General features: G+C 71.3%; 57 protein-coding genes (1 of these 57 cut by a window edge). 25 read left to right on the top strand and 32 right to left on the bottom strand.

The window, feature by feature from the left end; genetic code table 11:
- Positions 1–948, bottom strand: the 5' portion of a protein-coding gene (locus tag HNR30_RS07675; protein ID WP_181609049.1) for an ABC transporter ATP-binding protein. It extends 789 nt beyond the left edge of the window; 948 of the gene's 1737 nt are visible here — the first part of the coding sequence; the start codon lies at positions 946–948; the stop codon falls past the left edge of the window.
- A 79-nt stretch (positions 949–1027) separates the two neighbouring features.
- Here HNR30_RS07675 and HNR30_RS07670 point away from each other — a divergent pair, with 79 nt between their 5' ends.
- The gene (locus HNR30_RS07670; RefSeq protein WP_312894282.1) at positions 1028–1450 is read left to right on the top strand and encodes a MarR family winged helix-turn-helix transcriptional regulator; all 423 of its coding nucleotides are present in this window, start codon (positions 1028–1030) and stop codon (positions 1448–1450) included.
- Here HNR30_RS07670 and HNR30_RS07665 read toward each other — a convergent pair.
- Positions 1440–3881 (bottom strand): M48 family metalloprotease, encoded by a 2442-nt coding sequence (locus HNR30_RS07665; protein WP_181609047.1) that lies wholly within the window; start codon positions 3879–3881, stop codon positions 1440–1442. The genes HNR30_RS07670 and HNR30_RS07665 overlap by 11 nt on opposite strands.
- Complete coding sequence (locus HNR30_RS07660) at positions 3878–4261, bottom strand: hypothetical protein (RefSeq protein ID WP_181609046.1); 384 nt, start codon at positions 4259–4261, stop codon at positions 3878–3880. The genes HNR30_RS07665 and HNR30_RS07660 overlap by 4 nt, the downstream gene beginning before the upstream one ends.
- A gap of 164 nt (positions 4262–4425) precedes the next feature.
- On the opposite strand from HNR30_RS07660, the gene HNR30_RS07655 reads away from it, so the two are divergent.
- Positions 4426–4983, top strand: a complete 558-nt coding sequence (locus tag HNR30_RS07655; protein WP_181609045.1) for a hypothetical protein — start codon at positions 4426–4428, stop codon at positions 4981–4983.
- A 113-nt stretch (positions 4984–5096) separates the two neighbouring features.
- On the top strand, positions 5097–6482 hold the full coding sequence (locus HNR30_RS07650; protein ID WP_181609044.1) for a PepSY-associated TM helix domain-containing protein: 1386 nt from the start codon (positions 5097–5099) through the stop codon (positions 6480–6482).
- A 57-nt stretch (positions 6483–6539) separates the two neighbouring features.
- On the opposite strand, the gene HNR30_RS07645 is transcribed toward HNR30_RS07650, so the two are convergent.
- Positions 6540–7478, bottom strand: a complete 939-nt coding sequence (locus HNR30_RS07645) for a sulfite exporter TauE/SafE family protein (RefSeq protein WP_181609043.1) — start codon at positions 7476–7478, stop codon at positions 6540–6542.
- A gap of 89 nt (positions 7479–7567) precedes the next feature.
- Positions 7568–8122 carry a DoxX family protein gene (locus HNR30_RS07640; protein WP_181609042.1) on the bottom strand — a complete coding sequence of 185 codons (555 nt, stop codon included), beginning with the start codon at positions 8120–8122 and terminating at the stop codon, positions 7568–7570.
- Between the two features lie 172 nt (positions 8123–8294).
- Between HNR30_RS07640 and HNR30_RS07635 the strand changes: the two genes are divergently transcribed.
- Positions 8295–9137 (top strand): phosphotransferase family protein, encoded by an 843-nt coding sequence (locus tag HNR30_RS07635; protein ID WP_181609041.1) that lies wholly within the window; start codon positions 8295–8297, stop codon positions 9135–9137.
- Positions 9138–9209: 72 nt separating this feature from the next.
- Complete coding sequence (locus HNR30_RS07630; protein ID WP_181609040.1) at positions 9210–9485, top strand: DUF1905 domain-containing protein; 276 nt, start codon at positions 9210–9212, stop codon at positions 9483–9485.
- A gap of 46 nt (positions 9486–9531) precedes the next feature.
- Here HNR30_RS07630 and HNR30_RS07625 read toward each other — a convergent pair whose 3' ends face one another.
- Positions 9532–10578, bottom strand: coding sequence for a LacI family DNA-binding transcriptional regulator (locus tag HNR30_RS07625; protein WP_181609039.1), 1047 nt, complete (start codon positions 10576–10578; stop codon positions 9532–9534).
- Positions 10579–10784: 206 nt separating this feature from the next.
- Between HNR30_RS07625 and HNR30_RS07620 the strand changes: the two genes are divergently transcribed.
- The 4 genes from HNR30_RS07620 to HNR30_RS07605 are packed head-to-tail and all read left to right on the top strand — an operon-like array spanning position 10785 to position 16309.
- Positions 10785–12107 carry an ABC transporter substrate-binding protein gene (locus HNR30_RS07620; protein WP_220133373.1) on the top strand — a complete coding sequence of 441 codons (1323 nt, stop codon included), beginning with the start codon at positions 10785–10787 and terminating at the stop codon, positions 12105–12107.
- Complete coding sequence (locus HNR30_RS07615; RefSeq protein ID WP_181609038.1) at positions 12107–13000, top strand: carbohydrate ABC transporter permease; 894 nt, start codon at positions 12107–12109, stop codon at positions 12998–13000. The genes HNR30_RS07620 and HNR30_RS07615 overlap by 1 nt, the downstream gene beginning before the upstream one ends.
- Positions 12997–13815: a carbohydrate ABC transporter permease gene (locus HNR30_RS07610; RefSeq protein ID WP_181609037.1), complete on the top strand. Its 819-nt coding sequence runs from the start codon at positions 12997–12999 to the stop codon at positions 13813–13815. The genes HNR30_RS07615 and HNR30_RS07610 overlap by 4 nt, the downstream gene beginning before the upstream one ends.
- Position 13816: 1 nt before the next feature.
- On the top strand, positions 13817–16309 hold the full coding sequence (locus HNR30_RS07605) for a family 78 glycoside hydrolase catalytic domain (RefSeq protein ID WP_181609036.1): 2493 nt from the start codon (positions 13817–13819) through the stop codon (positions 16307–16309).
- 11 nt (positions 16310–16320) lie between these two features.
- Here the strand turns inward: HNR30_RS07605 and HNR30_RS07600 are convergent, their stop codons facing one another.
- Positions 16321–17004, bottom strand: a complete 684-nt coding sequence (locus HNR30_RS07600) for a Crp/Fnr family transcriptional regulator (RefSeq protein ID WP_181609035.1) — start codon at positions 17002–17004, stop codon at positions 16321–16323.
- A gap of 68 nt (positions 17005–17072) precedes the next feature.
- Here HNR30_RS07600 and HNR30_RS07595 point away from each other — a divergent pair, with 68 nt between their 5' ends.
- Both HNR30_RS07595 and HNR30_RS07590 read left to right on the top strand, forming a co-directional pair.
- Positions 17073–18800, top strand: coding sequence for a hypothetical protein (locus HNR30_RS07595; protein ID WP_181609034.1), 1728 nt, complete (start codon positions 17073–17075; stop codon positions 18798–18800).
- Positions 18801–18896: 96 nt separating this feature from the next.
- A complete protein-coding gene (locus HNR30_RS07590) occupies positions 18897–19493 on the top strand; it encodes an LGFP repeat-containing protein (RefSeq protein WP_181609033.1) in 597 nt (198 codons plus the stop codon).
- Here the strand turns inward: HNR30_RS07590 and HNR30_RS07585 are convergent.
- Positions 19487–19777 (bottom strand): helix-turn-helix transcriptional regulator, encoded by a 291-nt coding sequence (locus tag HNR30_RS07585; protein WP_246377921.1) that lies wholly within the window; start codon positions 19775–19777, stop codon positions 19487–19489. The genes HNR30_RS07590 and HNR30_RS07585 overlap by 7 nt on opposite strands.
- Positions 19778–19960: 183 nt before the next feature.
- Here HNR30_RS07585 and HNR30_RS07580 point away from each other — a divergent pair, with 183 nt between their 5' ends.
- Positions 19961–20326: an STAS domain-containing protein gene (locus tag HNR30_RS07580; RefSeq protein WP_181609031.1), complete on the top strand. Its 366-nt coding sequence runs from the start codon at positions 19961–19963 to the stop codon at positions 20324–20326.
- 42 nt (positions 20327–20368) lie between these two features.
- Here the strand turns inward: HNR30_RS07580 and HNR30_RS07575 are convergent, their stop codons facing one another.
- The 5 genes from HNR30_RS07575 to HNR30_RS07555 form a co-directional block, all read right to left on the bottom strand.
- The gene (locus tag HNR30_RS07575; RefSeq protein ID WP_181609030.1) at positions 20369–20572 is read right to left on the bottom strand and encodes a hypothetical protein; all 204 of its coding nucleotides are present in this window, start codon (positions 20570–20572) and stop codon (positions 20369–20371) included.
- A gap of 153 nt (positions 20573–20725) precedes the next feature.
- Positions 20726–21286 carry a hemerythrin domain-containing protein gene (locus HNR30_RS07570; protein ID WP_181609029.1) on the bottom strand — a complete coding sequence of 187 codons (561 nt, stop codon included), beginning with the start codon at positions 21284–21286 and terminating at the stop codon, positions 20726–20728.
- Positions 21283–22485 carry a hypothetical protein gene (locus tag HNR30_RS07565; RefSeq protein WP_181609028.1) on the bottom strand — a complete coding sequence of 401 codons (1203 nt, stop codon included), beginning with the start codon at positions 22483–22485 and terminating at the stop codon, positions 21283–21285. Before HNR30_RS07565 ends, HNR30_RS07570 begins: the two co-directional genes overlap by 4 nt.
- Before the next feature lie 178 nt (positions 22486–22663).
- Positions 22664–23467 carry a GAF and ANTAR domain-containing protein gene (locus tag HNR30_RS07560; protein ID WP_181609027.1) on the bottom strand — a complete coding sequence of 268 codons (804 nt, stop codon included), beginning with the start codon at positions 23465–23467 and terminating at the stop codon, positions 22664–22666.
- 65 nt (positions 23468–23532) lie between these two features.
- Positions 23533–24777 (bottom strand): sensor histidine kinase, encoded by a 1245-nt coding sequence (locus HNR30_RS07555; RefSeq protein WP_181609026.1) that lies wholly within the window; start codon positions 24775–24777, stop codon positions 23533–23535.
- Positions 24778–25090: 313 nt separating this feature from the next.
- On the opposite strand from HNR30_RS07555, the gene HNR30_RS07550 reads away from it, so the two are divergent.
- Both HNR30_RS07550 and HNR30_RS07545 read left to right on the top strand, forming a co-directional pair.
- A complete protein-coding gene (locus HNR30_RS07550) occupies positions 25091–25555 on the top strand; it encodes an SRPBCC family protein (protein WP_181609025.1) in 465 nt (154 codons plus the stop codon).
- 91 nt (positions 25556–25646) lie between these two features.
- Positions 25647–26489 carry a MerR family transcriptional regulator gene (locus HNR30_RS07545; protein ID WP_181609024.1) on the top strand — a complete coding sequence of 281 codons (843 nt, stop codon included), beginning with the start codon at positions 25647–25649 and terminating at the stop codon, positions 26487–26489.
- A 101-nt stretch (positions 26490–26590) separates the two neighbouring features.
- Here the strand turns inward: HNR30_RS07545 and HNR30_RS07540 are convergent, their stop codons facing one another.
- A complete protein-coding gene (locus HNR30_RS07540; RefSeq protein ID WP_181609023.1) occupies positions 26591–26986 on the bottom strand; it encodes an STAS domain-containing protein in 396 nt (131 codons plus the stop codon).
- Positions 26987–27203: 217 nt separating this feature from the next.
- Here HNR30_RS07540 and HNR30_RS07535 point away from each other — a divergent pair, with 217 nt between their 5' ends.
- Complete coding sequence (locus HNR30_RS07535; RefSeq protein WP_181609022.1) at positions 27204–27767, top strand: FG-GAP repeat domain-containing protein; 564 nt, start codon at positions 27204–27206, stop codon at positions 27765–27767.
- 15 nt (positions 27768–27782) lie between these two features.
- On the opposite strand, the gene HNR30_RS07530 is transcribed toward HNR30_RS07535, so the two are convergent.
- Positions 27783–28640: a helix-turn-helix transcriptional regulator gene (locus HNR30_RS07530; protein ID WP_181609021.1), complete on the bottom strand. Its 858-nt coding sequence runs from the start codon at positions 28638–28640 to the stop codon at positions 27783–27785.
- A gap of 90 nt (positions 28641–28730) precedes the next feature.
- Between HNR30_RS07530 and HNR30_RS07525 the strand changes: the two genes are divergently transcribed.
- Both HNR30_RS07525 and HNR30_RS07520 read left to right on the top strand, forming a co-directional pair.
- Complete coding sequence (locus HNR30_RS07525) at positions 28731–29621, top strand: phytanoyl-CoA dioxygenase family protein (RefSeq protein WP_181609020.1); 891 nt, start codon at positions 28731–28733, stop codon at positions 29619–29621.
- 313 nt (positions 29622–29934) lie between these two features.
- Positions 29935–30765, top strand: a complete 831-nt coding sequence (locus tag HNR30_RS07520) for an oxidoreductase (protein WP_181609019.1) — start codon at positions 29935–29937, stop codon at positions 30763–30765.
- A gap of 77 nt (positions 30766–30842) precedes the next feature.
- Here HNR30_RS07520 and HNR30_RS07515 read toward each other — a convergent pair whose 3' ends face one another.
- The 3 genes from HNR30_RS07515 to HNR30_RS49980 are packed head-to-tail and all read right to left on the bottom strand — an operon-like array spanning position 30843 to position 32901.
- Complete coding sequence (locus HNR30_RS07515) at positions 30843–31607, bottom strand: alpha/beta fold hydrolase (protein WP_220133372.1); 765 nt, start codon at positions 31605–31607, stop codon at positions 30843–30845.
- Positions 31604–32155, bottom strand: a complete 552-nt coding sequence (locus HNR30_RS07510) for a dihydrofolate reductase family protein (protein WP_181609018.1) — start codon at positions 32153–32155, stop codon at positions 31604–31606. The genes HNR30_RS07515 and HNR30_RS07510 overlap by 4 nt, the downstream gene beginning before the upstream one ends.
- A gap of 56 nt (positions 32156–32211) precedes the next feature.
- Positions 32212–32901 (bottom strand): helix-turn-helix domain-containing protein, encoded by a 690-nt coding sequence (locus HNR30_RS49980; RefSeq protein ID WP_181609017.1) that lies wholly within the window; start codon positions 32899–32901, stop codon positions 32212–32214.
- A 130-nt stretch (positions 32902–33031) separates the two neighbouring features.
- On the opposite strand from HNR30_RS49980, the gene HNR30_RS07500 reads away from it, so the two are divergent.
- Positions 33032–34231 (top strand): MFS transporter, encoded by a 1200-nt coding sequence (locus HNR30_RS07500; RefSeq protein WP_181609016.1) that lies wholly within the window; start codon positions 33032–33034, stop codon positions 34229–34231.
- Positions 34232–34242: 11 nt separating this feature from the next.
- Here HNR30_RS07500 and HNR30_RS07495 read toward each other — a convergent pair whose 3' ends face one another.
- Entirely contained in the window at positions 34243–35007 is a 765-nt protein-coding gene (locus HNR30_RS07495) for a hypothetical protein (RefSeq protein ID WP_181609015.1), read from the bottom strand.
- Between the two features lie 72 nt (positions 35008–35079).
- On the opposite strand from HNR30_RS07495, the gene HNR30_RS07490 reads away from it, so the two are divergent.
- Positions 35080–36438 carry a glucose-6-phosphate dehydrogenase gene (locus HNR30_RS07490; RefSeq protein ID WP_181609014.1) on the top strand — a complete coding sequence of 453 codons (1359 nt, stop codon included), beginning with the start codon at positions 35080–35082 and terminating at the stop codon, positions 36436–36438.
- A gap of 188 nt (positions 36439–36626) precedes the next feature.
- The gene (locus HNR30_RS07485) at positions 36627–37622 is read left to right on the top strand and encodes a TerC/Alx family metal homeostasis membrane protein (RefSeq protein WP_181609013.1); all 996 of its coding nucleotides are present in this window, start codon (positions 36627–36629) and stop codon (positions 37620–37622) included.
- On the opposite strand, the gene HNR30_RS07480 is transcribed toward HNR30_RS07485, so the two are convergent.
- From HNR30_RS07480 to HNR30_RS49105, 5 genes are all read right to left on the bottom strand, one after another.
- Positions 37555–39633, bottom strand: coding sequence for a heavy metal translocating P-type ATPase (locus HNR30_RS07480; RefSeq protein WP_181609012.1), 2079 nt, complete (start codon positions 39631–39633; stop codon positions 37555–37557). The two genes, HNR30_RS07485 and HNR30_RS07480, sit on opposite strands and share 68 nt — an antisense overlap.
- 106 nt (positions 39634–39739) lie before the next feature.
- Positions 39740–40963 (bottom strand): iron uptake transporter deferrochelatase/peroxidase subunit, encoded by a 1224-nt coding sequence (gene efeB, locus HNR30_RS07475; protein WP_181609011.1) that lies wholly within the window; start codon positions 40961–40963, stop codon positions 39740–39742.
- Positions 40964–40968: 5 nt separating this feature from the next.
- The gene (gene efeO / locus HNR30_RS07470; RefSeq protein ID WP_181609010.1) at positions 40969–42114 is read right to left on the bottom strand and encodes an iron uptake system protein EfeO; all 1146 of its coding nucleotides are present in this window, start codon (positions 42112–42114) and stop codon (positions 40969–40971) included.
- A gap of 14 nt (positions 42115–42128) precedes the next feature.
- Positions 42129–42953, bottom strand: a complete 825-nt coding sequence (gene efeU / locus HNR30_RS07465; protein ID WP_181609009.1) for an iron uptake transporter permease EfeU — start codon at positions 42951–42953, stop codon at positions 42129–42131.
- A gap of 92 nt (positions 42954–43045) precedes the next feature.
- On the bottom strand, positions 43046–43969 hold the full coding sequence (locus HNR30_RS49105) for a M48 family metalloprotease (protein WP_181609008.1): 924 nt from the start codon (positions 43967–43969) through the stop codon (positions 43046–43048).
- A gap of 72 nt (positions 43970–44041) precedes the next feature.
- Here HNR30_RS49105 and HNR30_RS07455 point away from each other — a divergent pair, with 72 nt between their 5' ends.
- A complete protein-coding gene (locus tag HNR30_RS07455) occupies positions 44042–44431 on the top strand; it encodes a BlaI/MecI/CopY family transcriptional regulator (protein WP_181609007.1) in 390 nt (129 codons plus the stop codon).
- 14 nt (positions 44432–44445) lie between these two features.
- Here HNR30_RS07455 and HNR30_RS07450 read toward each other — a convergent pair whose 3' ends face one another.
- A complete protein-coding gene (locus HNR30_RS07450; protein ID WP_181609006.1) occupies positions 44446–45621 on the bottom strand; it encodes a VOC family protein in 1176 nt (391 codons plus the stop codon).
- 208 nt (positions 45622–45829) lie between these two features.
- Between HNR30_RS07450 and HNR30_RS07445 the strand changes: the two genes are divergently transcribed.
- A complete protein-coding gene (locus HNR30_RS07445; RefSeq protein ID WP_246378045.1) occupies positions 45830–46567 on the top strand; it encodes a VOC family protein in 738 nt (245 codons plus the stop codon).
- Between the two features lie 34 nt (positions 46568–46601).
- Here the strand turns inward: HNR30_RS07445 and HNR30_RS07440 are convergent, their stop codons facing one another.
- From HNR30_RS07440 to HNR30_RS07420, 5 genes are all read right to left on the bottom strand, one after another.
- Positions 46602–47135, bottom strand: coding sequence for a calcium-binding protein (locus tag HNR30_RS07440; protein WP_181609004.1), 534 nt, complete (start codon positions 47133–47135; stop codon positions 46602–46604).
- 126 nt (positions 47136–47261) lie between these two features.
- Positions 47262–48257: an LLM class flavin-dependent oxidoreductase gene (locus tag HNR30_RS07435; RefSeq protein WP_181609003.1), complete on the bottom strand. Its 996-nt coding sequence runs from the start codon at positions 48255–48257 to the stop codon at positions 47262–47264.
- Positions 48254–48970 carry a hypothetical protein gene (locus HNR30_RS07430; protein ID WP_181609002.1) on the bottom strand — a complete coding sequence of 239 codons (717 nt, stop codon included), beginning with the start codon at positions 48968–48970 and terminating at the stop codon, positions 48254–48256. Before HNR30_RS07430 ends, HNR30_RS07435 begins: the two co-directional genes overlap by 4 nt.
- Positions 48971–49014: 44 nt before the next feature.
- Positions 49015–50091: an alpha/beta fold hydrolase gene (locus HNR30_RS07425; RefSeq protein ID WP_181609001.1), complete on the bottom strand. Its 1077-nt coding sequence runs from the start codon at positions 50089–50091 to the stop codon at positions 49015–49017.
- A 107-nt stretch (positions 50092–50198) separates the two neighbouring features.
- Positions 50199–51005 (bottom strand): SAM-dependent methyltransferase, encoded by an 807-nt coding sequence (locus HNR30_RS07420; RefSeq protein WP_181609000.1) that lies wholly within the window; start codon positions 51003–51005, stop codon positions 50199–50201.
- A 178-nt stretch (positions 51006–51183) separates the two neighbouring features.
- On the opposite strand from HNR30_RS07420, the gene HNR30_RS07415 reads away from it, so the two are divergent.
- Entirely contained in the window at positions 51184–51621 is a 438-nt protein-coding gene (locus HNR30_RS07415; RefSeq protein ID WP_181608999.1) for an EF-hand domain-containing protein, read from the top strand.
- 118 nt (positions 51622–51739) lie between these two features.
- Complete coding sequence (locus HNR30_RS07410; RefSeq protein ID WP_181608998.1) at positions 51740–53989, top strand: catalase; 2250 nt, start codon at positions 51740–51742, stop codon at positions 53987–53989.
- Between the two features lie 61 nt (positions 53990–54050).
- Here HNR30_RS07410 and HNR30_RS07405 read toward each other — a convergent pair whose 3' ends face one another.
- Both HNR30_RS07405 and HNR30_RS07400 read right to left on the bottom strand, forming a co-directional pair.
- Positions 54051–54296: a DUF2795 domain-containing protein gene (locus tag HNR30_RS07405; RefSeq protein WP_181608997.1), complete on the bottom strand. Its 246-nt coding sequence runs from the start codon at positions 54294–54296 to the stop codon at positions 54051–54053.
- A gap of 72 nt (positions 54297–54368) precedes the next feature.
- On the bottom strand, positions 54369–54716 hold the full coding sequence (locus HNR30_RS07400; protein WP_181608996.1) for a PRC-barrel domain containing protein: 348 nt from the start codon (positions 54714–54716) through the stop codon (positions 54369–54371).
- A gap of 242 nt (positions 54717–54958) precedes the next feature.
- On the opposite strand from HNR30_RS07400, the gene HNR30_RS07395 reads away from it, so the two are divergent.
- Positions 54959–55873 carry an ABC transporter ATP-binding protein gene (locus tag HNR30_RS07395; RefSeq protein WP_181608995.1) on the top strand — a complete coding sequence of 305 codons (915 nt, stop codon included), beginning with the start codon at positions 54959–54961 and terminating at the stop codon, positions 55871–55873.
- The last annotated feature ends 90 nt before the right edge of the window (positions 55874–55963 follow it).

Raw genomic sequence — 55963 nt, 5'->3', positions numbered from 1 at the left:
GTATTCGAAGATGCGGCCGAACAGCGCCAGCGAGCTCTGCACCTCCACGCCCGTGCGCAGCAGCGACACGGTGGGGCGGAACAGGCTCATCTGCAGCGTGGTGAAGGCGACGACCGTGCCGATGGACACCAGCGAGGTCATGCCGGAGACCCAGTAGATGACCGCGGGCATCGCGGCCATGATGATCTGGATCGTCGACTGGCGCCAGCGGCCGGCCATGCTGGAGCGCACCTCGAGGTCGGCGAGCTCGTCGGAGGCTCCGGTGAACCGGCGGGTGAGCTCGGGTGACTGGCCCATCGTCCGGCCGAGCAGGATGCCGCTGACCGACAGCGACTCCTGGACCATCGACGACATCGCGGCGAGCTTCCTCTGCCGCTGCGAGGTGATCTTCTTGCGTTCCGCGCCGACCTTGCGGCTGATCCAGACGAACAGCGGGAGCAGCAGCAGGGAGACGAGGGTCAGCCGCCAGTCGAGCACCAGCATCGCCACGACGGTGGCCAGCACGGTGGTCAGGTTGGAGACGATCGAGGTGGCCGTCGAGGTGACGACGGACTGCATGCCGCCGATGTCGTTGGCCAGGCGCGACTGCACCTCGCCGGTGCGGGTGCGGGTGAAGAAGGCCAGCGACATGCGCTGGAGGTGGGTGTACACGCCGGTGCGCAGGTCGTGCATGACCCGCTGGCCGACGCTGGTGGAGATGAAGGTCTGCATCACGTCGAACACGCTGGTGGTGACCGCGACGGCGATCATGCCGAGCACGAGAAGCGTGAGCAGGCGGGTGTCGCCGGAGGGGATGGCCACGTCGAGGACCTCGCGCAGGAGGAACGGCGAGGCGAGGGCGACCAGCGACGACAGGGCGATGAGGCCGAGAACGACGGCCAGGCGTCCGCGATAGGGACGGAAGAGCTTCACGATGCGCCGTAGCGGCGCGCGGGGTTCGTCTGTCATAGGGCTCCTTAATCAGATGTACTCTCAAACAGAGGTTACCTCATAATAATTCCCGGCAACAATGAGTTACGCTCCTACCGTGGAGACCGACCTGTCCGAGCTCGTCCATCGCATCGCGCACCGCCTGAGGCACGGCTACCGCCACACCCTGGAGCCCCTGGGCCTCAGCCCAGGTCAGGGACGCGCCCTGCGCGTGCTCGCCGAGGCGCCGGAGCCGCTCAGGATGGTGCAGCTGGCCGAGGCGCTGCGCATCGTGCCGCGCTCGGTGACCCCCGTCATCGACGCGCTCGAAGAGGCGGGGCTGGTCCGCAGGCAGGTCGATCCGGCCAACCGGCGCTCGACGCTGCTGACCCTCACCGAGCGCGGGCGGGAGGTCTACGCCCGCGTGGTGGAGGCGCGCAAGGAGGCGGCGCGCGAACTGTTCTCCGTCCTGACGCCGGAGCAGCAGGCCCAGCTGAAGGAGCTGCTGAGCATCGTCGAGGAGTCGCCCTTTACATTGTAGATCTCGTATGGGTGAGCCGTGCGTCGCAGATCCACCTGATCGCCTTCTCCCCCAGCGCCATGTCATCCGGGTCGCCCCGGTGAAGCGCGTCGAGCAGCTCTCTTCCCAGCGCGTGGAGGCCGCGGCTGTCGGCGGCCATGGCCGCCTGCGACAACTCCAGCAGATAGGCGTGGTACGCGGCGCCCAACCCCTGGTCGCCGCTACGCCACCGGATCCACGCGCACACCTGCAGCACCGGGTGAGGCCGGGCCGGGACCGCGGGCCGTACCTCGGTGAACCGGGGCGTGCCCGGAGCCTCGACGGGCGCGATCCATCCGTTGACCTGGAGCGAGACCACTCCCCCTGTCGTGACCAGCAGACAGGTGAGTATCGCGACGACCACCCCGGCGGTCCGGATCCCCTTCCGCGTGTCCCTGACCCGGCCGCGCCGTACCATGCCCAGTGCCGCCCCGACGGCGCCGCCGGCCAGCGCCGACGGGACCAGGAGGAGAAGCAGGCCGCCCGCGTAGCCGGCCGCGTAGCGCGGCTCGCACACCGGAGCGGCCTGGAGGCAGGCGGCTCCCATCGTGCGGACGGCGCCGACGAGGGACAGCACGAACCCCACCAGGTAGGCGGCGAGCAACCCGTGGAGCGGCCGGGCCGCCAGCGACGTCACCAGGGCGACGGCGAGCCCGATCGCGGCCGTGGCGACTTCGACGGCCAGGAGGGGGTTGGGTTCCGCGGCCAGTCCCGGCACCAGCAGAACGCCCAGCTCGGCCAGCAGCGACCGCGAGCGCCACGCAGTGGCCTCGGCGATCACCGCCGCCACCGTCACCACACCCACCGGAACGAACACGGCGCTCATCGGCAGCCCGGTGGTCCCCCGCCGCAGGCGCGGCAGGAGCGGCAACAACAACGCCAGCACCACCGGCACCAGCGTGGTGAAGGACACCAGCCCGGTCACGGTCTGGAAGACCAGGGCCGGCAGCGGCGTGTCCACGGTGCTGTCCGGCATCCCGCCGATCGACGCCGACCAGTGGCCGAACAGGGACCCGAACGCAGCACCGCCCACGATCACCGACACCGCGAGCGCCCTGACCGGCCGGGCGGAGACCTCGAACCACGCGTCGGCCGCCACCGCGTGCCATCGGCACAGCCCGACGCACAACACCAGCAGGATCGCCGCCGAGGCCAGGGCCGCAGGCAGGCTGTGGGCCATCGCGGCGGCCAGGCTGGCATCGGTGGTGGTCAGGGTGCCCGCGATCCCGATGAACAGGCCGGCGGTGAGAGCGGCCCCGGACATCAGCCCGCTGGACGGCCCGCTCCCGAGTCCGCGCGTGCGCAGCGTGTCCCGCCACATCGCGGTGCCGGTCACCGCGGCCACCAGCACGCCGATGGCGACCCCGGCCAGCACCCTGCCGTCGCGGGGCTCACCGCCGGCCAAGAAGGTGGCGAAAGCGGCCAGGTACGGCTGAGCCAGACCGGCGGTCGCTCCGGTGAGGACGGCCTCCAGCGGGCTGGGGCGCAGCAGACGATCGGGCTCGCGCACCACCTGCTCGCGCACGCTCACCGGCGGATGCCACGCGAGCAGCCGAGCCCACCGGCGCGGCTGCGATTCGACGGGCGGGAACGCCGGATCGCCTGCCGCCCGGTTGGCGTCGGCGGCTCGCAGGTCGGCGTAGTGCTCTCGCACCCTGGAGATGGCCGCCGTCGTCGCGAGCGCCACCATGAGCGCCACGGCCAGCGGCAGCAGGCGCCTGGGCAGGTCTTCCGGCCACCGGACGGCCTGCACCGCCACCGTCGCCACGGCGCCGCCCAGGAAGAGCCACCAGGTCGCCCTGACCAAGGACACCATGTCCAGATCCCGGTTGCGGATGTGCGCCAGCTCGTGCCGGAGCACGGCGCGCATGGCCGCGGCCCGGGCGGGATGGTGGCGCACCGCCCCCAGGCTCAGCCGTACCTGCCAGGAGCCGAACGCGCCGAACGACCGCCCCCTGACGTTCTGGTCCGTCGGATCGATCATCACCTGCCCGCGGCCGGGCACGCCGGCCTCCGTCACGAGCCGCCCGATCTCAGCGGCAGCCTCGGGGTAGCGCTCGGCGGGCAGCGGGATCAGCCCCTGGCGACGGACGATCCGGCGTGGCGTCAGGCTGTGGAGGAACAGGGCCATGGTCACGAACGTCGCCGCGACGAGAAGGCCGTAAAGCCCCTCCCCCAGGGATGCGCGCGCGTCGCAGGAGAGGTACGCCTCGGCAACCGACGGCACCGGGACCCCCGGGGCCGCCGGGGCCGCCGCCTGGCGCTCGGCCTCCTCGACGCACGCCCAGTGCACCTGCTCCCAGTCGATCAGGGCGCTCGCCGCGTACATCGTGGTCACCGTGGTCAGCACGACGAGCAGCACGAAGCGCGTCGTGGTGGCCGCGGGAAGCGTGAACGGTCCCGCCCGCGTCACTGCGGCCGGTGCCAGCCGTTCACCACGGCATCGGCGATCCTGGCCGCGTCCTGCGCCGTGGCTCCGTGCTTCACCGCGGACCCGTGGGCCAGCTCACGCAGGCGCCGCTCGTCGTCGCAGGCGGGCAGTTCCTCGTCCTGGGCCCCGCCCCAGCCCGCCCGGTCCTTCACCCAGCCCCACAGGGAGCGGCCTCCGGCCTTGGACATGTCCTTGCACAGGTCGACGACCACCGCCATCGCCAGGCTGGTCAGGAACGGCATGGCCGCCGACCACCCCGAGCCGTTGGGCTCGTCCGCCCGCAGAGTGATCTTGGGGTTGACCAGGTACGCGGTGGCGATCAGGTCGAAGTCGGGGAGTTCGTCGGGAGCGAGCTGGGACACCACGTCACGGGCTAGACCAACGACGGTCTGCGGCACAACGCCTCCTGGAGCGATCCAACGGGCCCCGATGTTTCGGAGCATAACGGAATCCGTTCGACATGCCAGGTGAAACCCGCGATCTCCGGCCTGTGGTCTCACCGTCACCCGCGTGGCACCATGTGCGGGTGGATGTCGGCCGGCCCGTGCTGCGCGCTCTGCGCGCGACGGTGTTCGCCGCGGCCTGCGTGCCGCTGTCGTCGGTCCTGCACGTCCTGGCCGGCGGCGGGGCGATCCGGCCGGGCTTCCTGGCCGGGGCGACGGCGATGACGTGGGCGGGCGCGTACCTGCTCGGGGCGCGACGGCGAGGGCTGCCGGCGCTGCTGGGGGCCGCCTTCGGGGCGCAGTACGGCATGCATCACCTGTTCACGGCCGGTGCCGAGGCGCCGCCGCCCGTCCTGGCAGGCCACGACCACAGCAGCGGGCTGGGCATGCTGCTCGTCCACGTCGCCCTCGCCCTCATGTCGGCCTGGTGGCTGGAGCGGGGCGAGTCGGCCCTGGCGAGCATGGTTCACCTGGCCGTCGCCTCGCTGTGGGCCGGGCTGATCGTCCTTGCCGCCGCGCCGGTGGAGCCCCGGCTCCCCGGCCGGCCGCCGGTGGCCGGCACCGTCGACCGGCTGAGGCGTTTCCTGCTCGCCGCGGGGGTCTCCCGGCGTGGCCCACCCCTGATCGTCTCCGTTCGCTGAACGGGCCGCCACCGAAGGCGCCCGTTCCTTCGCCACGCCGTACGCGTGGTTGAACCCCCACCCGAGGTGGCGCGTACCTGTCGATGTGCGCGTCCCCGTGAACGGAGAATGCCTTGACCTCTACTGACGTGCGCCCACCCGCCGACGCCGAGCGCACACCTCCCCGGACGTCCACCTGGAGCGCCCTCAAGCCGCTGGTCCTCCGCCTGCACTTCTACGCCGGCGTCCTCGTCGCCCCCTTCCTCCTCGTCGCGGCGGCCACCGGGCTGCTGTACGCCGCCTCCTTCCAGCTCGAGCGCATCGTGCACGCCCACGAGCTGACCGTTCCCGCCGGCCAGCAACGGGTGCCGCTCGCCCAGCAGATCGCCGCCGCCCAGGCGGCGCGGCCCACGGGGACGATCACCGCCGTCCGTATCCCGGCCGAGGCCGACGCCAGCACGCGCGTGCTGATGAACGTCCCCGGCCTGCCGGAGAGCACCCAGCTGGCCGTCTTCGTCGACCCGTACACCGCGCAGGTGCGCGGCACGCTGGAGAGCTACGGCGGCTCGGGCGCGCTGCCGGTCCGCGCCTGGATCTCCCAGCTCCACCGCCACCTGCACCTGGGCGAGCCCGGCCGCCTCTACAGCGAACTGGCCGCCAGCTGGTTGTGGGTCGTGGCCCTCGGCGGCCTGGTGTTGTGGGTGACCAGGCGCCGCTCGAAGCGGCGCGTGCGCGCCCTGCTCGCCCCCGACCGGTCGCTGCCCGCCTCGCCGCGGCGCCTGTCGTGGCACGGATCCATCGGCCTGTGGGCCGTCCTGGGGTTGCTGTTCCTGTCGGCCACCGGCCTGACCTGGTCGAAGTACGCGGGCGAGAACGTCGGCGACGTGCGCGTGGCCCTCGGCTGGACCACGCCGAAGATCTCCGCCGCCTCGGGTGACCACGCCGCCCACGCGGGCGCGGGCGGCCACCGGCACGGCGGCACGGTGAGCGCCGACGAGCTCGTGCGGGCCGCCGCGGGCAAGGGCCTGTCCGGGCCACTGGAGATCGTCTGGCCGGCCAAGGAGGGTGCGCCCTTCGTCGTGAAGGAGATCGACAAGACGGTTCCGCAGCGGCTGGACCAGGTGGCGGTCGACGGCACGAGCGGGCAGGTGACGGCCGAGCTGCGCTTCGCCGACTTCAACCTCGCCGCCAAGCTCACGCAGTGGGGCATCGACGGGCACATGGGGCTGCTGTTCGGCCTGGCCAACCAGCTCGTGCTGATGCTGCTGGCGGCCGGGGTGATCACGCTCGTGATCCTGGGCTATCGCATGTGGTGGAAGCGCCGGCCGACGCGGGGCTTCGGCCGGCCGTACGCCAGGGGTGGGTGGCGCGGGGTGCGGTGGGCGGTCCTGGCGCCGCTGGCCCTGGTGGTCGCGGGGATCGGATGGTTCCTGCCGGTCATGGGCTTCTCGCTGGCCGCGTTCCTGGTCGTCGACGTCCTGCTCGGCCTGCGGGCCAGGGCGCGGCCTCCGGTGGGGTGAACGACGCAGGGCCTCGTTCCGTGATGGAACGAGGCCCTGCGGTACGGCATGCGGGGGTCAGGCCGAGGTCTTCTCCTCCTCCGCGGAGCGACGCTGCAGCTCGGACTCGATGGCCTCCACCGACTCGGTGGCCTTGTCGCGGCGGTACTCACGCACCGAGTAGACGACGGCGCCGGCCCAGATGATCGCGATGGCGATGTAGGAGACGGTCTGGACCTGGCCGGAGGCGTCGATCCAGTCGCTGCGCAGCAGGGTGCGCACGTTGGTGAGGATGATCAGGCCGCCGACCAGCGAGCCGAGGATGCGCGGCGGGATGTGCCTGACCAGCCAGGCGGCGATCGGAGCGGCGATCACCCCGCCGACGAGCAGCACGGCCACCCAGGCGAAGTCGATGTTCTCCGAGCCGATGCCGACGAAGAAGCCGACGCTGGCGGCGATGGCGACGAGGAACTCGCTGGCGTCGATGGAGCCGATCACCTTGCGCGGAGGGATGCGGCCGCTGGCCAGGATCGCCGGGGTGCCGACGGGACCCCACCCGCCGCCGCCGGTGGCGTCGACGAAGCCGGCGAGCAGGCCGAGCGGGGCCAGGAACCGCTTGCGCAGCGGCTTGCCCAGGTTGCCGCGCGGCAGGCCGAAGGCGGTGAAGCGGATCAGGATGTAGGCGCCCAGGGTGAGCAGGATGATCGACATGACCGGGGCGGCGAGCTCGGTCGACAGGTTCGACAGGAACGTCGCTCCGGCGAACGCACCGACGGCGCCCGGGATGCCGATCTTGGCGACGACCTTCCAGTCGATGTTGTTGAACCGCCAGTGCGAGAGGCCCGAGGCGAGGGTGGTGCCGATCTCGGCCAGGTGCACGGTGGCCGACGCGGCCGCGGCGTTGGTGCCGATCGCGAGCAGGAGCGTGGTGGAGGTGACGCCATAGGCCATGCCTAGGCTGCCGTCGACGAGTTGGGCGGCGAAGCCGACCAGTCCCAGCAGGATCAGCGCGCGCACGACATCCCCTTCCCAATTTTCCTACTTTATAAGTAGACATAATCGTCAATGGTGGGAAGCGATTCGTCAAGTGGCGACCCGTGGAGCACCTAGAACTGGGCGTGCGTCATCGTGTACCAGGTCGGGGCGAACGTCAGCAGGACGATGACGGCGACGACGGCCAGGGCCTTGAGGAGGCGAGGAGCGGTGAGCGGCGCGGAGGCGATGGGACGCAGGTTCCAGCGCCCGATCGCGACGAACCCGGAGACGGCACCCAGGACGACGTTGGCCGGCACCAGGCCGAACTCACCGCGCACGACGTGGAAGCCCGCCGCCAGGACCATCGTCAGGGCCAGGCCGGCTGCGGCCAGCGGGGTGAGCCTCGGCTTGACGCGGGTGAGCGCGGGCAGGATCAGGCCGATGCCGCCGAGCACCTCGACGACCCCGATGAAGACGATCAGGGGCTGCGGCACCGCCGCGTACCAGGCCACCGCCCGCGGCGCCGCCTCGTAGAGGGCGCCGTCGAGCAGCAGGACCTTGCCGAAGCCGCTGCCGGCGAAGAAGAAGCCCCACAGCGCCTGGAGCACCCACAGGACGCCGTTGAGGCTGAAGATCGTGGTCCTGGGCCGGGTGGGCAGGGCGTGGAGGTTGCGGGTGGTGGTCATGTCGTGCTCCTTGGGAGTGCCGCTGTGCTGACAATCCCGAGGATCCCGGGCGAGGTTAATACACTCGCGATGCGCCGGCGATGCGGGGCGGCGGCTCACGGTCCGCATCGAGCACGCCGCCGCTCCCCGGTCGACGGCAGGGCCATGGGCGCACGTCCGACACAATGGCGGGATGCCTCAACCCGTCCCCGCCGACCTGCTGGAGATCGCCGAAGCACTCGTCCCCGGCGCCCCGCTCGGCTCCGCACGCCTGGCCGAGCAGGGCAACCTGCACCACGTCGTCCTGTTCCCCGGCATCGCCGCCGTCCGCATCGGCAGACGTGCCACCGACGCCGCCGAGATGCCGCGCAGGGCCGAGATCCATCGCGTGATCGCCGCGGCGGGCCTGCCCTTCGCCGTGCCGGAACCCCTGACCGAGGTGACTGCGTTCGGGGAGCGCACGGCCTTCGCGGTCTCGTGGATCGACGGCGAGGGCCTGCCGGAGGGCGCCGGCGACCCGGCGGCCTTCGGCCCGCTCCTGGAGGCACTGCGCGAGGTGGAGATCTCCCCGGCGCTCAGGGACCTGCTCCACACCCCCCGCCCGTACGCCGGCGGCGTGGGATGGGCCGACATCCTGGCCGGCGAGGTCGTTCCACGCCTGCCGCCGCAGTGGCGTGACGGCGTACGGCAGCGGCTCGATGCGATGCTCGCACTGGAGGAGGTGCCGGCCAGGCTCGTCCACGGCGACCTCGGCGGCGGCAACGTCCACTTCGGCAAGGACGGCAAGCTGGTCGGCGTCCTCGACTGGGACATGGCGATCCTGTCCGACCCGGCGATCGACGGGGCGCTCGTCGCGACCTGGCACGGCTGGCCCGTCCTTCGCGCGGCCACCGACGAGGAGACCTACCGGCGGGCCCGGGCGTGGAACGACGCGGTCGGGGTGGAGCACCTCCACGCGGTGTTCGGCGGCAGGCCCGTCTCGCGCATCGACGGGTTCGTCAGCGCCATCCTCGCCTGGCTGGAGGCGCGCCGGTAACAGCGATGAGTTTCGCCGGGTGCGATGGTCTTGATAGGTGAGAACACGGCACACGTCGAAGGGGAGAGCGCCATGACCGCGCTGGACAAGGAATTCACCGCCACCCTGCAGAAGAGCCCGAACAAGGGCGGATGGACCTACGTGGTGATGCCCGGATCGGCCGAGTACTTCGGCACCCGCGGCCTCGTGAAGATCAGGGGAACGATCGACGGCCATCCCTTCCGCAGCTCCTTCATGGCGCTGGGAGACGGCACGCACAAGCTGCCCGTCAAGGCCGACGTTCGCGACCTGCTCGGGAAGGAGCCGGGCGACACGGTCACCGTTCATCTCGTGGAACGTATCCAGTGAGCCGGGCGGCGCCGGCCCGGGAGCCGGCGCCGCCGTCCAGCACATGTCACGCCTCGGGCAGGTCCGCGGGGGCGGCGGTGGAGCGCCTGACGATGAGGCTGGGCCCCACGGAGAAGCGCACCGCGGTGGTCCTGCCCTCGATGCGCTCCCGCAGCAACCGCCCCGCCGTACCCCCCATGACCACGCCGGGCTGGTCGATGCTGGTCAGCGAGATGTTCGGCAGCGCGGCCAGCTTGGTGTTGTCGTAGCCGGCCACCGACAGGTCGCCGGGCACCGACAGGCCCGCGTCGTGGGCGGCGGCGAGCACGCCGAAGGCGGCCTGGTCGGCTCCGGCGAAGATGGCGGTGGGCCGGGACGGACGGCGCAGCAGTTCCTGGGCGCCGTCGTAGCCGCCCTCCTCGCTGTAGTAGGTGGTCGCCACGGCGATCTCGTCCTCCAGGCCGTGCTCGCGCATGACCCTGCGGTAGGTGTCGGCGCGGATCACGTGGAGCAGGTCGCCCGGCCGGGCGGTGCTGTTGTCCTGGTGGGTGATGTGCGCGATGCGGCGGTGCCCGAGCTCGATCAGGTGGTTGACCACGAGTTCGGCGCCCGTCTCGTCGTCGTCGAAGACCGCGTCGAAGTGGGGCGAGCGTTCGTGCCTGCCGAGCACGACGACGGGCACCTGCCTGGCCACCTCCTCCAGCCGGGCGCGGGCCAGCAGCGGCGCGACGAGGAGGATGCCGTCGACCTGCCGGTCGACGAGCGCGTCCATGGCGGCCTTCTCGGCCTTCTGGGTGGAGCCTCCCTGCACCAGGATCGCCTGGTAGCCGGTGCCGGAGAGCTCGTCCGTCAGCCCGTCGACGATGTCGGCGAAGAACGGGTTGCGCAGGTGCGGCAGCATCACGCCCACGGTGAAGGTACGGCCCCGCATGGCTCGGGCCGCCGCGTGGGGCCGGTAGCCGAGCTCCTCGATGGCCGCCCTGACCCGCTCCTTCATCGCGGGGCTCACGCCGTAGGCGTCGCGCAGCACCTTGGAGACGGCCGTCGTGGAGACCTGGGCACGGCTGGCCACATCGGCGATCGTCACCCTTCGCCGTCCGCCTCGCGTGACCATGGATCTCCCTTCGCCCGATGGCTCCAGATTGTACGAGATCGCGCGATGGGTAACGTTACCCATTTTCGATCTACAGAAGCACTCACAGCCCACTTCAGACGAGCGCACCGTTACTCAAATGCGTCCTTGACGCTCGGTGGGGTTACGCCTACGTTAAAGCGCATCGGGGAGCCGTTAAAACGATTCAACAAACCCGGAGGGGCATAGTGAAGACCTCTCACCGCCTCAGCGCGGCGGCCCTCGCCGTCGTGACCTCGGCGGTCCTCACCTCCTGCGGCACCAGCGGTGACCCGGGCGCGGGGTCGCAGGCCGCGCCCGCCGACGGACCGGTGACGCTCTCCTTCATGATCGGAAGCGATCAGTCGATCCAGGACACGGCGAAGGCGCTCATCGCGGCCTTCACGAAGGCCAACCCCACCATCAAGATCACCACCGAGGTGTCGCCGGGTGGCAGCGAGGGCGACAACCTGGTCAAGACCCGGCTCGCGACCGGCGAGATGACGGATGTGTTCTGGTACAACTCCGGCTCGCTGCTCCAGGCGCTCAACCCCGCGCAGACGATGGTCGACTTGACGGGCGACCCGGTCCTGGCGCAGGTCCAGCCCGACTACCTGCCCGTGGTCACCCAGGGCGGCAAGGTGTACGGCGTGCCGGCCGCGGCGGCCGCGGGCGGCGGCATCCTGTACAACCGCAAGGTCTACGAGCGGCTCGGCCTGCAGGTGCCCAAGACGTGGGCGGAGTTCATGGCCAACAACGAGAAGATCAAGGCGGCGGGCATCACCCCGGTCGTGACGACCTTCAAGGACACCTGGACCTCGCAGCTGCTGGTGCTGGCCGACTACTACAACATCCACGCGGCCCATCCGTCCTTCGCCGCCGACTTCACGGCGGGCAAGGCCAAGTTCGCCACCACGCCCGCCGCCACCGCCGGGTTCCAGCACCTGGCCGACATCCACGCCAAGGACTTCGTCAACAAGGGCTTCGGCTCGGCCACCGTCGACCAGGGCCTGGGCCTGCTGGCCGAGGGCAAGGGCGCCCACTACCCGATGCTCACCGCGATCCTCCCGCCGGTGCTGGCCACCCGCCCGAACGCCGCGACCGACGTCGGCTTCTTCGGCGTCCCCGGCGACGACGCGGCCAAGCACGGCGCCACCGTGTGGGAGCCGCCGGCGATCTACATCGCCAGGACCACCGAGCATCTCGACGCCGCCAAGAAGTTCCTGGCCTTCGTGGCCTCCCCCGCGGCCGCCGACGCGGTCAACGCCGCGGTGCAGCCGACCGGGCCGTTCCGGGTCAAGGGCGCCAAGCTGCCCGGCAACGCCCTGCAGGTGGCCAAGGACCTGCAGGTCTACATCGACAACCAGGCGACCGCTCCGGCGCTGGAGTTCCTGTCGCCGGTCAAGGGCCCGTCGCTCGAGCAGATCACCGTCGCCGTCGGGACCGGGCTGACGCCTCCCGCCGAGGGGGCGGCACAGTACGACAAGGACGTGGAGAAGCAGGCCAAGCAGCTGGGCCTGCCGGGGTGGTGATGAAGCCGGCCGCCGAGCCGGCGCACGCCCGGACGGCTTCGGGCAGGCGCCGCTCGGCCTACCCCTACGCGCTCTACCTGCCCGCGGCCGTGGTCTACCTGGTGATCTTCCTGGTTCCGACGGTGATGGCCTTCTACTTCGCCCTCACCCGGTGGACCCTGTTCGACAGCAGCTTCGTCGGGCTCGACAACTTCAAGGACTTCCTGGCGGAGCAGAACCTGCGCGTCGGCTTCTGGAACACGGTCTTCTACGCGGTCTCCACCAGCGGGCTGAAGGTCATCCTCGGCCTGCTCCTGGGCGTGCTGCTGACCTCGCGGCTGCGCAGCCGCGGCTTCCTGCGCTCGGCGGTCTTCTTCCCGGTGCTGGTCTCCACGGTGGCCGTCGGGATCACCTTCAGCATGCTGCTCAAGCCGGACACCGGGCTGGTCAACCAGGTGCTCGGGCCGTACGGCCGCGACTGGCTCGGGGACGCCTCCACGGCCCTGCTGTCGGTGGCGCTGGTCGACGTCTGGAAGGGGGTGGGGCTGGCGACCGTGATCTACATCGCCGGCATCGCCTCGATCCCCGAGGAGTACTACCAGGCCGTCGCGGTCGACGGCGGCAGCGCCTGGCACCGGTTCCGGCACGTCACCCTGCCGCTGAGCTGGCCGGCCACCTACTCGGTGATCATCCTGTCGTTCATCGGCGGGCTGCGCTCCTTCGACCTGATCTGGACGATGACGCGCGGCGGGCCGGGGTTCACCAGCGACACCATCGCCTCGATCATCTACAAGCAGTACCAGGCGGGCTTCTTCGGCCTGTCGACCGCGGGCAACGTGCTGCTGTTCCTCCTGGTGACGGCGATCATCGTGCCGCTCACCTACGTCCTGGGCAAGAGGCAGGTGGAGCTGTGAAGAGGCTGACCGCGGAGGTCTGCGCGCTGGTGCTGGCCGGCGTCGTCTTCCTGGTCCCGTTCGCGTTCATCCTGCTCACCGCGGGCAAGAACCAGGTCGAGGCCACGGCGCTGGACTTCGCCTGGCCCACCGAGTGGCGCATCGTGGAGAACGTCGTCGAGGTGGTCGAGGCGCGCGACTACGTGCTGCTGCGCGCCTACGTCAACAGCACGATCCTCACCGTCGCCTCGGTCGCGGGCATCGTGGTCTTCGCGGCCATGGCGGGGTTCGTGCTGCAGCGCCGTACCGGCAAAGTTGGAAATGTCGCCAATTTCCTGGTGTTGTCCGGGCTGATCATCCCGCCGGCGATCGTGCCGACCATCTGGCTGCTCCAGGCGCTCGGCCTCTTCAAGACCATGCCGGGGCTCATCCTCGTCGAGGTCGCCTTCGGCGTGCCGTACGCCGTGCTCCTGTACCGGGCGTTCGTCGCGGCGATCCCGCGCGAGCTGGACGAGGCCGCGATGATCGACGGCTGCACCGGATTCACCCTGTTCTTCAAGGTGATCTTCCCGCTGCTGCGGCCGGTCACCATCACGGTGGTCCTCACCGCCTCGGTGGCGGTCTTCAACGACTTCGTCAACCCGCTCTACTTCCTGCCCGGCGACGACAACGCCACCGTGCAGGTCACGCTCTACAGCTTCCAGAGCCAGTACAGCACGCAGTGGAACCTGCTGTTCATGGACATCGTGCTCATCACGATCCCGCCGCTGCTGGCCTTCGTCTTCTTCAACCGCAAGATCGTCGCCGGGATGACCGCCGGCGCCATCAAGGGATGACATGACCTCTCCGCACGTGCGCCCGCCCACCTTCGAACACCACCGCGAACCCCTCGGCATCGGCGAGGCCACCCCGCGCCTGTCCTGGGTCGTCGACACCGGCCTGCCCGGCTGGCGGCAGCAGTCCTACGAGATCGAACTCAGCGACGGGACCACGACCGGCGTCGTCGAGTCCTCGCAGTCGGTGCTCGTCGCCTGGCCCGGCGCTCCCCTCGGGTCCCGTGAACGGCGGGGCGCGCGGGTGCGCGTGCAGGACAGCGACTGGAGCCCCTGGTCATGGGTGGAAACCGGGCTGCTCCGGCCCTCCGACTGGCGGGCCGCGGCCGCCTCTCCCCCGCGACCCGCACCCCCCGACGGCCCCGCGTTCCTGCTGCGCCGCGCCTTCACCCTCACCGACCCGGTCGCCGCGCGCCTCTACGTGACCGCCTTCGGCCTCTACGAGCTGGAGATCAACGGCAGCCGCGTCGGGGACGCCGCCCTCACCCCCGGCTGGAGCAGCTACGAGCACCGGCTGCGCTACCGCACCCACGACGTCACCGCCCTGCTGCGCGCGGGCTCCAACACCGTCGAGGCGTTACTCGCCGACGGCTGGTACCGGGGCCGCATCGGCTTCGGCGGCGGCAGGACCGAGGTGTACGGCACGCGCACCGCCCTGATCGCCCAGCTGGAGATCACCGAGGCAGACGGCACCCTGGTGACCATCGGCACCGACCGCACCTGGCAGTGCGCGCCCAGCCCCGTCACCGCCACCGGACTCTACGACGGCGAGACCCACGACGCCCGCCGCGAGCCCACCGGCTGGCTGCCCGCCGACGAACTGCCCTACGACCCGTCCGTCCTGGTCGCCCCCGCCGGGCCGCCCGTGCGCAACACCGAAGTCCTCGAACCCGTCCAGGTGCTCGACGGCGGCATCGTCGACTTCGGCCAGAACATCTCCGGCAGGCTGCGCATCACGGCCCGCGGTACGGCCGGCCGTACCGTCACCCTGCGTCACGCCGAGGTGCTGGAGAACGGCGCGCTCGCCGTGCGGCCCCTCCGTCACGCCAAGGCCACCGACACCTACATCCTGCGCGGCGATCCCGCCGATCCCGTCGAGGAGTGGGAGCCGCGCTTCACCGTGCACGGCTTCCGCTACGCCCGGCTCGACGGCCCCGTCGACGAGGTCAGGGCCGCCGTCTACCACACCGACCTGCGCCGCACCGGCTGGTTCTCCTGCTCGGACCCGCTGCTCGACCGCCTCCACGAGAACGTCGTGTGGAGCATGCGCGGCAACTTCGTCGACCTGCCCACCGACTGCCCCCAACGCGACGAACGGCTCGGCTGGACCGGCGACATCCAGGTCTTCGGCCCGACCGCCGCCTACCTCTACGACTGCGCCGGCATGCTCGGCGACTGGCTCGCCGACCTGGCCGCCGAGCAACGCTCCCTGGGAACCGTCCCGCTGTACGTGCCCTGGCTGGAGCTGGGCGCCATCACCGCTCCCCGTCCCGCCGCCGTGTGGGGCGACGTCGCGGTCATGCTGCCCTGGACGTTGTACCAGAGCTCGGGCGATCTGGAGCTGCTGCGCAGGCAGTACCCGAGCATGACCGCCTGGGTCGACCAGGTGGCGGGCCGCGCGGGCGAGACGCTCCTGTGGGACCGCGACCAGCAGCTCGGCGACTGGCTCGATCCGGCCGCGCCACCGGAGCGCCCGCACGAGGCGCTGACCGATCCCGGCCTGGTCGCCACCGCCTACTTCGCCCGGTCGGCGCGGCTGCTCGCCAGGATCGCCGGGCTGCTGGGCCGTACCGAGGACAGCCGCACCTACGAGCGGCTCGCGGCCGGCGTCCGCGCGGCCTTCGACGGCGCGTACGTCTCACCCGAGGGCAAGCTGCTCGGCGAGACCCAGACCGGCTACGCCCTGGCGCTGTGCTTCGACCTCATCGACGGCGCCGAGCGGCGCGCACACGCCGGAGCCCGCCTGGCCGAGCTCGTACGGGCGGGCGGGCACCGCATCGGCACCGGCTTCGCCGGCACCCCGCTGATCTGCGACGCGCTGACGGACGCCGGATACCTGGACGACGCCTACCGGCTGCTGCTGCAGACGGCGCCGCCGTCGTGGCTGTACGCGGTGACCATGGGCGCCACCACCATCTGGGAACGCTGGGACAGCCTGCTGCCCGACGGGTCCGTCAACGCGGGCGAGATGACCTCGTTCAACCACTACGCCCTGGGCGCGGTCGCCGACTGGATGCACCGGGTGGTCGCGGGCCTGGCCCCGCTGGAACCCGGCTACCGGCGCTTCCTCGCGCACCCGCGTCCCGGCGGCGGGCTCACGCACGCCCGGACCGCCCACCTCACGCCGTACGGCAGGGCGGAGGTGGGGTGGGAGATCGCCGACGGGCTGCTGGTGGTGCGCGTGCTGGTCCCGCCGAACACCACGGCCGAGGTCCGCCTGCCAAGCCGCAGCGTCGAGGTGGGATCGGGACGGCACGAGTTCCGCTGCGAGAGCTGACGCGGGACCGCTCAGCGGCACGCGCACCTGTGGGTCAGGCCGCCGAGGTCGCGGACGACGATCTGGCGGCGCCGGGTCGTGATGATCCCGCCGGAGCGCAGCCCGGCCAGCGCCCTGACCACCGCCTCACGTGAGGCTCCGATCAGCAGCGCCAGGTCGAGCTGGGACAACGCCAGGGTGATGAGCACGCCCTGGGGCTGCTCCCTGCCGTTGCGGACGGCGAGTTCGCGCAACATCCTCGCCGTCCGGCACGTCACGGAGTGGGCGGCCTGCAGCGCTTCCTTGTCGGCCGCTCTTCGCAGGCGGTCGTGGGCGACGGCGGCCAGCGCCCGGTAGATCCGCGGACGGGCGTCGAGCACGCGGCGGAAGCCGCTGGCCGCCAGCACGCGGCAGGTGACCTCGTCCACGGCGGTGACCGTGGCCAGCCGCGGGCTGTCCTCGCCGGCGATCGCCGAGATCTCCCCCACGATGTCGCCGGCGCCGCACAGTCCCATCAGGGTTGGCGTGCCGTCGGCGAGTGTCCTGCCGGCCTTCGCCGTGCCCGACAAGATCAGCATGACGCTGGTGCCGGGTTCACCCTGGAAGCAGAGGGTCGCGCGGGGAGGGAACCTCTCTTCCACTCCTTCGCCGAGCAGCGCCCGCCGATCGGATGACGCGAGGTGTCCGAGAAATCCTGACGGCGGGAGGGACGTCACGCAAACAGACTATCCCGAGTGCGTCGCGTGACGCAGAAGCCTGCCCGGCCTCGCGGGAGGCTGGCCCGATGTGGCTGGCTTTGACAACCGCGGCGTTCCTGCTCGCAGGGGCGTCGCCGGACGACCGGGTGAGCCCGGACCCGGCGCGACCCGGCGACCCGGTCGTCTTCGTCACGGCGGAGGAGAGATGCGAGCCCTACGACACCTACCGGATCACCTGGGACGGCACCGAGGTGATGCGCGGCGAGCTCGGCGACGGCCGCCTGTCCGAGGTCCCCTTCACCGTCCCGGCGAGCGCCGAGCCGGGAGCGCACAAGGTCACGCTCGAATGCGGGAAGGGCCTGCCGGACGACGTCACCGCCTCCAGCGTGCTGACCGTCGCCGCGCCCGCCGACCCCACTGACCCCGACCCCACTGACACCGACCCCACTGACACCGACCCCACTGACACCGCCGATCCCGCCGATCCCGCCGATCCCGCCGATCCCGCCGATCCCGCCGATCCCGCCGATCCCGCCGATCCCGCCGACCCGGCCGACCCGGCCGGCTCGCGGCCGGATCCGGCGATCAGGCTCCGGCCGGACAGCGTCCTGCCCGGCGGGCAGGTCAGGATCGTCCCGTCCGGCTTCCCCGGCCGGTGCGCCTTCACCGCGACCTTCGACGGCGACCGCGTCAAGCTCCGCGGCGGGATGCGCTTCACCGTGCCGAAGGACACCGGCGCCGGGGCGTACCCCGTGCGCGTGACCTGCGCGACCAGGACGACCTCGCTCGGCCCGGTCTCCGTCGTGCTGGCCTCCGCCGGCGTCAGCGCGACGGCCGAGCTGACCGTCACCTCGCGCACGGCGGCCACCTCAGCCGCCTGGACGTGGCTCGCCGACCTGTGGCTCCTGACCGCCGCGCTGCTGATGACGGTCCTGGTCACCGCGGGGTTCCTGTCCGCCCGCGCGCTGGCGCTCGGCGACCGGCTGCTGCCCCGGCGCGACGGCACGCGCCGCTTCCCCGCGCTGTCGGCCCCGGCGGACCTGTTCAACAAGGCCCTGGAAGCCCTGAGCCACCACCGCGGCAGGGTGCGCGTCCCGGAACGGCCGTGGGTCGCCTTCGTCGCCGTCTGCGTCGTCGCGGCGATCCTGCAGACCGCGGCGGCCTCCGACGCGTGGGCCGATCACCGGCCCCAATGGGACAAGATCGGCATCCTGCTCCTGGCCTTCGTGCCGGGCACCGCGATCGCCCTGGTGACCTACGCGCTGACGGCCCACTGGCGGGAGGTGCGGCGCGCCTCGCTGGGCGGCTTCGCGTTCGTCCCTTCCGGGCTGGTGTTCGCGGCGGTGGCGGCCATCCTGTCGGCACTCCTCCAGCTGAACCCCGGCTACTTCTACGGCCTCGTCGGCGTCTTCACCCTCGGGGACCGTACCCCGTTGTCGGCCCGCCACCGGCGGGCGGAAGGCATCGCCTGGGGAGCCTGCGCCACGCTGGCGGTCGCAGCGGCGTCGGCGGCCCTCTGGTGGGCGGCCGGGACGGACAACCTGTTCTGCAAGACGATCACCGTGGTCATCCTGGAGACCGCGCTGTTCGCCCTGCTGCCGATCCCGTCGCTGGACGGCGCCGAACTGCTCAACGCCCGCCCCCGCACCTGGACCGTCCTGTTCACCGCCCTGTTCGGGATGTGGGTGGTGATCGCCGTCGTCACGGCCGAGCTCGACCGGTGGAGCCAGTTCCTCAGGATGACGGCCGCCATGGTCGTGGCCGCGGCCGTCTCCTTCGCGCTGTGGAAACACGTCAGGCGGCGACTCTCCTAGCGCTCTGCAAGCTCCTCGCAACTCCCTGTCGTCGCAGTGAAAGCGGTCCGGCTTACACATGGAGCATCAACCGCATCCCCCGAAAGGACCACTCCGATGCCGCACACCGCCCGCGCTCTCCTCGGCCTCGCCACCGCTCTGGGAACCGCCGCGACGGCCATCGCCATCAGCGCCCTGCCCGCCGCCGCGTCGGCCTGCGACCCCTCCCTCGAAGCGCCCGCCGGCAGCCTCGTCGGCGACCTGTGGCGCTCCAACGGCGGCGAGCGCAGCATCTACGGCTGCCCGACCACCAAGGAGTACGGCTACGCCGGCAAGCAGGGCTCCTACCAGCAGTTCCGCAACGGCAAGATCGTGTGGTCGCCCAACCTCGGCGGCGCCGCCCTGGTCCGCGCCTACTACGCGAACGGCAAGGCCGTCTTCCGCTGGAGCGGGCTCGGACGCGACTGGGACTTCTTCAACGTGCGCTGGAGCATCGACGGCGGCAAGGCCACCCAGGTCAAGGTCGGCCGGCTGACCCCGTGGAGCGGCGCCTACTCCGTGGACCCGACGTGCCAGGGCGACGTCTGCATGACCTCCAACGGCCACGGTGGATTCGTGAGGGCGGCCTTCATCGTCCAGGGTTGCGACCGCGGCACCTTCAGCTCCGACTGCGGCCCGTGGAGCATCGTCACCTCGGTCAAGGTCCCCTACTGATCCGCGGGCTTGCCCTGCACCAGGGACTCCAGGCCGGCGAAGAGCTCGACCAGCGCGCGGACCGGGGCGTGGGCCTCGGTGTGGTGGCGGAAGTGCCGATCGAGGTTGAGGCTGTAGTGGTTGCGGCGCCCGACCCGGTCCCTGGTCACGTAACCGGCCTGGACCAGGTCGGCGACGATGCCCTGGACGGCGCGTTCGGTGATGCCGATGGTCTGGGCGACGTCGCGCAGCCGTACCCCGGGGTCACGCGCGATCTCCAGCAGGACGCGCGCGTGATGGGTCAAGAACGTCCAGGAAGAACCGTCCCTCAGGGTTCCCACGGCCATCTCCGCACAGCGAATCGTCTTTCATGAAATCTTCTTCGGCATTAGACTACGGGACATCCCACCTCGTATCGAGACCACCATGGGCGTCGACTCGTCCCCCGAAGGGGGACGAGGCTCGGACAACAGTGAGGGCCGACTGCGATGACCAGCCTGATGCTCACCTCGGAGCGGGTGCCACGCGGCACCGTCATCCGTCCCTGCGGAGAGGTCGACGCCACCAACGCCGCGGCGCTGGCAGCCGCTCTCGACGAAGCCAGGCACCACGGCGGAGCGCTGATCCTCGACCTTAGGGAGCTGGGCTTCCTCGACAGCACCGGGCTGAAGGCCCTGCTCACCGCCTACAACCTCGCCAAGGACGAGGGCAGGGGATTCCATCTGGCCGACCCGCACCCGCACGTCCACCGGCTGCTGCAGATCACCGGCCTGCTCCCGGTGCTGCGCCCGCACTCGAGCGTCGAGCAGGCGCTCCGGGCTGTGGCGGGGGAAGGGCTGCCCGCCGGCGCCTGACGATCACGCGCGGCGGCGTCAGCTCTCGGCGGCTCGTTGCGATCACGCGCGGCGGCGTCTGCGCCCGACGGCCAGCCCGATCAACGCGGCGAGCACCAGCACGCCCGCCAGGAAGAACTCGGCGTCGGCGCGTCGCTCAGCGGGGCTGCGATGGCTTCCCAGCCTGGCCAGCACCTCGCGCGCCCGTGCGGCCACCGGACCTTGAGGCTGGGCGGGCACGTGATCGTCCTGCTTTCGCCGATCCATCTCACCTCCACAGAACAGTGCACCCGGCGCCGGTCCGCCGGACCCGCGCTGTCGGGCTGCGCCTACCCCCTCATCACCGGAGCGAACGGCGAGGGCCGGCCGGGTCGTCCGGGCCGGCCCCCTTCCGTGGTCTTCACCGCAGACGGGGCGTGGTCAGGGCTGCTTGCCCATGGCCCGCCTGATGACGTCCCGGGCCCGGTCCATCATCGCCACCGGCGTCCCGGCCAGCAGGTTCTTGGTCGCCGACTCCGTCCCGGGATGCGGGTGCGTGGGCGCCATGGCCTCGGCCGCCTTGACCCCCGCTCCCATCGCGCGGCGCTGCGCCGCGCTGGTGTGCGCGCGCAGCTGGTTGAACTCGTAGCGTTCCTCGCTCGTGGCGTGCGCGCTGACCGCCGCGCGCAGCAACAGCAGGCGCTCCAGGAAGTCGGGCGCCTCCGGCCCGTCCTTGTCGAGCTGGGCGAGCAGCTGCTTGGCCTCGTGCTCCTCGGCGAGCCGGTCCTCGACGACGCCCTCGCCGCCGTCCAGCTTGCGGACCCAGGGGTGAACGACCTCCTCCTCGGCGGTCTCGTGGACGGCCAGCAGGCGGACCAGCCGGGTGAACGCCTCCGGACGCCGCTCGGGTGTGGCCTGCTCGACCTCGTCGAACAGGTCGCGGATCAGCGCGTGCTGACGCAGCAGCAGGTCGACGACGTCGCCTTCCTCCCTGCCGCTCATGAGCCGCTCCTCAGGGGGAAGACGGGGTGGGCTCCTTCTGTCTCCAGCCGGTACTCCTCGCCCGCCTTGCCGCGGTTCTCCTCGAGCACCTGGTCGGACGGTGCCGGCTCGCCTCCCATCAGGGCTTCCTGGAGTTTCTCGAACCGCTCGTGGGCTTCCTGGACGTAGCCGGTGCCGATGGTGGTGTAGTCGATCTGGGTGGCGATCAGCTCGCGCAGGTAGGCCTTGTTCGGCTCGAAGGTGACCGGCTCCGGCATCCGCGGGGCGACGATTTCCTGCACGTCGCGGGTGTCGTGCTTCTTGAACAGCTCGACGGCCAGCCGCAGGTGCTCCAGTTCCATGTTCAGGTGCAGCTCCCAGATGGCCTTCACCTTGGGGTCGGACTCGGTCTCCATGAACGAGTGGTAGAGGTAGCACTCGTTGTACTCGTGGTTGACGAGCTGCTCCCACCACGTCTCGCCCGGGTCGACGAGCGACTCGTAGTGGGTGACGTGCTCCTCCTCGATGAGACCGATCTCCTGGTAGAGCCGGCGGGCGATCGGCTCCATGTACGTCGGTCCGACGTTCATGTAGAAGTTCATCGTCTGCTGCTCGGCCGCCATGATCGTGAGCGCGTGCAGCTTGGAGATGGGCGCGGCCGAGCTCTTGTCGTACGGCTCGCGCACGTTGTCGATCGGGTGGCGGTGGTGGCGTGGCGTCGGGCGGCCCGGCATGACCTCGGTCAGGCCGTCGACGATCTTCTGGGCCTTGCGGTGCTCGATGAGTTCGTACAGGTTGGCGTACCGGTAGAGGTGGTCGAAGTCCTCCAGCACGCCGAACTGGTAGGCCTGCTGCAGGTACGGGTCGGGCTCCATGCGGGCCACCCACGCGGTGAGGTCGACCGCCACCTGCTCGTAGGCGATCGTGGTCTCCAGCACGGAGGCCAGCCCCGGCAGGAGCCAGTTGACCACCTTCTGCTGCTGCGCCTCGATGTAGCGCACCTGCGCGAGCTGCTGCTTGAGCTCGACGCTCGGGCAGTGCCTGGCCAGCTGATGGCTGAACATGATGGATTCGACCTCGATGCCGTTCATCGCGATGATGCGGCACCGCGTGTAGGGATCGACGTGGTCAGGGTCGATGGGGGTGACGTTCAGCTCACGCCAGTTGCGCAGCTGCTTGTCCAGCGGGATGCCCCGCTCGCGGAGAGGGTTGAATGTCACGTTCTCGTCCTTGATCGCCCATGGTCCGGGACGAGAGCCGCGCGACGGGCGGGACAGCGTTGACCTGCCGACGACGGTTCTCGACCGGGTACGAGGTCAGCGCGCTTTTGTGCTGAACGCGGCCCGTACCCGCCCATCGGCCCTCTACACCACCCTGGCCCTCGACCGGCGACGCCGCTCACCGTTCCCGGGTGCGCAGCTCTCCGGTGTCGGCCAGATGCCGGGCGATGTCGGCGAGCTTGGTATTGGTCTCCTTGCTGACCCGCACCAGCAGGACGAACGCCTGCTCGGAGGTCAGCCGGAAACGCTCCATCAGGATGCCCTTGGCCTGGCCGATCACATCGCGCATGGCGACGGCCCCTGACAGGTTGGCCAGCTGCTGGGCGCCCGCCATCGCCACCGCGGCGTGGGCGGCGAACAGCAGTCCCACCTGCTCGGACTCATCGGTGAAGGCATCGGCCCGATGGGAGTACAGGTTGAGGGCGCCGAGGGTGTCGCGCTGCACGTACAGCTGGAACGACAGCATGCTGACGATGCCCAGGGCGTTCGCGTGCCGGGTGAAACGCGGCCAGCGTGTCTCCTTCCGCATGTCGGCCAGCCGTACGGTCTGCTGGGTGTAGACGGAGTCCAGGCACGGCCCCTGACCGGTCGCGTACTGCGCCCGGTCCACCAGGCGCACCAGCTCGTCGGTGGCGGCCGGGGTGGCCACCGCGCGGCGTTTGCGCACCACGGTCAGTCCCGCGTACTGCGCGCCCGGCACCGTCTGCACCGCCGACTCGACGATCGCCTGCAACGTGAGTTCGAGGGTCGGCTCCTCCTGCAGGGTGCGGGCCAGCTCGCTCAGCTTGACGGCCAGCTCGCCGGGGTCCGTCTCCGGGCCGGTGTAGGCGGACGACGGCCGGCCGCGCCGAGCGCCGTCCCGGCGAGTTCCGTCGTCGAGGTGAAGGTCGTGGTGCCCGGCCGGGGTGTGGGTCTCTCCCATGGTGCCGTCTCCTTCCTGCGCGAGGCCCCGGTTCCCTGCCCGTCTTCGTGTCTCGTTATCGCCCTCTATCGCGAGGACGGCAGCAGGGGCAGGCGCAGCACCAGGTGGGCTCCACCCGGCGCGTCGGGCGCGGAGGCCGCGGCGCCGTCAGGGTCGGCGATCTCCAGCGTGCCGCCGTGCGACTGGGCGATCTGCCGGGCGATCGGCAGGCCGAGGCCGCTGCCTGCCGGATCGGCTCGCATGGCGTCCGACCGCCGGAAGAATCGCTGGAACACCGCCTCCCGGTCGGCCGCCGGGATGCCGGGCCCGTCGTCCGCCACCTCCAGGACGGCGTCGCGGCCGTCGACGCCGACGGTCACCTCCACGCGTGAACGGGCGTGACGGATCGCGTTGGCCAGCAGGTTGCCCACCAGCCGGGTCAGCCGGACCGGTGACCCCGCCACCTTCACGCCCGATTCCAGCCGGGTGACGAACTTGACGCGGGCGGGGCGATGCAACAGCTCCTTCCCGACCAGGATCGCGAGATCGACGGCCTCCACCCCCTGGGGCGCACCGGCTTCCAGCCGGGCCAGCTCCAGCAGGTCCCCGACGATGTCGCCCAGCCGTTCGGCGTCGCGCAACGCGGCGAGCAGGATCTGGCGGGCGTCCACGTCGGGGTCGGCCAGCGCGTCCTGCAACCGCAGCTGCAGGCCGGCGATCGGGCCACGCAGGTCGTGGGAGGTGTCGGCGACCGCCTCCCGATGCTGCTGGACGACCTGGTTCAACTTCTGGGTGGCCCGCTGCGCCCGGTCCTGCGCCCGTCGTAGCCGCCGGTTGATGTCCTGGAGCTGGCCCGTCTGGGCGTAGAGATGGGCCTCCACCGCCGCCAGGCGCGACAGGCCGGCGCCGGCCGACAGCGTGTGCCCGGCCTCACGCACGCGCCGGACGAAACCGGTCACCTCCTGCGGCAGGTTGACCACTCCGCAGACGTCGCCGTGGGAGTCCAGCAGCGGGGCGTTGGTGATGCTCCAGTACCGTTCCTCGGGTGCGCTCCCGCCGACGCTCTCCACGTCGTAGCGGAGCAGCGGCATGACGTCGGTCTCGGCGTCGGCCAGCACGCGCTCCAGCGAGGCCCGCAACACCGCGGCCTCCGTCGTCGCCGGGCCGCCGGGGAAGACGTCGAAGACATCGCGGCCGACGACGTCCGCACGCGACCGGCCGACCAGCCGCTCGTAGGCCTGGTTCACCGCGATGAAGATCAGATCGGGCGACAACAGCGCCAGGGCGATCGGTGCGGCCTCGAACGCCGCACCGAAGTCGATCTCGTCCAATGACGTCCCTTCTCGTTCTCCGTCCGCGCCCTTGGGGGTGCGCCACGGCGATCGAGAACGGAACGCCCTGTCGACAGGGTCGGGTGGAGCCGGCGCCCTCCACGCCCTCCACTACGCACCGTACGCCGAAGTCGATCGATGCCCGAGCATCGACACGGCGACGGGCCGCGAGGTGTGGGCGTGGCCAATCAGCCGGCTGGGTGGGCTCGCTGCGTCGTTTGTGCGTCGTTTAGCTCCATGGGTGAGGGCAGGCGTCAGTCATGACACCGCTCCCGGGCCAGGAGCCCGGCACGACGAGAGAGGACCACCCCGCATGAGCTCCATCACCGAATCCATCGACGTAGCCGTCCCCGTCCGTACCGCCTACGACCAGTGGACCCAGTTCGAGACCTTCCCCGAGTTCATGGAGGGCGTGGAGTCCATCACCCAGCAGGGCGACACCATGACCCACTGGAAGATCAAGGTCGGCGGCGTCCATCGCGAGTTCGACGCCCGCATCACCGAGCAGCACCCCGACGAGCGGGTGGCCTGGGAATCGGTCGACGGCCCCCGGCACGCCGGGGTGGTCACCTTCCACCGGCTCGACCAGAACCACACGCGGGTCACCCTGCAGATGGACACCGACCCCGAAGGCGTGGCCGAGAACGTCGCCGACGCCGTCGGCCTGCTGGGCCACCGCGTCAAGGCAGACCTGCGGCGCTTCGGGGTGTTCATCGAGAAGCGCGGCGGCGAGACCGGTGCCTGGCGGGGCGAGGTCAACGGCCCCCACCAGAGCTGAGGCCTCGCCGGCCCGGCCTGGACGATGCGCTGTTCGAGCGGGCGCATCGTCCAGGCGCCTGACACACCGTGTTCGGTGTCACGATAGGCGGGTGACACAGGATGTCCGTCCGGCCGAGCCGACCTTCGCCGCCGGGGTGGTGGCGCGCCGGCTGGGTCTGCCCGTCTCCACGCTGCGCAGCTGGAACAACCGCTACGGCGTGGGCCCGAGCGACCACCAGCGCGGCAGGCACCGCCGCTACACCGAGTCCGACATCGCCGCCTTGATCATCATGCGGCGGCTCATCGCCCAGGGCAGTCCGCCCGCGGCCGCCGCCCGCACCGCTCAGGGGCGGCGCCCCGGCGATGTCAGCCTGGACGGCCGGCTCGTCGCCCGGCTCGCCGAGGCCGCCCACCGGCTCGACGGCCACACCATGATCACGTTGATCTCCGGCGCGCTGGCGGCCCACGGGGTGATCGACACCTGGGAACACCTGTGCGTCCCCGCGCTGCATCGAGTCTGCGCCGAGGGTGACTGCATCGACGTCGAGCACCTGCTGTCGTGGGCCGTCACCACCGGCCTGCACCAGTCGGTTACCCCCGCCGCGGGCCCGCCGGTCGCGATGCTGGCCTGTACGGCGGGCGAACATCATGCGCTGCCGCTGGAAGCGCTCAACGCCGCCCTGGCCGAGCGAGGGCTACCCGCCGTCATGCTCGGCGCCGACGTCCCCGGTCAGGCACTCGCCGACGCGGCCGGCCGCGCGAGGCCGAAAGCCGTGGTGCTGTGGTCCCAGACGCGGGCCACCGTCTCCCCCGCGGCGCTGCGCACGGCCCGTACGGCCGCCGCCACGGTGCTCGCCGCAGGTCCCGGCTGGACGGGAACGCACCTGCCCGCGGGCGTCGTCCACGTCACCACGCTGTCCCAGACCCTCGACCTGGTCATGGCGGCCCGCTGAGGTCGACGATCAGGGTCGCCCGCGCCCCCACCTCTCAACGGCGGCGTTGATCGGCCCGCCTCTCAACGGCGGCGGCCACGTCCTGTGGTTGACCGGCCCGCTCACACCGAGCCGGCTGTGGGGGCGGTCATCGGCGCGCTCAGCACGGTACGGCTCATCGCGATCAGGGCCGCCACCGCCGCCTGGATCGTCGGCCTGACCTCGAGGCCGTCGTCGGGACCTGGGTCCGCGGCCACCTTGATCAGATGCCCGCCACTGGCGCACGCGTGCCGGTGGGCCGCGGCCAGCAGGGCCCGGCCGTCGGCGTCGATCACATCGACCGCTCTGGTGTCCACGACGACCAGCGGCGGAACGCGCGCCAGGGCCGCGGCGAACACCGCGCCCAGGGTGGTGGCGGACGATGCGTGCAGGGCTCCGCTGAGGCTGATGATCGAGACATGGTCGCGCATGCGCGTCTCGACCGACAGGCCGCACCATGCTGCTTTGCGCAGTCGCATGGCCGTTTCCCTTCCGAGTCTCTCAAGGGGATGGCTCGTGCGCTGGGAAGGCCGCGATGGAGCAGCCTCGGCCATCGTCCTTTAGGAAATAAAGTTAACAGTTCGGTGGCCGGTGCGCGACAGACGGCCGGTAAAGCTTGCCGCGAACCCGGCGGCGGTCCCGCGCGTCAGAACGGTAGCGGTTCCGGATTCTCTCGCCGTTGGAGTGGTCATGCGGATGGCATCGGTTCGGCGTGCGGCAGCGGCCGCCACGGTGATCGTCACGGCCGCCGCGGCGATCGTGACATCGACATCGGCGGCGCGCGCGGCGACGCCGTCCGGGTACGACTTCGCCGGCATCACCGACTGGGACGGCGACGGGCACCAGGACATCGTGGCCCGCGACGCCCACGGCCGGCTGTGGCTCTACCCCGGCGAAAGCACCCGCACCTACAGCACCCAGGGCCGCTACCAGATCGGCAACGGCTGGAACGGCTACGCCTTCGCCGGGCTCGGCGACTGGGACGCGGACGGGCACCAGGACATCGTGGCCCGCGACGCCCACGGCCGGCTGTGGCTCTACCCCGGCGAAAGCACCCGCGCCTACAGCACCCAGGGCCGCTACCAGATCGGCGCCGACTGGGCCCTGTACAACTTCACCGGGATCGCCGACTGGGACGGCGACGGGCACCAGGACATCGTCACCTTCATGCACTACTTCACGCCGCTCTGGCTCTTCCCGGGCGAGAGCGTCCGCGGCTACAGCGGCCAGCAGCGCGCCCAGATCGGCACGGGGTGGTGAACAGGCGGCCTGGGGCTAGCGATCCAGGTCGCCCCTGTCTCGGGAGACCTGCTCGCGGAAGGCCGTCGGGGCCATGCCCACCCGCTGGGTGAACACGCGGGTGAAGTAGGCGTGGTCGGCGTAGCCGACCCGGCGGGCGATGCCGCCGACGGGCAGGTCGGTGTCGGCCAGCATCACCTTCGCGCGGTCCAGGCGGTAGCGGGTGAGGTAGCCGATCGGGGTCTCGCCCGTGACTCCGCGCACCGCCTCGATCAGGGTGTCGCGTGAGACCGCCAGCTGGCGCGCCAGCCGGCCGATCCTGACCGGGCGCTCCAGGTCGGCCGTCAGCGCCGCGATCGCCCGGCGGCCCAGGGAGGAGGCGGCGCTGCGGTCCGTGGCCGGACCTCGTCCTGGGCCGACGGCGTGGATGAGGGCGTGCAGCCCCGCTGCGAGGGCGACGTGGTCCTGCAGCGACGCCGCCCGCCCTGCGCGATCGACCTGGGCGGCCATGGTCGTGACGACGGCGGCCGGGTCGGACGGCACGAGCGCCGCCGTTCCCCCGCCGAGGTAGCCGAGCTCCTCGTAGCCGCTCGTGCCCGGCCCCTCGAACAGCACCCAGGTCTCGTCCCAGGTGCCTGCGGAAGGGCCGTAGGTGTGGGGGACGCCCGGCGGCACCCAGAAGAACATCCCGGGCTCGATCCGGTGGCGCCCGTGGCGGTCGTGCAGGGTCAGGAGTCCTGTCCCCGAGGTCACCAGGACGCCCGCGTAGCCGGTCAGCGTCCGCCGTACGAGCGTGCGGTTCTGCGCCCGGATCGTCCCGGCCCCGGTGAGGGCCAGCCCGAGCGCGCGCACGCCCTCGGGCGGGGTCCGGTAGTGAGCGACCGACTCCGCCATCCGATGCTCCCGCCAGGCCCCGACAAAACTGCAAACGACTCCGAAATCCGTGCATATCCTAGCGACGGTAACGCCCCTGACCATGGGTTCATGACCCTCACGGAATCCGGTCCGTCATCGACAGATGTCCTGACCTCCAACGGCCACCGGCTCGATCCGGGTCCGCGGCGGCTCGGCAGGCTCGAACCCGTCCCCCAGACCGAACGCCACGACCGCGCCGCCCTGCGGCACCGCCTGGCCCGCGACGGCTACCTCTTCCTGCCCGGCTTCCTCGAACGCGAGACGATCCTGGAGTTCCGCCGCTACTACTTCACCGCTCTCGCCGGGACCGGCGTCCTGGAGCAGGGCACCGACCCCCGGGAGGGCAGGGCCGCGGGCGGCGGGCGCGACCTCGAGGCGATGCGCCGGGTGTTGTTCCGTGAGATCGTGCCGGGCCCTGAGTACGAGGCGCTGTGCCGCCACCCGCGCATCGTCGCCTTCTACCGGTGGCTCCTGGGCGGCGACGACCTCCACCTGCACCGCAGAAAGCTGATCAGGCACATCGGGCCGGGCGAAACGGGCATCGGGACCGCCACGCAGGCCCACTACGACCTCGTCTACCTGCGTGAGGGCACGGACAAGGTGCTGTCGTCCTGGATCCCGCTCGGCGACTGCCCGCTGGAACGCGGCCCGCTGATCTACCTGGAGGGCAGCCACCACCGGGTGCGCGCCGAGGAGGCGGCGGGCACGCTCCGCCACCCGGCTGCCTCGATCACCGCCGATCTGCCGGGACTGGCCGAGGAGTACGGCACGCGCTGGCTCGTGGCCGACTTCGAGGCCGGCGACATGATGGTGCACGGTGCCCACATCATCCACGCGTCCCTCGACAACGTCGACCCTCGGGGCCTGTACCGGCTGTCGACCGACATCCGCTACCAGTCGTCCGCCGACGTGATCGATCCCCGCTGGCAGAACCACTGGCACGCGAACGACGGCATCTGACGACGCCTCGTTCAGGACGGGCGGGAGGCGCCCCCGGGGCCGACGCGGTGGATCCGGGTGCCACCAGGCGTCACGAGAGGGTCGACCTCGACGTCGCCGCTGCTCAGCCGTACCACCCGTTCCTCGACGACCTCCCGGGCGCGGTCGGCGGACGGGGCGGACGGCCGGTCCTCGGTGGACGGTGATCGAGCCCCCGTCGCGGCGGGGTCGGAGATCAGGGCTCCGGCGGTCCGATGCGGCCTTGATCTAGACCCGGCTCGAGGTTCTACGGTCTCCCTGATCCTCCATCGGACGCTTGAAGAGGGAAGAGAACATGAACGTGTGGTTCGTCACCGGCGCGTCGCGCGGGCTGGGCGCGGAGATCACCCGCGAGGCCCTGGACCGGGGGCACAACGTCATCGCCACGGCCAGGGACGCGTCAGCGGTCCTTCGTGCCCACCCGCACGAGCCCGCCGGGCTGCTGGCCGTGAGCGCGGACGTGACCTCGGCGCCGCAACTGCAGGCCGCGGTGCGGGCCGGGCTGGAGCGGTTCGGGCGGATCGACGTCGTGGTCAACAACGCCGGCTACGGCCTCGTGGGCGCCGTCGAGGAGATCTCCGACGAGGCCGCCCGGGCTTTGTTCGACGTCAACGTGTTCGGGGTCCTGAACACGTTGCGCGCCACCCTGCCGGTGCTGCGCGAACGGCGATCCGGGCATGTCGTGAACATCGGCTCCGTGGGCGGCTTCGCCACCGCTCCCGGCGTGGGCCTGTACGGAGCGTCGAAGTTCGCGCTCGAGGGCATCTCCGAGGCGCTTCACGGTGAGCTGGCGCCGCTCGGCATCCATGTCACGATCGTCGAACCCGGCGGCTTTCGCACCGACTTCCTCAACGGTTCGAGCGTGAGGATCGAACCGGCGTCCATCGCGGACTACGCCGCCGGGGCGGGGCCGGTGCGCGAGGCCCTGGCCCACCACGACGGCCGTCAGCCAGGGGATCCGGCCAAGGCCGCCAAGGCCGTCGTCGACGTGACGGAGGTCGCCGAGCCTCCGTTGCGGCTGCAGCTGGGCGCTGACGCGGTCGAGCGGGTGCGGGCGAAGCTGGAGCTGGTGCAGCGGGAACTCGATCAATGGCGGCACGTGGCGCTCTCCACCGGCCTGGTGTAGACAGGTCGCGGCGCCTTCCGGCGACCGCCACGCCGACGTCGCCGGACGAGCCCGGGGGCGCCCGACCGACGGCCACGTCACTCGCCCAGGAACTCGCTCACCATCGGCACCACCAGGTCGGGACGGATGACCCGCATGTGCGTGGTGCCCGGCAGGACCGCCAGCCGCGCGTCCGGCAGCTCCTTCACCTCGACGACGTGCTCCAGGCGGACGAAGTCGGTGTCGCCGACGATGATGAGGACCGGCATGGTCAGCCGGGCCAGCTGCTCGTCGGTCCACCCTTCGAAGTCGTGCACCGTCGACTGGACCTTCATCACGAACGGGAGGAAGTCCGCGGGGTCGGGCGCCACCTCGTCGTATGCACGCTGCATCGCCACCGACTCGCCCTCGGTCGGCATCCGGGGCGAATCCAGGTTCAGGTCCGTGATGTCGCGGTGATAGGACTCGGAGCGGGTCGCCCGGAAGTGGGAGGCCGCCAGGACGACCCTGCGGACTCGGTCCGGGTCCGTGACGGCCACCTCGGTGGCCACCAGCCCGCCCAGGCTGTAGCCGAACCAGTCGGCCGCCTCGACGCCGAGCTGGTCGAGCAGGGCGGTCACGTCGTCGGCGCACTGCTTGATGGTGAACGGCCGGTCGCCTCCGGCGGTGTGCCCGTGCCCCTGCAGCTCGACACCGATCACCTTCCGCTCGGCGGTCAGGGCGGGCAGGATGGCGTCGAAGCTCAGCCGGAAGGTGTACGCGCCGCCGTGCAGCATGACCAGCGGCGGGCCCGGCCGGTCGGTGCCCAGGACCTCGTAGTGGAGGTCGATGCCGTTCACCGAGGCGTAGGCGCCCTGCGTCATGCCGGCTCCCGGCGCGGTTCGTAGGCCAGGACCACCGTGCCGTTGCCCAGGTCGGTCACCTTCGTCAGCTCCATGGCGGTCGTCCCGATGCCGTCCAGCAGGGATTCGCCCGACCCGGCGACGAAGGGGGAGATGCTCAGATGCAGCTCGTCGATCAGTCCCGCTTCGAGCAGTGCCCGGCTGAAGGGGCCGTTGCCGTACTTCACCAGGGTGCCCTCGCCGGCCTGCTTGAGCCGGGCGACCGCCTCGACCGGGTCGCCGGGCAGCACCTGCGCGTTCCACGTGGTCCCGGTGAGCGTGGTGGAGGCGACGTGCTTGGGCAGGGAGTTGATCTTGTCCGCGACGTCCCCGGTCATGGTCGGCCAGACCTGGGCGAAGTTCTCGTAGGTCACCCGCCCGAGCACGAGACCGACCGCCGAGGACAGCAACCCCAGCTGATAGGCGAAATGGTTGTCGTTCGGGACGACCTCCGCCTGCCCGGCCCACCAGGCGTCGCCGGACATCCTGCCGTCGATCGACAGGTGGTTGTATTCGATCAGTTTTCGCACGTCCGGGAGTCAACCATCCAGCTGATCGCCCCGTCTTGTATCGAACCGAACCCCGATCACCACGCCAGGAACGTGCTCGTGGACCTCAGCTCGCCCGGGGTGTGACCGGTCGCCCACCGGATGGCCCGCGCGAGTTGCGCCTGATCGTAGAATCCGCCGGCGGTGACCGCCTCGGCGATCGTCGTGCCCGCTGTGAGGAGTCGCGCGGCGTGCCGTGCCCGCTCGATGCTGGCGAGCTTGCGATGGGAGATCCCCACGGCCCGGCGGAATCGCAGCTGCGCGATCCGCTCCGACATGCCGCGTGGCCGTTCGCCGTGCCGGATCTCGTCGACGAGCGGGTCGAAGGCCAGCAGCCCGGCGCGCACCAGCCTGCCGACGAAGACGTCGAGGTTCTGCTCGGTCGGCATCTCCCAGTCACGGTTGTCCAGCAGGATCCGGCCGCCGGGCAGCGTGGGCAGCAGGGCGTCCCTGAGGTCGGTGAGCTGGGAGGGCGGGTGGAGCGGCAGGTAGGCGCCGAGGCGTAACTCCGCGCCGAAGAACTCCGCGCCCTCCGGGCACGTCATCGAGGTGCCGCTCGTCTCCGGTCCGCGCACGTGCACCGTCAGCCGGCCGCCGCCTCGCGCGAACGCGATCATGGACGAGGTCTTGACCACCGAGGTGAAGCCGGTCGTGGCTTCGCATCGGGCCGTCCACACCCGTTGCACGAGCGGGATCTCGCCGGCCACCGCGTTGAAGATGAGCCCCACCCGGCGTGAGTCTAGTCCGTGGGACACGATCGGTGAGGCCGTGGCCGTGGAGGGGTCGCACTGCCTGATTGATCACCCGCCGGAGCCCGGCCAGGTCTAGGTTGGCCCGTAACGACCTTGAGGAGACCCTGTGACCAAAGCCATGGCTCCACTGCTCATCGCGGCGATCGTCCTGTTCTCGGCCCAGCAGTTGCTCACCCCGGTGCTGGCGCCTCTGTCGCGAGCGCTGCGGCTGACCGAGACGCAGCTCGGGCTGGTCGTCACGGTGTCCGCCGCCGCGCTGACCGTCGCCAGCCCGTTATGGGGCAGCGCGCTGCGGGCGATCGGGTTACGCGCGGTGCTCGTGATCGGGCTCGGGCTCTCCACCCTGGGCCTGGCCGGGTTCGCCGCCGTGTCGGCCGCCGGGCTCGACGGCGCGCTGGAGCCGGGCGCCACGTTCGTGCTGATGCTGGTGGCCAGGAGCCTGGTGTTCGGCGTGGGGCTCGCGGCGGTGCCGGTGGCCGCGCTCGCCGTGGCCGGCACCGTCCCGGAGGCCGACAGGACCCGCGCCACCAGCCTGGTCGGGGCGTCGCAGGGCCTGTCGCTGGTCGTCGGTCCCGCCGGGGGCGGAGCCCTCGCGGTGATCTCGCTGATGGTCCCGCTCTACGTCGCGCCCGTGCTGTCCGCGCTGCTGCTCGTCTGGGTGCTGGTCACGGTGCGGCCGGCCCGGCCGCCTCGTGTCGACGGCCCGCGTCCGGCCGGGGTGCGCCCGTGGCAGGCGAACATGTGGCCGCTGCTGGCCACGGGCTTCTTCCTCTACCTGTCGCTGGGCCTGGTTCAGGTCGTCGTCGGCTTCCTCGTCGCCGACCGGCTGGGCCTGGACGCGCAGGAGACCGCGGGCGCCGTCGGCATCGTCCTGGTGACCGCCGGTGTCGTCCTCGTCGGTGTCCAGGCCGCCGTGGTCCCGGCACTGGGCTGGTCGGCGCTGCGCCTCATGCGGGTCGGCGCGCCCGTCGCCGCGGCCTCGTTCGTCGTCCTGTACGCGGCGCACGATCTGTGGCTCATCGCCGTGGCGTTCGGCCTGCTCGCCCTGGGGCTCGGGCTGGCGGTGCCCGGCTTCACCGCCGCCCCCAGCCTCGTCGTCGGCCCCGACCAGCAGGGTTCGGTCTCCGGCCTGGTCAACGCCACGGTCGGGGCCACCTTCATCGCCGGGCCCGCGCTCGGCACCTTCCTGTACGAGCTGAGCCCCGAGGCGACCATCGTGGGTTCGCTGGTGTCGGCCGTGACCGCTCTGTGCCTGGTCTGGCTCTCCCCCGCCGCCCGGCATCTGAGCCGCCCGGTGGTCTCGTGACCGGACCGACCCTACTTCCTGGGCGGTGAGGGGCCGCCCGCGACGAGATCGCCCAGTTTCGTGGCCAGGTGGCGGACGGGGAGGTACAGCCGTGCCTCCCGCCTGGCCGCCCTGGCGAGCTTGGGCGAACCTTCGGGGTACCGCCGGCGTGCCCAAGGGGAGCCCGGCCTGGCCAGCCGTATCGCGCCGACGATCGAGAACAGCGTCACGAACAGGCCGATGAGCCCGGTCCACACCTTCCCCTTGAGCAGGGTGATCGAGGCCATCGCGAGGTTGAAGACCAGCGTGAGGCCGACCACCCAGGCCGCCTCCGCGACGTCGTCGCCGTCGTCGGGACCGAAGTCCTCGATGCCCAGCGGCCGCAGGCCGAGCAACGCCAGCCCGCACAGGGCGATGGCGATGAAGACCACCTGCACGGACAGCCGTCCCTGCTCCGACCAGTAGACGTCCTTCAGGTGCAGCACCAGGGCGAACTCGTCCAGCACCAGCGCGGTCCCGATGCCGAACAGGGTGGCCGTCACGGCCGCCGCGGGCGACGACGGCGCCTCGATCACCAGGCCGCCGATCCCTCCCACGCACATGAACACCAGCCCGAAGACCACGTGATGGATGTGGTGGCCGCCGGGTGTGACGTTTCCCGGCCACCAGCGCACCTGGCGGCGGATCATGCGCACGCTGAACCGGATGAACAGGAAGGTCACGATGAACGCGGAGAGGAAGCAGAACAGGCGCAGCCGACCGGAGTCCACGATCTCCCGCGCGAACCATTCCCCCATGACAACCCCCTCCCGCAACGATACACAGAGTGACATATAGTGACTCTTCGGAGTGGAGCCGGGGGAGGAACCATGAGCACACCACGCGCCGAGGCGCTCGTCCTGTTCGGCATCACCGGCGACCTGGCCAGGAAGAGCCTGCTGCCCGCCCTGTACCGGCTCGTCGAGCAGGGCAGGCTGACCGAACCCGTGGTCGGGGTCGTGCGGGGCGACTGGACGCTCGACAAGGTACGGCAACGCGCCCGCGAGGCGATCTCCGCTCGCCTGCCGCTGGACGAGAAGACCTTCGCGAGCCTCTGCGAGCTGCTGCGCGTGGCCGTCGTCGACTACGACGACGCCGGAACCTTCGCCGGCATCGCCGAGCAGACCGACGGCCTGGGCCACCTGGCGCACTACCTCGCCATCCCGCCCAGCCTGTTCACCACCGTCGCGGCCAACCTCGCCGCGGCCGGGCTGAACGAGCGGGCGCGGCTGGTGGTGGAGAAGCCGTTCGGCCACGACCTGGCCTCCGCCCGCGAGCTCCAGGACACGCTGACCCGCTTCTTCCCGGAGGAACGGCTGCGCCGCGTCGACCACTTCCTCGGCAAGGACGTGATCGAGGACCTGCTGACGTTCCGCACCGCCAACACGCTGATGAGCGCCGCCCTGACCGGCCCGCACGTGCGCGGCGTGCAGATCACCATGGCCGAGGACTTCGACGTGGCCGACCGCGGCTCCTTCTACGACGCCGTCGGCGCGCTGCAGGACGTGGTCCAGAACCACCTGCTGCAGACGCTGGCCTTCCTCATCATGGACCGGCCCGCGGGCGACGACCCGGTGGCGATCCTGGACGCCAAGGCCGAGGTGCTGAGAACGGTGCGCGCGGTCCTGCCCGCCGACTACGTGCGCGGGCAGTACGCGGGCTACCGGGACGTGGCGGGCGTCAAGCCGGACTCCACCACGGAGACCTACGCCGCGCTGCGGCTGTACGTGGACGACGAACGCTGGTCGGGCGTGCCGTTCACCATCCGCGCGGGCAAGAGCATGGCCGCCAAGACCCTGGAGATCGTCATCGAGCTCCAGCCCGCCGGGGGCTCCCCCGCCAACCTCATCCGCTTCCGCCTCGACCCGAACCCGGGCGTCACCTTCGACCTGCTGGCCAAGAGCGCCGGCGGCGACGGGACCGACCCGGTCGCCGCCACGCTCGACTTCGCCTGCCTGTCGGGCGACGACGTCCGCGCCTACACGCACATCCTCGAGGACGCCGTCACCGGCGACCCGCACCGCTTCTCGCGCATGGACATCGTCGAGGAGTGCTGGCGCATCGTCGGCGACATCCTCGGCCCGCCCGGCGCGCCCGTCGTCTACCGGCCGGGGACGTGGGGGCCGGAGGAGGCCGACCGGCTGACCCGCGACGGCCGGTGGTCGCCGCTGGAGAACGCGCCTCGGTAGTCATCGGGCACCCGAGGCTCCTGCCTGGACGGATACGACCGAAGGCCATAACCTGGACGGCGCGAGGGGAGTACTTCCCAAGTGCCGATCCGGTCAATACGGACACGACCTGGTGTCCCCGGACGGCCGCCCGGATGTCCGGGTGAAGGAGACCTCGAACGACGACGTGCGTTCGAGGAGGACCCTTCGTGTCCAACGCCACGACTATCGGCACGCCCTTTCTCTGGGGCGTCACCCTGGCCGTCCTGGCCCTGCTCCTGATCATCGACTTCCTGCTCACGCGCCGCCCGCACGCGGTGAGCATGCGGGAGGCGGTCGGCTGGTCGGTGTTCTACCTGGCCCTTCCCGTCGGCTTCGGCTTCTACGTGTGGCAGGCCCACGGCGGCGGCGTCGCGGCCGAGTTCTTCACCGGCTACGTGGTGGAGAAGTCGCTGTCGGTCGACAACCTGTTCGTGTTCATGCTGCTGCTGGCGGCCTTCGCCGTCCCCGCCGAGCTGGCCCAGCGGGTCCTGCTGTACGGCATCGTCGGGGCTCTGGTGCTCCGCGCGGTCTTCATCGCCCTGGGCGCGGCCGTCCTGCAGAGCGGCACCTGGGCGTTCCTGCTGTTCGGCGCCATCCTCGTCGCGACCGCGATCAAGATTCTCAAGGAGGCGCTGTCCCATCGTGAACAGGCGGTGGACATCTCCTCCATGCGCAGCATCCGGCTGGTGCGCAGGTTCATGCCGGTCACCGACGACTACCACGGCTCCCGCCTGGTCGTACGGCAGGGCGGCCGCCGCGCGCTGACGCCCCTCGCGCTGGCCATGGTCGCCGTCTTCGCCACCGACATCGTCTTCGCCGTCGACTCGGTCCCGGCGGTGTACGGCGTGACGGAGGACCCCTTCCTGGTGTTCGCGACCAACGCGTTCGCCCTGCTGGGCCTGCGGGCGCTCTACTTCGTGCTGCAGGGGGTCCTGGCCAAGCTGCGCCACCTCAACCACGGCCTGGCCGTCATCCTGGCGTTCATCGGGGTCAAGCTGGTCCTGCACTGGGCTCACGGCATCTGGGCCTGGGTGCCCGAGATCCCCACGCTGGCCTCGCTCGGGGTCATCATCGGGGTCCTGCTCACGGTCACGGTCACGAGCCTGCGAGCGTCCCGGGCCGAGGAGGCGCGGGCCGCCCGGGAGCCGGTCGAGCGGAGCTGAGCGGGACGACCGTGTCAGGGCGCAGGTCGAGCCGGCGAAGCAGCTGGGCGTTCAGCGCCACCACCACGGTCGACAACGACATCAGCAACGCCCCGACCGACATCGGCATGACGAACCCCACCGGTGCCAGGACGCCCGCGGCCAGCGGCACCGCGATGAGGTTGTATCCGGCCGCCCACCACAGGTTCTGCTTCATCTTGCGGTAGGCGGCCCGGGAGAGGTCGATGAGCGCGATGACCGAGCGTGGATCGTCGCCGGCGAGGATCACCCCCGCCGACCCGATCGCGACGTCGGTGCCGGCTCCGATGGCGACACCGACGTCCGCCTGGGCCAGAGCGGGCGCGTCGTTGACGCCGTCGCCGACCATCGCGGTCATCGTGCCCTCGTCCTGGAGCTGCTGGAGGCGTCCGGCCTTCTCCTCCGGGCGGACTCCCGCGAAGACACGATCGATGCCCAGGTCCCGTCCGACCGCCTCGGCCACGGCGGCGGCGTCGCCGGTCATCATGACGACCTCGATGTCGCGTTCCCGCAGCGCGGTCACGGCCGCGCGTGACTCGGGACGGATCTCGTCGGCCAGTGCGATGGCTCCGGCGACGTGTCCGTCGTTCAGGACGTGCAGGATGATGGAGCCGTCCGCACGCCAGGCGCGCGCGGCGTCGACCTCGGCCGCTCCCTCTTCGGCGAGCATCGCGGGCCCGCCGACCCGCACCGTGGCGCCGTCCACGGTCGCGGTGACGCCCACGGCCGGCGCGGAGGAGAAACCCGACGCCGCCGGAACGCGCAGGCCGCGGTCGCGGGCCGCGGAGACGATGGCCCGTGCCAGCGGATGCTCGGAGTCGCCCTCGGCGGAGGCGGCGAGCGCCAGCACCTCGTCGCCCGGGACCACGGCGGTGACCGCCGGCCTGCCCTTGGTGAGGGTGCCCGTCTTGTCGAAGACCACGGCCCGTACCCGTCGCATGCTCTCGAGTGCCAGGCGGTCCTTGATCAGCATGCCGCCGCGGGCCGCGCGTTCCGAGGCGATCGCCACGACCAGCGGGATGGCCAGGCCCAGCGCGTGCGGGCAGGCGATGACCAGGACCGTGATGCTCCGCACGATCGCCTCGTCGGGGCGCCCCATCAGCGTCCACACCACGGCGGTGAGGATCGCCGCGCCGAGCGCGAACCAGAACAGCCAGGCCGCCGCGGTGTCGGCCAGGCGCTGCGCCCGAGACGAGGAGTTCTGCGCCTCGGCCACCAGCCGGCCGATCCCGGCCAGCGCGGTGTCCTGGCCGACCGCGCTCACCCGGATCCGCAGCCCGGAGTCGGTCGCGACCGCCCCGGCGGTCACCGCGTCGCCCTCGCTCCGCCGTACGGGACGGGACTCCCCGGTGATCATGGACTCGTCCATGCCCGCCGAGCCCGCGACGACCACGCCGTCGGCGGGCACCCTGCCGCCGGGACGCACCACCACCAGGTCGCCCACCCTCAGCGCGGCGGGCGCGACCGTGGTGGTCTCCCCGTCCGGCTCGACGCGTTCGGCCTCGTCCGGCAGCAGTTCGGCCAGGGAGTCGAGCGCCGAGGTGGTCCTGGCCAGTGATCGCATCTCGATCCAGTGGCCCAGCAGCATGATCACGATCAGGAGCGCCAGCTCCCACCAGAAGTCGAGCTCATGCTCCAGCAGGCCGAGGCTGGCGCCCCATGACGCCAGGAAGGCGACGGTGATCGCCAGCGCGATCAGGGTCATCATGCCGGGCTTGCGTGCCCTCAGCTCGGCCGCCGCCCCGGCGAGGAAGGGGCGGCCGCCCCACAGGTACATCAGCGTTCCCAGCACCGGCGACACCCACGCCAGCCCGGGCAGGCCGGGGAGGGTGTAGCCGAGCAGATCGGCGAACATCGGCGAGCACGCGACCACGGGGACCGCGAGGATCAGCATGATCCAGAACAGGCGCCGGAAACCCGCCACGTGATCACCGTGACTGCCGTGACTGCCGTGACCCGCGTGATCGTGGCTCGTGGACTCCCCGTGATCCATGCTCGCCCTTCCCCCGTCGCCCCTCCCCTGGCGTCCCCGCCCGAAGGCAATGAGACACCCAGCAGCCGGGCAGGGACCCGGCCGTGATCATCGAGGTGGTGGGCGATCAGGCGAACAGTTCGCGCCCCCAGAAGTCGCCCGCGTCGCGCACGCCGGGCGGGCAGGCGAACAGCCCGCTGGAGACGTGCTTGATGTACTCGTTCAGCGGGTCGGTCCTGGCCAGGCTCATCTGGACTGGCACGAACTGCTTGCGCGGGTCGCGCTGGTAGGCGATGAAGAACAACCCGGCGTCCAGGCGCCCGAGCCCGTCGGAGCCGTCGACGAAGTTGTAGCCCCGCCGCAGCAGGTGCGCGTCACCGTGCTGCGAGGGGTGCGCCAGCCGTACGTGGGCATCCGGCTTCATCGCGGCCAGGTCCACCGGATCGAACTCCCGCGCCTTGCCCACCGGGGCGCCCTCGCCCTTGTCGCGGCCGAAGATGTCCTCCTGCTCGCGCAGCGAGGTGCGGTCCCACGTCTCGATCGTCATGCGGATCTTGCGGGTGACCAGGTAGCTGCCGCCCGCCATCCAGGCGGCCCCGTCGGCCGCGGAGGCCCAGAGCTGCTCGCGGACCAGCGCCGCGTCCTCCAGCTTCATGTTGTTGGTGCCGTCCTTGAACCCCATCAGGTTGCGGGGGGTCACCTGGGCGCGCGAGGTCGACGACGTACGGCCGAAGCCGAGCTGGGACCAGCGCACCGACACCCGGCCGAACCCGATGCGCGCCAGGTTCCTGATGGCGTGCACGGCCACCTGCGGGTCGTGGGCGCACGCCTGCACGCAGATGTCGCCGCCGGAGATCTCGGGGATCAGCCGCTCGCCGGGGAACTTCGGCAGGGGCGCCAGCGCGGCGGGGAGCTTGGCGGCCAGCCCGAACCGGTCGTCGAACAGCGAGGCGCCGAAGCCGATGGTGAGGGTCAGCCCCGAGGCGGGCAGGCCGAGCGCCTCGCCGGTGTCGTCGGGCGCGCCCTCGGCGGGTCCGCCGACGGCGCCGAACGCGCCGGCCTCCTTGCCCTGGGTGAGGCGGGCGGCTGCGGCCGTCCACTCCTGCAGCAACTCGAGGAGTTCGTCGCGCCGGGAGGTGGTGACGTCGAAGGCGACGAAGTGCAGGCGGTCCTGGGCGGGGGTGACGATGCCCGCCTGGTGCTCGCCGTAGAAGGGGAACGGGTCGGAGGTGGAGGCGGCGTGAGCCGCGGTCGGCTCCTCCAGCAGCGAGCGGGCGGCGATCGCGCCCGCTCCCACCGCCGCGGCCCCGGCGGCTCCGAGGCCGAACATCGTGCGCCGGCTGATGCTCATGGCGCCTACTTCGCGACGATCGGCGCGATCGTGCTGATCGGCTCGGCGAGTGCGTTGATCACATCGGACAGGCTCTTCAGCTCCTCCTTGGACAGCTCGTTGTGCAGCCGCCAGCCGTCGCCCTTCTGGTGCTTGCCGAGCTCCGCCTCGGCGGCGGCGAACTTCTCGTCGAGGGTCTTGACCAGGTCGGGAGCACGCTCCTCCAGCACCGGGCGCAGCGACTGCACGGCGGCCTTGGAACCGGCCAGGTTGGCGGCGAAGTCCCACAGGTCGGTGTGCGACCAGATGTCCTCCTCCCCGGTGATCTTGCCGGTGGCGACCTCGTCGAGCAGCTCCTTGGCGCCGTTGGCCAGGTTGAGCGGGGTCAGCTCGGCGGTGTTGGCCTTGGCCACGATGGTCTTGACGTCGGCGATGAGCTTGTCGGCGATCGGGCCGTCCTTGCTGATGTCCTTGGTGATCCACAGATCCTTCTCGATCTTGTGGAAGCCGGTCCACTCCTCGCCCTCGGCCAGGTCGGCCTCGCGGGCGTCGATGGCCGGATCGAGGTCGCCGAAGATCTCCGCGACCGGCTCGATGCGCTCCCAGTAGGTGCGCGAGACCGGGAAGAGCTCCTTGGCCTTGTCGATCTCGCCCGCCTTGACCGCGTCGACGAACTCCTGGGTCTTGACCAGCAGCGTGTCGCTCTGGCTCTTGACGTATCGCTTGTAGCTGGCGGTGGCCTCGGCGAGCTTGGCGTCGGCGTTGAGCGGCTTGTGCTCGCCGGTGACCTTCAGCGGGCTGCGGATGCCCTTGCCCACCATGCCCGGCTTGCAGGCCGTCTCGTAGCTGCCCGCGGGCAGCTCGGCGATCAGCTCGCGGGTCAGGCCCGGCACGATGTTCTCGACCTCGGCCATCACCCGGTCGCCCGGCGCGTAGACGTAGAACTCGGTGACCTTGCTGCCGCCGTTGGTGACGGCGAAGGTGCTGGTGCCGGCGGCCACCTCGGAGACGGCCACCTTGCACTCGGTGTCGCTGGCGGCGACCGCGACCTTGCCGGGCCCGGCTTGACCGGGTTGGGCCGCCGCGCCCGGACCGGCGGGGGTCTCGGCCGCGCACGCGGTCAGCGCGGCCACGGCGAGGGCGCCGATGGTGAGACGGGTGATGGCGGACATGGTGGTGCTCCTGTTCAGACCACGGGGGCGGGGGTGAGCTTGGTGCGGGACGGGCGCAGGAAGAAGTACAGGGTGGGGACGAGGTAGACGGCCCACGCGACGGTCTCCAGGACGCTGGGCTGCGGGGTGATGTTGAACATGCCGCCCAGCAGCGCGCCGTACCAGGAGTCGGCGGGCAGCACGGCGCCGATGTCGAAGGCGAGGCTGTTCAGTCCGGGAAGCACCCCCGCCTCCTGCAGATCGTGCACGCCGTACTTGAAGATCCCGGCGGCCACGAGGATGAGCAGCAGGCCCGTCCAGGTGAAGAACGTGGTGAGGTTGACGCGCACGGCGGACCTGTAGAGGCCGTAGCCGAGCACGATCGAGGTGAGCACGCCCAGGGTGATGCCGATCAGCGGCTGGGCCGAGGCGGTGGCGCCCTGCACGGAGGCGAAGAAGAGCAGTGCCGTCTCCAGCCCTTCGCGCGCGACGGCCAGGAAGGCCATGACGACGACGGCCAGGGAGCCCAGTTCCAGCGCCTCGGAGAGCTTGCCGCGCAGTTCGGCGGAGAGGGCGCGGGCCGCCCGTCGCATCCAGAAGATCATCCAGGTGACGAACACGACGGCGAGCAGCGAGGTGATCGCCTCGAACAGCTCCCGCTGCTGGAATCCGAGCCGCGCGGCGGTGAAGGTGAGGACCGCGCCGAAGCCGACCGACAGGGCCACGGCCGCGAGCACGCCGGTCCACACCAGCGGCAGTTTGTCCCTGCGGTCGCTCTTGACCAGGAAGGCGACCAGGACCGAGACGACCAGGGTCGCCTCCAGCCCTTCACGCAGGCCGATGAGGTAGCTGGCGAGCACAGCATGCTCCTGAGAGTCGGAGGAGAGCCCGGCAGGCTCCGCTACATGCTGTAGAAGTTAACATAGGCTCACCTAACTACCTAGGCGGGCCCTCACCTCCCGGAGGCGGCCAGCCAGAGCAGCTCCAGCAGGTCCCAGATCGCCTCACCGGTCCACACCACGGTCGCCACCGCCACCGCCACCGGGACCACGGCCGGCATCCGGCGCGTACGGCGGGCGGGCCGCAACAGCGCGGACACCCGCCTCGGAACCGCCCCCGGCCTCGCCTGCCCCGCCACGTGCAGGACCTGTGACACTCTGCCCGACCTGGTGGAAGCCAGCGCCGCCTGACCGACGGCCTGCGCCACCAGCCGCCGGTCGCCCACCTCGGCCGCCGCCTCCTCGTCCGCGGCGCGCTCGACCAGGAAACCGACCTGGCGGCTCACCCACCACAACGCCGGATGGGCGGCGCCGGCCAGCTCGGCCAGCCGTACCAGCCGATGATGGGCCCCGGCGAGGTGGGCGCGCTCGTGCGCCAGGAGCGCTTGGTACTGCCGCGCGGTCAACGCCTCGCGCATGCCGGTGGTGACGACCACCCAGCCGGGATCCCGCGACGCGCCCGGCACCGCGAAGGCGGTCACGGCGTCGTCCTCGACCAGCAGCACCCCGTCGCCCGGACGCGAGAACACCTGAGCCGCCCGCAGGTCGCGACGATGGCGGCGGTGAGTCCGGCCCACCGAGGCGACGGCGGCGACCACCAGCACCAGCGATGCCCACGACACCCAGGGAACCTGGGCCGTGTCCGCCTGGACCACCTCCGGCGACCAGCCCAGCACCCCGGCCACCGCCGGCACCTCGGCCACGGCCTTGAGGGCGAACACCGCCAGATTCGCCGTGCTCGCCGCCGCCACCACCGCGGCGGACCAGGCCAGCACCCGAGCGGCACGCGCGGGGGCGAGCCCGCCGGCGACGAGACGGGCCGCTACCACGATCAGCGGGGGGCTCACCACCACCGACCACACGAAGTGATCGAACATCGGCCTCTCCTTGGCTGTGACGTGGCCTTCAGCCTGCCATGAGATTCGGGATGCCTCGATAGGGTGTCAGTGATGAACACCGACCCGCAGGGCCGCGCCGACCGCCGCCGGCCCGGCGAGCTGGAGGCGGCGATCCTCACCGCCTTGCGCGACGCGGGCCGCTCGCTCACGCCCGGCCAGGTGCGCGACCGGATCGACCCGTCGGGCGCGCTGTCCTACAGCGCCGTGGTCACGACACTGATCCGCCTGCACAAGAAGGAGGCGGTCACGCGGCGCCGGGAGGGCCGCTCGTATCGCTACGGGGCCCTCGTGGACGCCGCCGGGCTGGTCGCGCAGCGCATGAGCGCGCTGCTCAGGGCGGAGGACGATCACGCCACCGTGCTCCGGCGGTTCGTGAGCGAGCTCGACACCGGTGACGAGGCGCTGCTGCGCAGCCTGCTCAGCGACGAGCCCGGCCCATAGGCGTACCGCCGAGCTCACGCCCCGCTGACGATCACCAGGTCGTTGCCCTCGGGATCGGCGACCCGCCAGCGGCCCTCCGACTCGCCCAGGAGCCGGCCACCGGCCGCGACGAGCGCGGCGAGGCGCTCCCGCGCTAGGTCCGACGGCACCGCCAGCTCGACGTGGATGCGGTTGCGCTGCCGGCGCCGCTCCGTCTCCGAAAGATCGAGCTCCTGGAACACCAGCACCGGGTTCAGCCGCCGCGGGTCGTGGATGTCGCTCGCCCCTGCCCGCCGGTCGTGGGTGTACCCGAGTGCCGCGGCCCAGAACGCGCGGATCGCCTCGACGTCGGCGGCGTCGAGGAAGAGCTGCACGAAGCGCGGCAGCCCCGGATCCGCGCCGGCCCCGAGTCCGCGCGCGGCGGCCTGGAGCTTGCGGGCGAGATCGGTGAAGTCGAGACCGAGGCCGTGGGCGTCCTCCTCCCACTGGTCCTTGCCGCTGTCGAGGATCACGAGCCCGGGACGCAGGTCGATCAACAGCGGGAAGCCCACGTCCCCGGCCAGCGCCGCCGCCGTGGCGGCCAGGTCACGCTGCTGCGCCGGAGAGGTGGTGCGATAGCACGCCATCGCGCTGAAGACCGCCTGCCAGTCGGCCGTCTCGCCCCCCTCGCCGAGCGCCGCGCCCGGCACCAGGTCGACCTCGTTGCCGTCGGGGTCGGCGTGGCGGACCCCGAACGGTCCCGAGGCCTCACCGAGGCCCGCCTGCCCGACCGCGGCCTCCGGCCGGACCACGTCGAGGTGGATGCGGTTGCGCAGGGGCCGGGGCTCGGCCGACTCCCGGATCCGCAGCGCGGGGTCGCGCCTGAGCGGATCGGCCAGACCGCCGTCCTGCCCGGGCACGTAGTCGAGCGCGTGCTGCCAGAACCGTCTCACCGCGGGCGGGTCCGCGGATTCGGCCACGACGCTCAGGTGTTGCAGGACGGCGGGGTTCGCGGCCAGCCCGAGGGCCCGCGCGGCCTCCGACACCGTCTGGGCGTGCTTGAGGTCCTCCGGGTCGAGGCGCACCCGGATGCCGGAGGCGCGCAGGTCGGCCACGGCCCCCAGCTCCACGATGTGCCCGGCCAGCGCGGCCCCTTCGCTCAGCGAAGCGGCGTCGAACCAGGCCGTCGCCACACCGTCGAGCAGCCGCCAGTCCGTTCCGATTTCGGTCATGCCGACACTGTAGAGGTTGACCGCACAAATGTTCGAGAGGTGGCCGGCGGCAATCCCGGAACCCGGCAGGGTCGGGATCGTCGAGGCGCCGCCCGGCCAGATCCGGGCATAGCGCAACCTTTCCTCCCCGATGCCTTTCCCCTGGAAAGGGGCGACCTAGCCTGACAACAAGATCGAACAGGCGGGTTCAGGAGGCGCGGTGCTGAGGATGACGGACTATCCGGCCGGGATGCCGTCCTGGGTGGAGCTCGCGACCCCCGACCCGGAGGCGGCCCGCGCCTTCTACGGCGACCTGTTCGGGTGGGGCGGCTACCGGCTGTCCCTGGACTCCTTCTCCGACTACGAGATCTTCACCCTCGGCGACGTCCAGGGGCCCGAGGTCGGCGGCATGCTCGACTTCTCCGACTCGCCCACCGCCTCCTGGAGCGCGTACTTCCGCAGCGACGAGCTCGAACAGACCACCGCCGGCGTCGTCCGGCACGGCGGCGCCGAGGTCCTGGCCCCCGCCGACGTCGCCAACCTCGGCCGCATCGCCATCTGCGTCGACCCGCAGGGCGCCGACTTCGCCCTCTGGCGGCCCTACGACCTCAAGGGCGCCGGAGCCATGAACGAGCCCTCGGCCCTGTGCCACCTGGAACTCCTCAGCCCCGACCCCGCCCGGTCCGACGGCTTCTACACCGCCGTCTTCGGCTGGACCACCGTCCGCCTCCCCGACGGGCGCACCACCTGGCACCACCTGGGCACCGACGTCGGCGACGTCACCGCCCACGACGGGCCCGCCACCTGGCGGCCCTACTTCCAGGTCGCCGACTGCGACGCCGCCGCCGCCCGCGCCCGCCGGCTCGGCGCGGCGGACGTCACCCCGCCGTCCGGCACCCCGCTCGGCCGGCGCAGCATCGTCACCGACCCCGCCGGCGCCACCTTCGCCATCCTCGAACCGCGATGAAGGCGCCGCCGCCGGGGCGGCGATCAGGGACCGGTCAGGAATCCTCGCAGGAGTTCAGCGTCTCGGTGTCGCAGAAGTCGTTGTCCGCGCCGCCGAAGCCCTGATCGAACCCGGCGTTGCCGACCAGGATGTCGTTGCCTCCCCTGCCGTTCAGCACGTCGTCGTTGTCGTCCCCGGAGACGAAGTCCTTCCCCGGACCGCCGAAGAAGGTGTCCACCCCCGGGCCCATGAAGACCCTCGAAGGCAGCGAGGTGTTGTTGCTCAGGGTGTCGTTGCCACCCTGCAGGTTGGCCTGGATGTTGGTGACACCCCCGCTCGGGCACCGCACCGTGTTGGCGTCGACCTGCTGGCAGACTCCCCCGGTGATCAGCGGGTCCTTGTTGTTCCTCACCACGAGGAAGCCGCTCTCGAGGTTGATGGAGATGGCGTCGCTGACGTTCGCCGCGTTGACGGAGAGCCGTCCGCCGCTCGACGTCACATTGGTCAGAGCGTGCGCCGGGGCCGACATGGCCAGCAACGGCGCCGCCACCAGTGCCCCCAGGGCGAGCGTGCGTAGTGCGTTTCTCATCGTGATCCTTCTGTTGGTGTGTCCCGGGCCCCGGCGATGAGTAGACACCGATCTTGCGGGGGAGCCCCGCGCACGAATACGCGCTGCGAGGCCGTACTTCTGCCTGGTGGCTCGGCAGGCAGGGGATCAAGCGCCGGAGGCAGGGGCGGCGGCGCGCAGGGTGGCCTCGATCTGCGGCCACGCGATACCCGGCGGGATGCCGACCATGGTGATGTCGGCGACGTCGTCCCAGCTCCGCAGCTGCTTCCGCACGTCGGCCGCCGCTCCGTAGGCCGTGAACTCGTCCAGCAGGACCTGGGCCGCGTCCGGCACGACGCCCAAGGCACGGCCGGTCGACGCGTTGGCGGCGCGGACGAGCTCGACCTGCTCGCCGAGGCCCTGCGCCGATACGACGCGAGGGTAGACCTCGCCCATGGCCGCGAGGTAGAACGCCGTGCAGGCGGCCGCGACGGTGCGGGCGGCTTCGGGGTCCTGGTCCACGACGGTGAGGGGGCCGGCCGCCACGGTGAGCGGGGGCCGGCCCGCGCCGGCGCGCAGCCGCCCGATCTCGGCGGCCAGCTCGTGGCAGCGATCACGGCGCAGGTAGAGCGGGTACCAGCCGTCGGCCAGCTCGGCGGCGACCCGGATGGTCCGCTCGCCGGTGGCGGCGATCCAGATCGGCAGGTCCGCGACCGGCGGCTGTCCCAGCCGCAACGCACGAGCCCGCGGTACGGCGGGCACGGCTCGTTCCCCGGCCAGCAGGGAACGCACCCCGGCGGCGACCTGCCGCAGCCGGTCCGCCGGGCGGGTGTACGGCAGGCCGTGCCAGCCCTCCACCAGTTGCGAGGTGCTGGCGCCCAGGCCGAGGACGAAGCGGCCGGCCGAGAGCTGGTGCAGGGTCGCGGCGGCCATCGCGAGAGTTCCCGGGGTGCGGCTCCACACCGACAGGATTCCGGCCGCGAGCTTGATCCTCCGGGTGACGGTCGCGATCTCGGCCAGCAGGACGGTCGAGTCCAGCCCCCAGCCCTCGGCGACCAAGAAGATCTCGTAGCCCAAGTCGTCCGCGAGCACGGCCATGCGCACGATCATGTCGCGCCGTAGCTCCATCGGCGTCAGCGCGACGCCCCGCCGTACGGTTGTCATCGCGGTTCCTTCGTCAGGGTGATCCACGTCTGGCAGGAGAAGGCCTGCAGGGTGCCGGAGGGCGAGTAGAGGGCGGAGCCGGCGTGGAGTTTGCGGCCGGACCCGCCTTCGAGCCAGCCGACCAGGATGTGCGTGTCGTAGGCGGCGATGGGTCCCGGCACCCAGGCCGCCATGCGGCCGAGGACGGCCACCCCGCTCCTCGGGCCGAACCACATCGCCGCCCAGCCCGCCGGGCAGTCGAGCGCGGCCCACACGTACTCCGGTTTGATCGTGTCCCCGGCCAGGGCGCTGCCGTTCGGGCGCCACACGGCCGCCATGAGGTCCCGGCCGGGGAGCGGGCCGGGGAAGACGCGGAAGGCGTCGGCGTCGGTGCGGCCGGTTCCGCAGACCACGCAGCGCGCGAAGGCGCTGGACGCGCGGCCGGGGAAGGCCTCGGCGGCGCTCGACGCCTCCGCGACCGTCGGCGGCCGCGGCGCCCGGTTCACCAGGGTGGTCGTGCCGGCCTCGGCGACGACGGCGAACCCGTCGTGCAGCCGGAGGCCGCCGTCGCCGCGCTTCAGCCGGAGCGTGACGCCGAGCCGTACCGGCTTCCTGAGCGTGATCTCGGCGTCCGGCGGAAGGTACGGCGCCAGCAGCCCGCAGGCGTATCCGCCGTGGGCGGAGGCGGGTGGACCCTCGAAGGCGGGGTCGATGACGATGTTCTGATTCAGCACCCCACGACGCTAAAGGCCGTCTCCACCTGGGCGAATCAGACGTTCTACCTAGGCGTCGGGGCGTTTGGCACGGGTAGCGGGGCGTCCGCCCGGAAACCACCTACACGCTGCCGGCTCGCCCACACGGCCATCTGGGCGCGCGAGCGCACGCCGAGCTTGTGACGCACGTGCTCGACGTGCGCGTCGACCGTGCGCACGGACACTCCCAGGATCTGGGCGATCTCGGCATTGGTCAGCCCCTCGGCGATGAGGCCCACCACCTGCAGCTGCCGCTCGGTGAGCGGGCCGTCGGCGACCGCGTGGCGCCTGCCGCTCACGCGCTCGCGCAGGAACGACAGGATCGTCGCCGCCGCGACGTCCTCGCCCTCAGAGTAGATCGGCTGCATGCGCCCCTCCAGCGCGACGAACTGCGCGTCAGGGATCAGCGAGGCCAGCTCGCGCCCCAGCTCGAAGCGGACGGCCCGGCTGTCACGCCGGTGGAGCACGAGCGTGGGGACGCGGATCTCCGGCAGGAGGTCGCCGACCTCGATGCGGTAGAACATCTCCAGCAGCGCAGCGGCGGTCTCCCCCGTCGCCGCGGCCCGCTGGATCCGCGCGAACATGCCGGCCACCTCGGCCTCGGCACCCGGCAGCCAGATGTCGGCCAGGACCCGCGACCCCATCCCCCAGTGCGCTTCGATCAGCGACAGGACCGAACGTTTGACCGGGTCGGGCGCGAGGTCGTCACCACGGGCGCAGCTGCCGTACACCAGCAGCGACGCGACGGCGTCGGGATGGCGGGCGGCGTGCGCGGCCGCCACCTGCCCGCCCTCGCAGGAGCCGAAGAGGGTGTAGCGCTTGAGGCCGAGATGGCCGATCAGCGCCTCGAGCGTCTCGAGCTCGGACTCCAGCGTGAAGGTCTGGCGCGGGCGGTCGGACAGGCCGCAGCCCAGCTTGTCGTAGCGGATGACGGTGTGCTCGCGGGCCAGCGCTTCCACGAACCGGCGGTGGGAGGGCACCTCCCAGGCCAGGCCCAGGTGCGACACCCAGCCGAGGAGGTAGACGACGGGAGGGCCGCTGCCGGCGACCGAGTAGGCGACGCGGCCCCCTGGCGTGGAGGCGAACCTGATGGCCTGCTTCACCGGATCCAGCATGCCATCGCGCCGGCCGGCTGTCACAGGTCAAAGGTTGTCACAGGTCCAAAGACTCACTCGACGGTGAGCATTCCACGGTCGAGTGAGCCGCGCGGTCAGGGCTTCCTGGCCACCGCGCCGTGCGCGTCGATGGGCCGGGCGCTGTTCTCGTTGTGCCAGTGCGTGATGGGGCTCAGCCCCGGCTCGACCAGCTCCAGCCCGTCGAAGATGCTGCCGAGCTCCTCCAGCGAGCGCAGGTGGTACGGCACCGCCCCGCTCTCCTCGAGCTGGTCGGCGCCCTCGCTGACGGCCTGGCCGGTGTTGGTGCCGTCCCACAGCACCAGGTAGCTGCCCGACGGCACGGCGTCCATCACCCGCGTGACGATCGACCGCATCTCCTCCAGGTCGGCGACGTAGCCGAGCACGCCCATGAACATCACCCCGATGGGCCGGGTGAGGTCGAGCACGTTCGCGGCGTCGTCGATGATCTGCTCGGGCTGGTGGTAGTCGCCGTCGACGTAGGTGGTCACCCCTTCAGGGGTGGTGTTGCGCAGCAGCGCGCGGGCGTGGACGAGCACCAGGGGGTCGTTGTCGACGTAGACGATGCGTGACTGGGGGGCGATGCTCTGGGCGATTTCGTGGGTGTTCTGCATCGTGGGCAGACCGGTGCCGATGTCGAGGAACTGGTCGATGCCGGCCTCGCCGGCCAGGTAGCGCACGGCCCGGTGCAGGAACGTCCGGGATTCGGCGGCCATCCTCACGATCTCCGGATACACCCGGGCCACCGCGTCGCCCGCCGCGCGATCGGCCTCGAAGTTGTCCTTGCCGCCCATCCAGTAGTTCCACATCCTCGCGGCGTGGGGAACGTCGGGCTTGATCTTGGCGGCTAAGTCGGTGCGGGGGCTGGCGTCGTCGACGGACATGCGCTGACTCCTGGAGGGAGGAGGTGGCGGAGCAGGAAGATCATCGTAGCGCTTGTACGGCTCCCGCCCATCGCGAAGGCGGTGCCGAGGAACGATCACGCGCTGCGGTCATCTTCTCCCGAATTGAGGGCAGAGGGAGTAAAGAAAGCTCAATGTCCCTTTCAGGAGGCGAACGTCCATGGCCCGCCCGGCCGCCCGCGACAAAGAACCGATCCAGGAGGAGCGCGACACCTTCGACCTCTTCGACAGCGACCACGACGGCCGTCTCTCGCCCGTGGAACTGCTGCTCGGCCTGACCGTCACCGGCCAGCACATCACGCTCGGCGACATCGACTTCCTCATCGGCCTCACCCCCGGCGAACACCAGCGGGGCATCTCCCGCACAGCGTTCGAGAGCCTGCGCCGCCGGGCGCCCTCGCCCTTCTACGGCGAGCTGCTGTACTCCCGCTTCGACAAGCCCGTGGACGCCAAGGCGCTGCGCACCTATCTCCTCTCCCACGGCATCGACGTCTCCCACGAGCGGATCGCCGCCTTCCTTCGCAACCTCCATCCCGAGGAGCGCGAAGTGCTGCCGCGGGAGGTCTTCGAAGCTCTCGTCAGGCGTTATCGCCGGTAGCGACACAACCGCTGTCGCTCGAACCGTCTGGCTTGTGCCACTTCATCATGGGTAGTGGCCCTTCGTGGGCGAGCTGACCGACGCGCTCAGTGATTGACGAACACGGGGGACCATGCACATGCCCGAACAGACCAACCCGGTGGCCAGGGCCATCGACAAGGTGATCGACGCCGTGGCGGACGACGGAGCGGCCGGGGAGATCCCGGGCCGCCCGGGTGCCGAGCCGCCGAGCCTGGCCGAGCCCGTGGAACCACGCGAGCCGCTTCCGCCCAAGCCCGACCAGCACGGGCCCGACCCGCTCACGGCCACCGGCCAGCCGTCCGGTGAGACGGCCGAGAGCCGGGCGCAGGGCGGGCCGTTCCTGACCACGGCCACCGGCACGCGCCTGCCGGACACCGACCACTCGCTCAAGGCCGGGCCGCGCGGCCCGACGCTGCTGCGCGACCATCACCTGCGCGAGAAGATCACCCACTTCGACCACGAACGCATCCCGGAGCGAGTCGTCCACGCCCGCGGCGCCGCCGCGCACGGCGTGTTCCAGGCGTACGGCACGGCCGCCACCATCAGCAAGGCGGCCTTCCTGGCCAAGGACGTGCGCACGCCGGTGTTCGTGCGCTTCTCCACGGTGCTCGGATCGCGCGGCTCGGCCGACACGGTGCGCGACACCCGCGGCTTCGCGACGAAGTTCTACACCAGCGAGGGCATCTTCGACCTGGTCGGCAACAACATCCCGGTCTTCTTCATCCAGGACGCGATCAAGTTCCCCGACGTCATCCACGCGGGCAAGCCCCACCCGGACCGCGAGATCCCGCAGGCGCAGAGCGCGCACGACACCTTCTGGGACTTCGTGAGCCTGCACACCGAGGCGACCCATCACACGATCTGGAACATGTCCGACCGGGGCATCCCGCGCTCGTACCGGATGATGGAGGGCTTCGGCGTCCACACCTTCCGCCTGGTCGCCGCCGACGGCGGCACGGTGCTGGTGAAGTTCCACTGGAAGCCGAAGGCCGGCGTGCACTCGCTGGTGTGGGAGGAGGCGCAGCTGCTGGGCGGGGTCGATCCCGACTTCCACCGGCGCGACCTGGCCGACGCCATCGAGGCCGGGGCCCATCCACAGTGGGAGCTCGGGGTGCAGATCTTCCCGGACACGCCGGAGCAGACCTTCGAGGGCATCGACCTGCTCGACCCGACGAAGATCGTGCCGGAGGAGCTCGCGCCGGTGCAGCCGATCGGGCTGATGACGCTCAACGCCAACCCGGTCAACTACTTCGCCGAGACCGAACAGGTCGCCTTCCACGTCGGGCACCTGGTGCCCGGCATCGATGTCAGCGACGACCCGCTGCTGGCCGGGCGGCTGTTCTCCTACCTCGACACCCAGCTCACCCGCCTGGGCGGGCCGAACTTCAACCAGCTGCCGATCAACCGGACGCACGCTCCGGTCAACGACATGCTGCGCGATGGCATGCACCAGACCGCCGTGCACGCCGGGGCCGCGCCGTACCGCCCCAACTCGCTCGACGGCGGGTGCCCCTTCCACGCGCCGGACGGCTACGTCGAGGTGCCCGTCCCGGTGGAGGCGGCGCCGCGCGGACGGCTCTCACCGGCCTCCTTCGACGATCATTTCAGCCAGGCGCGCCTGTTCTGGCTGAGCCTGTCGCCGGTGGAACGCGAGCACGTGATCGCGGCCTACACGTTCGAGCTGAGCAAGGTCTACGAGCAGGCGATCAAGGAGCGGCAGCTCCTGGTGCTGGCCCGGATCGACCCGGTGCTCTGCCGCGAGGTGGCCGCCGGTCTCGGCCTGCCCGCGCCCGACGGCGCACCCGAGGGCGATCCGGCGGCCAGTCCGGCGTTGTCGCAGGTGGGCCGTACCTGGCCGACCGAGGGCCGGATCGTCGGCATCGTGGCGGGCCCCGACCTCGACGCGGTCAGGACCGTACGGCAGGCGGTGCTCGACGGCGGCATGGTGCCGCTGATCATCGCACCCACCGGCGGCGTGCTGCCGGGGCCGGGAGAGCCGGTCACCGTCCAGCGCACCTTCGCGGCGGCCCGTTCGGTGGAGTTCGACGCGATCCTCGTCGCGGGCGCACCGGAGCCCGGCGCCGACGCGCAGGGTGCCCGCGACGCCAAGGCGGGGGTCAGCGGCACGGTCGACCCGAGGGTCGCGCTGCTGCTCAACGAGGCCTACCGGCACGCCAAGCCCCTGGGCGGCTGGGGCGAGGCCCGGGAGGCGTTCACCGCCGCCGGCATCCCGGCGACGGCACCCGGGGTGGTCACCGGGGAGTCGGCCGCCGACGTACTGGAGCAGGTGACCGGGCTGCTGGCCCTGCACCGCGTGTGGGAGAGGTTCCCGAGCGCCCTCGGCTGAAAAAGCCGATCGCCCGGGTGAGCGTCTCACGCTCACCCGGGCGATCGGTCCCACTCGCGGCTCACTCAGACGCGAGCCCGAGCTCCGACGCGACGTCCTGCATGTTCTCGTAGGTCCGATCGGGCAGCGAACGCACGATGGACAGCACTTCCTCCGGCGCCCCCTCCGAACGCGCCCGTTCCAGCAACGACTCACGTCCCGCCGGGAAGACCTGCGTGCCGCTGATCCACTTGGCCAGCTCGCTGCGTGTGTCGACCTGCCCAGGGCTCATGCCCTCCGGCGAGCCCGGCTGGTGTTCCTGGTTCATGTCTCATCCCTCCCCCTGCGAAAGGGTCCGCCGCGTGCCTGCGCGGCAACGGCGGCGGACCCGGTCACGCGCTTACAGCCCCTGGTCGTAGCGACCGTAGTAGTCGCCCACCTGCTGCCGGTAGGCCGAATCCTTGTAGGTGTCGGCGTCGAACTCGGGGGCGTTCTTGATCTCTTCCTTGGTGCGGGCGAGGAAGACCTTGCGCTCCTGCGGGTCGATCCGGGTGATCGTGCCCGCGGGCATGACGACCTTCTTGCCGAAGATCCAGAACCCGGTGTCGACGACGATGTAGTTCTCCCCCACGGTGTCGCTCTGCTCGTCCACCGACCCGATCTTGCCGTCGGTGGCCTCGACGTCGAACCCGATCAGGTCGACCCCGGCGCCGGTGACTTCCGGGCGGTAGTTCCACGGCTCAGTCATATGGGTGATCCTCTCCGTTCGTGGTTGCGGTCGTTCGGCTACCCGCACTGACGTCGTCAAACGTCCGCGGGCCCGCGACGTGCCTCCACCGATCGGTGGAGGGCCACCCACCGCCTGGCCAGGCCGTGAAACCCGCCTTCCGATCCCCCGGTCCCGACGACCGGCCGATGGTGGCGCGAGGGGCGCCGTAGCAGCCTGGAGACATCCCGGTCGCCGGGACCATCACCAAGGAGGACACCGCCATGCCGCCGGTCATCGAGGTTCGCCATCTCCACAAACGCTACGCCGACAAGATCGCGGTCGAGGACGTCTCGCTCACCGTCCAGGAGGGGGAGATCCTCGGCATCCTGGGCCCCAACGGCGCAGGCAAGACGACGACCGTGGAGTGCATCGAAGGGCTCCGGGTCCCCGACCGCGGCACGATCGAGGTGCTCGGCCTCGACCCCCACCGTGACCGGGCCGAGCTGACCCGGCAGCTCGGCGTGCAGTTGCAGGCGGGACAGCTGCCGGAGCACCTGCGGGTCGCCGAGGCCCTGGAGCTGTACAGCAGTTTCTACCCCGACCCCGCCGACTGGCGCACCCTGATGGACGGCCTCGGCCTGGGCGAGAAGGCCAGGACCAGGTACGGCAAGCTGTCCGGCGGCCAGAAGCAGCGGCTGTCGATCGCGCTGGCGCTCATCGGCTCACCCCGGCTGGCCATCCTCGACGAGCTCACCACCGGCCTGGACCCGCAGGCCAGGCGCGACACCTGGGAACTGGTCGAGGGGGTGCGCTCGCGCGGGGTGACGATCGTGATCGTCACCCACTTCATGGAGGAGGCCGAGCGCCTGTGCGACCGGGTGGCGCTCATCGACGCCGGCCACGTCGTCGTGGTCGACACCCCGGCCGGGCTGACCGAGCGGGCCGGCATCGAGCAGCGCATCAGGTTCCGGCCCTCCGCGCCGCTGGACGAGCGGCTGCTGACGGCCCTGCCCGAGGTGTCAGGGCTGACCCGCCGGGGCGAGACGGTCATCGTCACCGGCACCGGCGACGCCCTCAACGCCGTCACCGCCGTCCTGGCCCGCAACGGCATCGTCGCCCTGGCACTGCGGGTGGAGCAGGCCAGCCTGGAGGACGCGTTCGTCCGCCTCACCGGCGCCCACCCTCACCACTCCTGAAAGACATCCCAGGAGATTAGATGTCAAGCAGCGACATTCTCAGCATGGTTCGACCATGCGGTTGTCTCGTTGTAGAGAGTCCCGGTTTTC

The organism is Nonomuraea soli (genome assembly GCF_013761175.1).
Taxonomy (GTDB): Bacteria; Actinomycetota; Actinomycetes; order Streptosporangiales; family Streptosporangiaceae; genus Nonomuraea; species Nonomuraea soli.
This window is presented reverse-complemented; position numbering and strand designations above follow the sequence as displayed.

Bases quoted from the DNA above. Each gene is read 5' to 3' on its own strand.
- HNR30_RS07640 (WP_181609042.1), bottom strand. From the start codon at position 8,122: ATGACCACCACCCGCAACCTCCACGCCCTGCCCACCCGGCCCAGGACC.
- HNR30_RS07635 (WP_181609041.1), top strand. From the start codon at position 8,295: ATGCCTCAACCCGTCCCCGCCGACCTGCTGGAGATCGCCGAAGCACTC.
- HNR30_RS07630 (WP_181609040.1), top strand. From the start codon at position 9,210: ATGACCGCGCTGGACAAGGAATTCACCGCCACCCTGCAGAAGAGCCCG.
- HNR30_RS07625 (WP_181609039.1), bottom strand. From the start codon at position 10,578: ATGGTCACGCGAGGCGGACGGCGAAGGGTGACGATCGCCGATGTGGCC.
- HNR30_RS07615 (WP_181609038.1), top strand. From the start codon at position 12,107: ATGAAGCCGGCCGCCGAGCCGGCGCACGCCCGGACGGCTTCGGGCAGG.
- HNR30_RS07605 (WP_181609036.1), top strand. From the start codon at position 13,817: ATGACCTCTCCGCACGTGCGCCCGCCCACCTTCGAACACCACCGCGAA.
- HNR30_RS07595 (WP_181609034.1), top strand. From the start codon at position 17,073: ATGTGGCTGGCTTTGACAACCGCGGCGTTCCTGCTCGCAGGGGCGTCG.
- HNR30_RS07590 (WP_181609033.1), top strand. From the start codon at position 18,897: ATGCCGCACACCGCCCGCGCTCTCCTCGGCCTCGCCACCGCTCTGGGA.
- HNR30_RS07580 (WP_181609031.1), top strand. From the start codon at position 19,961: ATGACCAGCCTGATGCTCACCTCGGAGCGGGTGCCACGCGGCACCGTC.
- HNR30_RS07575 (WP_181609030.1), bottom strand. From the start codon at position 20,572: ATGGATCGGCGAAAGCAGGACGATCACGTGCCCGCCCAGCCTCAAGGT.
- HNR30_RS07570 (WP_181609029.1), bottom strand. From the start codon at position 21,286: ATGAGCGGCAGGGAGGAAGGCGACGTCGTCGACCTGCTGCTGCGTCAG.
- HNR30_RS07560 (WP_181609027.1), bottom strand. From the start codon at position 23,467: ATGGGAGAGACCCACACCCCGGCCGGGCACCACGACCTTCACCTCGAC.
- HNR30_RS07550 (WP_181609025.1), top strand. From the start codon at position 25,091: ATGAGCTCCATCACCGAATCCATCGACGTAGCCGTCCCCGTCCGTACC.
- HNR30_RS07540 (WP_181609023.1), bottom strand. From the start codon at position 26,986: ATGCGACTGCGCAAAGCAGCATGGTGCGGCCTGTCGGTCGAGACGCGC.
- HNR30_RS07535 (WP_181609022.1), top strand. From the start codon at position 27,204: ATGGCATCGGTTCGGCGTGCGGCAGCGGCCGCCACGGTGATCGTCACG.
- HNR30_RS07530 (WP_181609021.1), bottom strand. From the start codon at position 28,640: ATGGCGGAGTCGGTCGCTCACTACCGGACCCCGCCCGAGGGCGTGCGC.
- HNR30_RS07525 (WP_181609020.1), top strand. From the start codon at position 28,731: ATGACCCTCACGGAATCCGGTCCGTCATCGACAGATGTCCTGACCTCC.
- HNR30_RS07520 (WP_181609019.1), top strand. From the start codon at position 29,935: ATGAACGTGTGGTTCGTCACCGGCGCGTCGCGCGGGCTGGGCGCGGAG.
- HNR30_RS07515 (WP_220133372.1), bottom strand. From the start codon at position 31,607: ATGACGCAGGGCGCCTACGCCTCGGTGAACGGCATCGACCTCCACTAC.
- HNR30_RS07495 (WP_181609015.1), bottom strand. From the start codon at position 35,007: ATGGGGGAATGGTTCGCGCGGGAGATCGTGGACTCCGGTCGGCTGCGC.
- HNR30_RS07490 (WP_181609014.1), top strand. From the start codon at position 35,080: ATGAGCACACCACGCGCCGAGGCGCTCGTCCTGTTCGGCATCACCGGC.
- HNR30_RS07480 (WP_181609012.1), bottom strand. From the start codon at position 39,633: ATGGATCACGGGGAGTCCACGAGCCACGATCACGCGGGTCACGGCAGT.
- efeB (WP_181609011.1), bottom strand. From the start codon at position 40,963: ATGAGCATCAGCCGGCGCACGATGTTCGGCCTCGGAGCCGCCGGGGCC.
- efeO (WP_181609010.1), bottom strand. From the start codon at position 42,114: ATGTCCGCCATCACCCGTCTCACCATCGGCGCCCTCGCCGTGGCCGCG.
- HNR30_RS49105 (WP_181609008.1), bottom strand. From the start codon at position 43,969: ATGTTCGATCACTTCGTGTGGTCGGTGGTGGTGAGCCCCCCGCTGATC.
- HNR30_RS07455 (WP_181609007.1), top strand. From the start codon at position 44,042: ATGAACACCGACCCGCAGGGCCGCGCCGACCGCCGCCGGCCCGGCGAG.
- HNR30_RS07450 (WP_181609006.1), bottom strand. From the start codon at position 45,621: ATGACCGAAATCGGAACGGACTGGCGGCTGCTCGACGGTGTGGCGACG.
- HNR30_RS07445 (WP_246378045.1), top strand. From the start codon at position 45,830: ATGACGGACTATCCGGCCGGGATGCCGTCCTGGGTGGAGCTCGCGACC.
- HNR30_RS07440 (WP_181609004.1), bottom strand. From the start codon at position 47,135: ATGAGAAACGCACTACGCACGCTCGCCCTGGGGGCACTGGTGGCGGCG.
- HNR30_RS07435 (WP_181609003.1), bottom strand. From the start codon at position 48,257: ATGACAACCGTACGGCGGGGCGTCGCGCTGACGCCGATGGAGCTACGG.
- HNR30_RS07420 (WP_181609000.1), bottom strand. From the start codon at position 51,005: ATGTCCGTCGACGACGCCAGCCCCCGCACCGACTTAGCCGCCAAGATC.
- HNR30_RS07415 (WP_181608999.1), top strand. From the start codon at position 51,184: ATGGCCCGCCCGGCCGCCCGCGACAAAGAACCGATCCAGGAGGAGCGC.
- HNR30_RS07410 (WP_181608998.1), top strand. From the start codon at position 51,740: ATGCCCGAACAGACCAACCCGGTGGCCAGGGCCATCGACAAGGTGATC.
- HNR30_RS07405 (WP_181608997.1), bottom strand. From the start codon at position 54,296: ATGAACCAGGAACACCAGCCGGGCTCGCCGGAGGGCATGAGCCCTGGG.
- HNR30_RS07400 (WP_181608996.1), bottom strand. From the start codon at position 54,716: ATGACTGAGCCGTGGAACTACCGCCCGGAAGTCACCGGCGCCGGGGTC.
- HNR30_RS07395 (WP_181608995.1), top strand. From the start codon at position 54,959: ATGCCGCCGGTCATCGAGGTTCGCCATCTCCACAAACGCTACGCCGAC.